Source organism: Shewanella khirikhana (genome assembly GCF_003957745.1).
Taxonomy (GTDB): domain Bacteria; phylum Pseudomonadota; class Gammaproteobacteria; order Enterobacterales; family Shewanellaceae; genus Shewanella; species Shewanella khirikhana.
This window is the reverse complement of record NZ_CP020373.1, coordinates 2,478,190-2,535,860: the sequence shown is the minus strand read 5'-3', so window position 1 is coordinate 2,535,860 and position 57,671 is coordinate 2,478,190. Positions and strand designations below refer to the sequence as shown.

Annotated in this window: 46 protein-coding genes (2 of these 46 only partly in view); 22 read left to right on the top strand and 24 right to left on the bottom strand. The window is 55.2% G+C overall.

The features are described 5' to 3' along the window. Positions 1-874, bottom strand: the 5' portion of a protein-coding gene (ispA, locus tag STH12_RS11010) for a (2E,6E)-farnesyl diphosphate synthase (protein ID WP_126167595.1). 8 nt of this gene lie to the left of the window's left edge; 874 of the gene's 882 nt are visible here — the first part of the coding sequence; its start codon is at positions 872-874; its stop codon lies beyond the left edge, outside the window. Further along, on the bottom strand, positions 874-1,113 hold the full coding sequence (gene xseB, locus STH12_RS11005) for an exodeoxyribonuclease VII small subunit (RefSeq protein WP_126167594.1): 240 nt from the start codon (positions 1,111-1,113) through the stop codon (positions 874-876). The genes ispA and xseB overlap by 1 nt, the downstream gene beginning before the upstream one ends. Before the next feature lie 290 nt (positions 1,114-1,403). On the opposite strand from xseB, the gene pomA reads away from it, so the two are divergent. The 3 genes from pomA (at position 1,404) to thiI (ending at position 4,755) form a co-directional block, all read left to right on the top strand. Beyond that, a complete protein-coding gene (pomA, locus tag STH12_RS11000) occupies positions 1,404-2,171 on the top strand; it encodes a flagellar motor protein PomA (RefSeq protein ID WP_126167593.1) in 768 nt (255 codons plus the stop codon). Between the two features lie 3 nt (positions 2,172-2,174). Next, positions 2,175-3,125: a flagellar motor protein MotB gene (locus tag STH12_RS10995; RefSeq protein WP_126167592.1), complete on the top strand. Its 951-nt coding sequence runs from the start codon at positions 2,175-2,177 to the stop codon at positions 3,123-3,125. Positions 3,126-3,300: 175 nt separating this feature from the next. Next, on the top strand, positions 3,301-4,755 hold the full coding sequence (gene thiI / locus STH12_RS10990) for a tRNA uracil 4-sulfurtransferase ThiI (RefSeq protein WP_126167591.1): 1,455 nt from the start codon (positions 3,301-3,303) through the stop codon (positions 4,753-4,755). A gap of 186 nt (positions 4,756-4,941) precedes the next feature. On the opposite strand, the gene STH12_RS10985 is transcribed toward thiI, so the two are convergent. Further along, positions 4,942-5,178, bottom strand: a complete 237-nt coding sequence (locus tag STH12_RS10985) for a hypothetical protein (RefSeq protein ID WP_126167590.1) — start codon at positions 5,176-5,178, stop codon at positions 4,942-4,944. 188 nt (positions 5,179-5,366) lie between these two features. Here STH12_RS10985 and STH12_RS10980 point away from each other — a divergent pair, with 188 nt between their 5' ends. The 4 genes from STH12_RS10980 to rlmM all read left to right on the top strand — a co-directional run bounded on the left by STH12_RS10980 (position 5,367) and on the right by rlmM (position 8,643). Beyond that, positions 5,367-6,278: a transcriptional regulator GcvA gene (locus STH12_RS10980; protein WP_126167589.1), complete on the top strand. Its 912-nt coding sequence runs from the start codon at positions 5,367-5,369 to the stop codon at positions 6,276-6,278. A 45-nt stretch (positions 6,279-6,323) separates the two neighbouring features. Further along, positions 6,324-6,974, top strand: a complete 651-nt coding sequence (locus STH12_RS10975; RefSeq protein ID WP_237158587.1) for an alpha/beta fold hydrolase — start codon at positions 6,324-6,326, stop codon at positions 6,972-6,974. 41 nt (positions 6,975-7,015) lie between these two features. Further along, positions 7,016-7,402 carry a DUF423 domain-containing protein gene (locus STH12_RS10970; protein ID WP_126167588.1) on the top strand — a complete coding sequence of 129 codons (387 nt, stop codon included), beginning with the start codon at positions 7,016-7,018 and terminating at the stop codon, positions 7,400-7,402. Positions 7,403-7,557: 155 nt separating this feature from the next. After that, positions 7,558-8,643, top strand: a complete 1,086-nt coding sequence (rlmM, locus tag STH12_RS10965) for a 23S rRNA (cytidine(2498)-2'-O)-methyltransferase RlmM (RefSeq protein WP_126167587.1) — start codon at positions 7,558-7,560, stop codon at positions 8,641-8,643. Positions 8,644-8,752: 109 nt separating this feature from the next. Here the strand turns inward: rlmM and STH12_RS10960 are convergent, their stop codons facing one another. From STH12_RS10960 to STH12_RS10950, 3 genes are all read right to left on the bottom strand, one after another. After that, the gene (locus STH12_RS10960) at positions 8,753-9,229 is read right to left on the bottom strand and encodes a DUF3224 domain-containing protein (protein ID WP_237158585.1); all 477 of its coding nucleotides are present in this window, start codon (positions 9,227-9,229) and stop codon (positions 8,753-8,755) included. A 1-nt stretch (position 9,230) separates the two neighbouring features. Then, positions 9,231-9,596, bottom strand: coding sequence for a DoxX family protein (locus STH12_RS10955; RefSeq protein WP_126167586.1), 366 nt, complete (start codon positions 9,594-9,596; stop codon positions 9,231-9,233). Between the two features lie 298 nt (positions 9,597-9,894). After that, positions 9,895-10,902, bottom strand: coding sequence for an isocitrate dehydrogenase (locus STH12_RS10950; RefSeq protein ID WP_126167585.1), 1,008 nt, complete (start codon positions 10,900-10,902; stop codon positions 9,895-9,897). A 321-nt stretch (positions 10,903-11,223) separates the two neighbouring features. Here STH12_RS10950 and STH12_RS10945 point away from each other — a divergent pair, with 321 nt between their 5' ends. After that, entirely contained in the window at positions 11,224-14,013 is a 2,790-nt protein-coding gene (locus STH12_RS10945) for a S9 family peptidase (protein WP_164551296.1), read from the top strand. Positions 14,014-14,106: 93 nt separating this feature from the next. Here STH12_RS10945 and STH12_RS10940 read toward each other — a convergent pair whose 3' ends face one another. The 5 genes from STH12_RS10940 to STH12_RS10920 all read right to left on the bottom strand — a co-directional run bounded on the left by STH12_RS10940 (position 14,107) and on the right by STH12_RS10920 (position 20,625). Then, entirely contained in the window at positions 14,107-14,496 is a 390-nt protein-coding gene (locus tag STH12_RS10940) for a DUF3192 domain-containing protein (RefSeq protein ID WP_126167583.1), read from the bottom strand. A gap of 123 nt (positions 14,497-14,619) precedes the next feature. After that, positions 14,620-15,378, bottom strand: coding sequence for a flap endonuclease Xni (gene xni, locus STH12_RS10935; RefSeq protein WP_126167582.1), 759 nt, complete (start codon positions 15,376-15,378; stop codon positions 14,620-14,622). Continuing rightward, complete coding sequence (ppnN, locus tag STH12_RS10930) at positions 15,375-16,730, bottom strand: nucleotide 5'-monophosphate nucleosidase PpnN (RefSeq protein WP_126167581.1); 1,356 nt, start codon at positions 16,728-16,730, stop codon at positions 15,375-15,377. Before ppnN ends, xni begins: the two co-directional genes overlap by 4 nt. Positions 16,731-16,776: 46 nt before the next feature. After that, positions 16,777-18,333, bottom strand: coding sequence for a GGDEF domain-containing protein (locus STH12_RS10925; RefSeq protein ID WP_126167580.1), 1,557 nt, complete (start codon positions 18,331-18,333; stop codon positions 16,777-16,779). 135 nt (positions 18,334-18,468) lie between these two features. Continuing rightward, the gene (locus STH12_RS10920; RefSeq protein ID WP_126167579.1) at positions 18,469-20,625 is read right to left on the bottom strand and encodes a tetratricopeptide repeat protein; all 2,157 of its coding nucleotides are present in this window, start codon (positions 20,623-20,625) and stop codon (positions 18,469-18,471) included. 140 nt (positions 20,626-20,765) lie between these two features. Here STH12_RS10920 and STH12_RS10915 point away from each other — a divergent pair, with 140 nt between their 5' ends. Both STH12_RS10915 and STH12_RS10910 read left to right on the top strand, forming a co-directional pair. Further along, complete coding sequence (locus STH12_RS10915) at positions 20,766-22,562, top strand: M61 family metallopeptidase (RefSeq protein WP_126167578.1); 1,797 nt, start codon at positions 20,766-20,768, stop codon at positions 22,560-22,562. A gap of 360 nt (positions 22,563-22,922) precedes the next feature. Beyond that, positions 22,923-26,174, top strand: coding sequence for a S41 family peptidase (locus STH12_RS10910; protein ID WP_126167577.1), 3,252 nt, complete (start codon positions 22,923-22,925; stop codon positions 26,172-26,174). A 163-nt stretch (positions 26,175-26,337) separates the two neighbouring features. Here STH12_RS10910 and STH12_RS10905 read toward each other — a convergent pair whose 3' ends face one another. Beyond that, positions 26,338-26,775 carry an OsmC family protein gene (locus tag STH12_RS10905; protein ID WP_126167576.1) on the bottom strand — a complete coding sequence of 146 codons (438 nt, stop codon included), beginning with the start codon at positions 26,773-26,775 and terminating at the stop codon, positions 26,338-26,340. After that, positions 26,772-27,737, bottom strand: coding sequence for an AraC family transcriptional regulator (locus STH12_RS10900; protein WP_164551192.1), 966 nt, complete (start codon positions 27,735-27,737; stop codon positions 26,772-26,774). Before STH12_RS10900 ends, STH12_RS10905 begins: the two co-directional genes overlap by 4 nt. Before the next feature lie 119 nt (positions 27,738-27,856). Between STH12_RS10900 and STH12_RS10895 the strand changes: the two genes are divergently transcribed. Both STH12_RS10895 and STH12_RS10890 read left to right on the top strand, forming a co-directional pair. Then, positions 27,857-28,237 carry a hypothetical protein gene (locus STH12_RS10895; RefSeq protein ID WP_126167574.1) on the top strand — a complete coding sequence of 127 codons (381 nt, stop codon included), beginning with the start codon at positions 27,857-27,859 and terminating at the stop codon, positions 28,235-28,237. A gap of 303 nt (positions 28,238-28,540) precedes the next feature. After that, on the top strand, positions 28,541-30,124 hold the full coding sequence (locus tag STH12_RS10890; RefSeq protein WP_126167573.1) for a S8 family serine peptidase: 1,584 nt from the start codon (positions 28,541-28,543) through the stop codon (positions 30,122-30,124). Between the two features lie 243 nt (positions 30,125-30,367). Here STH12_RS10890 and STH12_RS10885 read toward each other — a convergent pair whose 3' ends face one another. Both STH12_RS10885 and STH12_RS10880 read right to left on the bottom strand, forming a co-directional pair. Then, complete coding sequence (locus tag STH12_RS10885) at positions 30,368-31,495, bottom strand: hybrid sensor histidine kinase/response regulator (RefSeq protein WP_126167572.1); 1,128 nt, start codon at positions 31,493-31,495, stop codon at positions 30,368-30,370. A gap of 2 nt (positions 31,496-31,497) precedes the next feature. After that, positions 31,498-35,466 carry a response regulator gene (locus STH12_RS10880; RefSeq protein ID WP_126167571.1) on the bottom strand — a complete coding sequence of 1,323 codons (3,969 nt, stop codon included), beginning with the start codon at positions 35,464-35,466 and terminating at the stop codon, positions 31,498-31,500. A 212-nt stretch (positions 35,467-35,678) separates the two neighbouring features. Here STH12_RS10880 and STH12_RS10875 point away from each other — a divergent pair, with 212 nt between their 5' ends. Further along, the gene (locus STH12_RS10875; RefSeq protein WP_126167570.1) at positions 35,679-37,223 is read left to right on the top strand and encodes a POT family MFS transporter; all 1,545 of its coding nucleotides are present in this window, start codon (positions 35,679-35,681) and stop codon (positions 37,221-37,223) included. A gap of 206 nt (positions 37,224-37,429) precedes the next feature. Continuing rightward, positions 37,430-37,762: a YegP family protein gene (locus STH12_RS10870; RefSeq protein WP_126167569.1), complete on the top strand. Its 333-nt coding sequence runs from the start codon at positions 37,430-37,432 to the stop codon at positions 37,760-37,762. 69 nt (positions 37,763-37,831) lie between these two features. Here the strand turns inward: STH12_RS10870 and STH12_RS10865 are convergent, their stop codons facing one another. Next, positions 37,832-38,554: a YebC/PmpR family DNA-binding transcriptional regulator gene (locus tag STH12_RS10865; RefSeq protein ID WP_126167568.1), complete on the bottom strand. Its 723-nt coding sequence runs from the start codon at positions 38,552-38,554 to the stop codon at positions 37,832-37,834. A gap of 408 nt (positions 38,555-38,962) precedes the next feature. Here STH12_RS10865 and STH12_RS21765 point away from each other — a divergent pair, with 408 nt between their 5' ends. Further along, positions 38,963-39,133, top strand: coding sequence for a TIGR02922 family protein (locus STH12_RS21765; RefSeq protein ID WP_335925362.1), 171 nt, complete (start codon positions 38,963-38,965; stop codon positions 39,131-39,133). Positions 39,134-39,201: 68 nt separating this feature from the next. Here STH12_RS21765 and STH12_RS10855 read toward each other — a convergent pair whose 3' ends face one another. Further along, positions 39,202-39,780: a TetR/AcrR family transcriptional regulator gene (locus tag STH12_RS10855; protein ID WP_126167566.1), complete on the bottom strand. Its 579-nt coding sequence runs from the start codon at positions 39,778-39,780 to the stop codon at positions 39,202-39,204. Positions 39,781-39,906: 126 nt separating this feature from the next. Between STH12_RS10855 and STH12_RS10850 the strand changes: the two genes are divergently transcribed. Beyond that, positions 39,907-40,950, top strand: coding sequence for an alkene reductase (locus STH12_RS10850; protein WP_126167565.1), 1,044 nt, complete (start codon positions 39,907-39,909; stop codon positions 40,948-40,950). Between the two features lie 95 nt (positions 40,951-41,045). Here STH12_RS10850 and STH12_RS10845 read toward each other — a convergent pair whose 3' ends face one another. Beyond that, complete coding sequence (locus tag STH12_RS10845; RefSeq protein WP_126167564.1) at positions 41,046-43,418, bottom strand: Lon protease family protein; 2,373 nt, start codon at positions 43,416-43,418, stop codon at positions 41,046-41,048. A gap of 102 nt (positions 43,419-43,520) precedes the next feature. Beyond that, positions 43,521-45,287 (bottom strand): methyl-accepting chemotaxis protein, encoded by a 1,767-nt coding sequence (locus STH12_RS10840; RefSeq protein ID WP_126167563.1) that lies wholly within the window; start codon positions 45,285-45,287, stop codon positions 43,521-43,523. Between the two features lie 119 nt (positions 45,288-45,406). Between STH12_RS10840 and STH12_RS10835 the strand changes: the two genes are divergently transcribed. The 6 genes from STH12_RS10835 (at position 45,407) to STH12_RS10810 (ending at position 53,693) form a co-directional block, all read left to right on the top strand. Continuing rightward, positions 45,407-47,767: a putative bifunctional diguanylate cyclase/phosphodiesterase gene (locus STH12_RS10835; protein ID WP_237158582.1), complete on the top strand. Its 2,361-nt coding sequence runs from the start codon at positions 45,407-45,409 to the stop codon at positions 47,765-47,767. A 67-nt stretch (positions 47,768-47,834) separates the two neighbouring features. After that, positions 47,835-49,058 (top strand): DEAD/DEAH box helicase, encoded by a 1,224-nt coding sequence (locus STH12_RS10830; protein ID WP_126169491.1) that lies wholly within the window; start codon positions 47,835-47,837, stop codon positions 49,056-49,058. Between the two features lie 374 nt (positions 49,059-49,432). Then, complete coding sequence (gene katG / locus STH12_RS10825) at positions 49,433-51,679, top strand: catalase/peroxidase HPI (RefSeq protein ID WP_126167562.1); 2,247 nt, start codon at positions 49,433-49,435, stop codon at positions 51,677-51,679. Between the two features lie 305 nt (positions 51,680-51,984). Further along, on the top strand, positions 51,985-52,515 hold the full coding sequence (locus STH12_RS10820; RefSeq protein WP_126167561.1) for a YbhB/YbcL family Raf kinase inhibitor-like protein: 531 nt from the start codon (positions 51,985-51,987) through the stop codon (positions 52,513-52,515). 12 nt (positions 52,516-52,527) lie between these two features. After that, on the top strand, positions 52,528-53,298 hold the full coding sequence (locus STH12_RS10815) for a helix-turn-helix domain-containing protein (RefSeq protein ID WP_164551190.1): 771 nt from the start codon (positions 52,528-52,530) through the stop codon (positions 53,296-53,298). Positions 53,299-53,444: 146 nt separating this feature from the next. After that, positions 53,445-53,693, top strand: coding sequence for a DUF3297 family protein (locus STH12_RS10810; RefSeq protein WP_126167559.1), 249 nt, complete (start codon positions 53,445-53,447; stop codon positions 53,691-53,693). 153 nt (positions 53,694-53,846) lie between these two features. Here STH12_RS10810 and STH12_RS10805 read toward each other — a convergent pair whose 3' ends face one another. From STH12_RS10805 to STH12_RS10790, 5 genes are all read right to left on the bottom strand, one after another. After that, positions 53,847-54,326 (bottom strand): hypothetical protein, encoded by a 480-nt coding sequence (locus STH12_RS10805; RefSeq protein ID WP_126167558.1) that lies wholly within the window; start codon positions 54,324-54,326, stop codon positions 53,847-53,849. Between the two features lie 63 nt (positions 54,327-54,389). Further along, a complete protein-coding gene (locus STH12_RS10800; protein WP_126167557.1) occupies positions 54,390-55,355 on the bottom strand; it encodes a nuclease-related domain-containing protein in 966 nt (321 codons plus the stop codon). A gap of 262 nt (positions 55,356-55,617) precedes the next feature. Beyond that, entirely contained in the window at positions 55,618-55,803 is a 186-nt protein-coding gene (locus tag STH12_RS21785; protein WP_418856616.1) for a hypothetical protein, read from the bottom strand. Then, positions 55,743-55,988 carry a hypothetical protein gene (locus tag STH12_RS21620; RefSeq protein ID WP_237158893.1) on the bottom strand — a complete coding sequence of 82 codons (246 nt, stop codon included), beginning with the start codon at positions 55,986-55,988 and terminating at the stop codon, positions 55,743-55,745. Before STH12_RS21620 ends, STH12_RS21785 begins: the two co-directional genes overlap by 61 nt. A 50-nt stretch (positions 55,989-56,038) precedes the next feature. Continuing rightward, positions 56,039-57,671, bottom strand: the 3' portion of a protein-coding gene (locus STH12_RS10790; RefSeq protein WP_126167555.1) for a TonB-dependent siderophore receptor. 494 nt of this gene lie beyond the right edge of the window; 1,633 of the gene's 2,127 nt are visible here — the last part of the coding sequence; its start codon lies beyond the right edge, outside the window; its stop codon occupies positions 56,039-56,041.

Here is a 57,671-nt window from a genome sequence, read left to right as displayed (position 1 = left end):
GTCGCTCGACGATGTAACGGGCAAAGTCTGCAAGTAGCTGGCTATTGTATGGCATTTTAGCCAGGGCTGATAGTGCGTCTGCCACCAGGGCATCGGCGGTCTGCCGGGCGCCGTCAAGGCCCAGCAGCTTGGGATAGGTACTCTTGTTGGCATCCAAATCCGACCCCTGTGGCTTGCCCAGCTCCTCGGTGGTGGAAGTGATATCCAAAATGTCGTCCTGAACCTGAAACGCAAGGCCAATCGCCTCGGCATAACTGAGCAGCGCACTGCGGTCGCGCTCGTTGGCCTCGGCCGCAATCAGCGCCAGTTCAACGGCGGCGCGGATAAGGGCGCCGGTTTTCAGGTTGTGAAGCTCGGTCAGGCTGTTTAAATCAATACTCTTGCCTTCGCTTGCCAGATCAATTGCCTGACCGCCACACATACCAAGATAGCCCGACGCTCGTGCGAGCGCGGCAATCATGGCCACCTGCAACTCGGGCTTGAGGCCTGAGCCGGGCTCGGCAATGATTTCAAACGCCAGGGTTTGCAGCGCATCACCGGCCAAAATGGCGGTGGCTTCATCAAAGGCAATGTGCACGGTTGGCTTTCCACGGCGCAGGTTATCATCGTCCATGGCCGGCAAATCATCGTGAATAAGCGAGTAAGCGTGAATACACTCGATGGCAGCCGCAAGCCGGTCCAGCTTGGCTTTATCGACGCCGAGCAGCTCACCTGTGGCATACACTAAAAAGGGCCGGATGCGCTTGCCGCCAATCAGGGCGCCGTGGCGCATGGCGGCTTTAAGTGCTGGCGCTGTGGCCGGCAGAGCATCGAGATGACTGGCCAGAATGGCATCGACACGGGACTGACACGCAGATAACGCAGCTTTGAGCATTATTCGCCCTCGGGCTGAAAATCGCTCAGGGGCGCATTGGCCTCATCGCTGAGCAAAATGGCCACCTTCTGCTGAGCCTGTTCAAGCTTGGCCTGACTGGCACGTACCAAGCCTATGCCACGCTCAAATTGCTTAAGGGCATCGTCCAGAGAGACTTCCCCCTGCTCCAGCTCTGCGACTATGCGCTCCAGCTCCGCCAAAGAGGCTTCAAAGCTCAGGTTTTCAGGTTTTTTGACCACGGTATTTGTTCCTGCTGTGTCGGCGTGCACAAGGTATCTCAGGAGGCTTACAGGGTCAAATTATGCGGGGGAATATTTGCTGTGCAGCACGCTTTGTTGCTGAATTTTTGTTAGAAAAAATAAATTGGCGCTAAACTTGCCGAAGGTCTGTCCGATAACTGAGAATAGTGATTGGTGTGTGAAGTCCCTGCCTTTTGGTAATAAGAGGGCATCCGACCGGCTTATTTCTGGCTGAATGACGGTTTTCCTTGGCCGCCATTCCCTCATGACTGCGTATTTAAGGAGCATCCGTGGATTTAGCAACCCTCATTGGACTGTTGGGCTCGTTCGCCTTCGTGGTCATGGCGATGGTGATGGGTGGCGGCCTCGCCATCTTTATCGACGTTCCCTCAGTGCTGATTGTGTTTGGTGGCACCTTGTTTGTGGTAATGATGAAATTCAACCTCAAGCAGTTTTTCGGTGCCGCCAAGATTGCAGTCAAAGCCTTTATGTTCAAAATCGACAAGCCCGAGGAACTGATTGAACAGTCAGTATCCATGGCGGATGCAGCCCGTAAAGGGGGCTTTCTGGCGCTGGAAGAAGCGCAGATCTCCAACAGCTTTATGCAAAAAGCAGTCGACATGCTGGTGGATGGTCACGACGGCGAAGTGGTGCGGGAAGCGCTGGAAAAAGACATTGCCCTCACCGAAGAGCGCCACAAAACCGGTATCGGTATCTTTAAGGCCTTCGGTGACGTAGCCCCGGCGATGGGGATGATTGGTACCCTGATTGGTCTGGTGGCCATGCTGTCAAACATGGATGACCCCAAGTCCATCGGCCCCTCCATGGCGGTGGCACTGCTTACGACCCTGTATGGCGCCGTTATCGCCAACATGCTGGCCATTCCCATTGCCGATAAACTGTCGCTGCGTATGGGCGAAGAAATGCTTAACCGCAACCTGATTATGGATGCGGTGCTGGCGATTCAGGATGGCCAGAACCCGCGGGTTATCGAGGGCTTCCTGAAGAACTATCTGGCGGAAAAATCCCGCAAGATAGACACCACAGACGGGGAATAGGCCATGGCAGCCAAGGCCAAGTGTGACTGCCCACCCCCAGGCGCGCCCATGTGGCTTGCCACCTTTGCGGATCTGATGTCGCTGCTGATGTGCTTCTTCGTGCTGTTGCTGGCGTTTTCCGAAATGGACGTCATGAAGTTCAAGCAGATAGCGGGCTCGATGAAGTACGCCTTCGGGGTGCAAAACAAGGTGGAAGTAAAAGATATCCCCAAGGGTACTTCGGTGATTGCGCTGGAGTTTCGCCCCGGCAAGCCCGAACCCACTCCCATCGAAATCATCAACCAGCAAACCAACGAGATGACCGAGCCTATCCTGGATTACCAGGAAGGTGAGAGCGACAGCGCCGGTGGTGTTCAGCAGCAGCAAGGCTCCCAGCGGGGAGGGCAGGCTTCGTCCACAGCCCAGGAAACCCAGCAGGAAAGCCAGAAGAGTGATGCGGCTTCTTCGCAGGATCAAATTAATCAGCAGGTCAAAAAGATGGCCGAGCAGCTGAATGAGCAAATTGTCGATGGCGCAATTGAAATCGAATCGCTGGGGCAGCAAATCATTATCCGCATTCGCGAAAAGGGCGCCTTTGGCTCCGGCTCAGGCTTCCTGCAACCCAGGTTCAGACCTGTTATTCGCGCCGTGGGCGAGCTGTTAAAGGATGTGCCCGGCATCATCACAGTATCGGGATTTACCGACGATATGCAGATCAGCAACGAGCTTTATTCGTCCAACTGGGAGCTGTCGTCCAAGCGGGCCGTGTCGGTGGCCCACGAGCTGGTGAAGGTAAAAGGTTTTGATGCCAGCCGCATGAAAGTGGTGGGCATGGGCTCCAACAATCCATTGGTGCCCAATGACTCGGCCGAAAACCGTGCCCGCAATCGGCGGGTGGAAATTGCCATTGAACAGGGCAAAGCCAAAGAGTCCGAAGAAATTCAGGTGAGCCCTCCCCCCGCCACTGGGCCCTGATCTGCGACTGTTTAAGATGTAACAAATAAGCTGTATCAAGCCCGGCCCAGGCCGGGTTTATTTTTGACCCTGCCCCCGGCAGCCTCTTTTTGATATAATCCCGCGATTGTTTGTTTGAACCCTGGTGTTCGCCGCCAAAACCGGCCGCGAGCGCTAACCTTTTGCTGGAAATCCCATGAAGTTTATCGTCAAGCTGTATCCCGAAATCATGATAAAGAGCAAACCGGTAAGAATGCGTTTTACCAAGATGCTCGAGTCCAATATCCGCAACGTGCTCAAAAAAATCGATGAGGACGCCCGGGTACAGCGCCAGTGGGACAAGATTCTGGTGAAGGTGCCCAAAGACAAGCCGGAGCTGACCGAAGTGTTTGCCGAGCGTCTGGCCTGCATTCCCGGCATTCACCATGTGCTGGAAGTGGCTGAATTTGATTACGAAACCGTTGACGATATCTATCAGCATGCCTTGTCTGTCTACAAGGATGCGTTGAAGGACAAGACCTTCTGCGTGCGGGTAAAGCGTTCAGGCCAGCAAAGCTTTACTTCCATTGAAGTGGAGCGTTATGTGGGCGGTGGCCTGAATCAGTTTACCGAGGCCAAGGGCGTTAAGCTGAAAGACCCAGACATGACCATTCAGCTCGAAATCGACCGTGAAAAGCTGTACATGGTGTGTCGCCGCATCGAAGGTCTGGGCGGTTTCCCGATTGCAGCTCAGGAAGATGTGCTGTCGCTTATCTCCGGCGGCTTCGACTCCGGCGTGGCCAGCTTCCAGTTTATCAAGCGCGGTTCACGCACCCATTACTGCTTCTTTAATCTTGGCGGCGCCCAGCACGAAATTGGGGTAAAGCAGGTGGCTTACCATCTGTGGAAGACCTACGGCGAGTCTCACAAGGTGAAATTCGTGACCGTACCTTTTGAAGAGGTGGTGACCGAGATTCTTGAGCGCATCGAAAACGGCCAGATGGGCGTGGTGCTCAAGCGGATGATGATGCGCGCCGCTACCCGCGTGGCTAACCGTATGGGCGTGCAGGCGCTGGTTACCGGCGAGAGCCTGGGCCAGGTGTCGAGCCAGACTCTGACCAACCTGAATGTGATTGACCGCTGCACCGATCTGCTGATCCTGCGCCCGCTTGTTACCATGGATAAGCCGGACATTATCAAACAAGCGCGTCGCATAGGTACCGAAGACTTTGCAGCCTCCATTCCTGAATACTGTGGGGTGATTTCCCAGCGTCCTACCGTGAAGGCGGTGCTGTCCAAGGTGGAAGCCGAAGAGCAAAAATTCTCTGAAGATCTGCTCGACCGGATTCTGGCCAAGGCCGAAGTGATTGATATCCGCGATATCGCCATTTCCACCGCAGAAGCCGTTGCCGAGACAGAAACCGTGTCGGCCGCCGAGGGCAATGAGGTCATCATCGATATCCGCGCGCCGGAAGAAGAAGAGGCCAAGCCGCTGGAAGTGGACGGTGTTGAAGTGAAGGTGATCCCCTTCTTCAGACTCGCCACCGCCTTTGCTGACCTCGACAGCAGCAAGACATATCTCTTGTACTGCGAACGCGGTGTGATGAGCAAACTGCAGGCCCTTTATCTGCAGGAGCAGGGCCACAGCAATGTGAAGGTGTATCGCCCTTAAGCTTTGCCTTATACATTAGCGGCCTTTGGGCCGCTTTTTTGTTGCCTGAGAATAGCTTAGCCAAGTTTGGCGCAGCAAAAAGCCGCACTCGAGGGTGCGGCTTTTTTGTGTCTTGCCGTTTTGCGCCTGTTTTATCGGCGCCTGGCTATTTAGGCATTGGCCTTTTGTATGGCGGTATCGCCAGCTTTATTCCGCCTTGGGTGCAGCCTTCTCTTCTTTGGCCTCGTCTTTGCTGGCCAGCAGCATAACCTGGCCTTGCTTGTTGTCTTTCAGCTCCTGATGAATGTTGGCCATGTTCAGGCTCAGCTCGGCGCTGATGGCATCGTGCAGGGCCTGGGTGTCGAACTGGATCTCAGTTTCGCTGGCAGTGGCAGACAGTGAAGCAAAGAGTGCAAAAGCAAATACGGTTTTCAGATTGAACATGGGGCGCCTCCGGGCAGCATTAATTGCGACATCTTGGTCGCTCGCCAGGCGTGCTTATTCCGACTTAAAGCCGCCCGACCATCTCGTTTGTTGGCGCAAAATTTACTCAAAAGCCCTTCCATTAACAAACGATAAAATGTAACAATGCGGATTAGAAAAACTAATTAAAAAATGAGAGTGGGATCACCATGTCAAGACGACTTCCTCCCCTCAATGCGGTGAAGGCATTTGAGGCGGCAGCACGGCATCTTAGTTTTACCCGGGCCGCAGAAGAGCTGTTTGTAACTCAGGCGGCGGTCAGCCATCAAATCAAGGCGCTGGAAGACTTTCTGGGATTAAAATTATTTCGCCGAAAAAACCGCTCTCTGCTGTTGACCGAAGAAGGTCAGAGCTATTTTCTCGACATTAAAGACATCTTTATCCAGCTGGCCGATGCCACCGACCGTCTGCTTGCCCGCAGCGCCATCGGTTCGCTTACCGTGAGCATGTCGCCAAGCTTTGCGATTCAGTGGCTGGTGCCAAGGCTTGCCAAGTTCAGTGAAAAGAACCCAGAAATCGATGTGCGTATCAAGGCGGTGGACAGCGAAGAAGGCTCGCTTACCGACGATGTTGACGTGGCGATTTATTATGGTCAGGGCAACTGGGCGGGGCTCCGGGCCGACAAGCTGCGCAATGAAGTGCTGATTCCCGTGTGTTCCCCCATGCTGCTGAGCGGCCCCAAACCGCTTGAAAAGCCGTCAGATCTTAAGCATCACACCCTGCTGCACGATATGAGTCGCCATGACTGGCAGGCCTGGTTCCGTCAGTGCGGCGTAACCGATGTGAACGTGAATCAGGGGCCGATTTTCAGCCACTCGTCTTTGGTGCTGCAGGCAGCGGCCCATGGTCAGGGCGTGGCACTTGGCTACAGCGTGCTGGCCCGTCCTGATATCAAGGCTGGCCGCCTGGTGGTGCCGTTTCAGGAAGTGCTGGTGAGTAAAGATGCCTACTATCTGGTGTGCCAGCAAAATCACGCTGAGCTTGGCAAGATTGTGGCGTTTCGCGAGTGGATGCTGGACATGTTTGCCGAAGAGTCCCGCAGCGAGCTGCTGCCCGGCTGACGACGTGGACTCTTCGTTTAACACAATGAATAAGAAAGGTTGTAGATGACGTTAACAATGCTTCCTGAGTGGCTGAAAGTCGATGGCCCGCAGGATAAGCCGCAGACGCTGGTACTGTTTGCCCATGGCGCCGGGGCGGATATGGATTCTGATTTTATGGTGGCCATGGCGAAGCTGCTGTCGGATAAAGGCGTAACTGTGGTGCGCTTTAATTTCCCCTATATGCAGCAGCGGCTTGTGGACGGCAAGCGCAGGCCTCCCAATCGGGCCCCAGCGCTGCTTGAATGTTTTAACGAGGCCATTTCGCTGGTGAATGACGTCTATGCCCCGGGCAAACTCTATTTGATGGGTAAGTCCATGGGCGGTCGTATGGCCGCGATTGTGGCTGGCGATGAGACCATTGGCGACAAGCTCGCTGGGGTGGTCTGTCTGGGGTATCCCTTTTTGCCGCCCAAGGGCAAAGAGGTCAGGCTTGAGCCGTTGCAGCAGTGCACGGCGCCGCTGCTGATTATTCAGGGCGAGCGCGACAGCTTTGGAAACCGGGCGCAGCTGGCCCAGTGGGATATCCCTGAGCGGGTGGCCGTGCAGTGGATCCCGGACGGGGATCACAGCCTGAAGCCACGCAAGTCGTCAGGGCACACCGAAGCGGCTAATCTGGCGGCGGCCGCCGAGGCCTGTTTCGGGTTTATGAAATAGGGCCTTTGCGATTAACTCATTAGCGATAAAGAGGATTCAAGGTGAATAGAGGTCTGTTTTTGTTTGCATCTGTCAGTGGCTTTTTCGCCGTGGCGCTGGGGGCCTTCGGCGCCCATGGCCTTAAAAACCTGGTGTCCAGCGAGATGGTTGACGTGTTTAATCTGGCGGTGGAATACCAGTTCTACCATACCTTTGCCATTATCGCGGTCGCCTTTGCCTGGCACTTTATCAAGTCGCGACTGCTGGGCTGGGCGGCAGGCTTTTTTATTGCCGGCATGGCACTGTTTTCGGGCTCACTCTACGCGCTGGTGCTGACAGGCTCCAAGTGGTGGGGGCCTATCACCCCGCTGGGTGGCACCTGCTTTTTGGTGGGCTGGCTGCTGCTTGGCACCGCTGTGTGGCGTAACCGTGTTATCGACGGCGAATAAGCCGCCCTGGCGTAAAGATGCTTCTGGCGTAATGCCATTCACCACCAAGCCTTCGGGCTTGTGATATACTCCCCGCAATTTCCATTCAGGTGGCCAGGCTGTGAGCTTGAGCCGCCTCGTATCAATGTAACAAACAACGGCAACCAAGAACTGCAATGAAAAACCTGTTTTTATACTGTCGCGCCGGTTATGAAAAAGACTGCGCCGCTGAAATCCAGCAGCGTGCCGCCGAGCTCGGTGTGGGCGGCTTCGTCAAAGCCAATCGTGATGAAGCCTTTGTGGTGTTTCAGGGCTTTGCCGATGATGACGGCGACCGTCTGGCAGCCGAACTGCCGCTGGATTCATTGATTTTTGCCAGACAAATGTTTGCCTGTGGCGACCTCCTCAGCGACCTGCCAGCCGAAGACAGGGTAAGCCCGCTGACTGCCGCTCTTGCTGATGTCGCCCGCGGTGGTGAACTCAGGGTCGAAACGCCGGATACCAACGAAGCCAAAGAGTTGTCGGCGTTTTGCCGTAAATTCACTGTGCCCCTGCGCCAGTCATTGCGAAAACAGGGCATTTTGCTCGATAAAGAAAACCCACGTCGCCCTATTGTGCACGTGTGCTTTATCGGTCCTGGCAAGGCCTATGCGGGCTATTCGCTGTCCAATAACAGCTCGCCCCATTATATGGGTATTCCACGGCTTAAATTCCCGGCCGATGCGCCAAGCCGCTCAACCCTGAAGCTCGATGAAGCCTTTATTCACTTTATCCCAAGGGAAGAGCATGAAACCCGCCTGCGAAGCGGCCTCAATGCGGTGGATTTAGGGGCATGCCCCGGCGGCTGGACCTATCAGCTGGTGCGTCGCGGCATGATGGTACATGCCATCGATAACGGCCCTATGAATCACGATTTGATGGAAACCGGGCAGGTGACTCACCACCGCGCTGATGGTTTTAAGTTTGAGCCCGCCCGCCGCAATATCTATTGGCTGGTGTGCGACATGGTGGAAAAGCCTGCCCGCGTGGCAGAACTAATGGAATACTGGGCGATTCAGGGTTGGTTTAAAGAGGCGATTTTCAACCTTAAGCTGCCGATGAAGAGCCGTTACAAAGAGGTATCGCAGATCCTTGCCAATATGCATGCCATCCTCAAGGAAAACGGCATCAATGAGTTCCATCTGGCCTGTAAGCACCTTTACCACGACCGTGACGAAGTGACAGTGCACCTGTGGCTGAAACCCAGCTCGCCCTGGATTTAATCCCTCAGTCTAGCGGTCAGGGTTTATTCGATAAAAAGGCGCCTAAGGGCGCCTTTTTATCGATTCAAGATTAGCTCTCAACTTTTGTTCCTGCATCCCTTGCTGCTGATTAGAGCTGGTAGTGGAGAATATAAGAGTGAGTACCGTCTTTCTGGATGATCTCCAGTGTGCCCGAAATGTTGGCTAGCTCATCGGTGCCAGAGCCAGGCAATACATAAATTTCCAGCCTTTGCTCTTCGGCCGACATAAAGCCCGAGTGGATCAAGGTAAACGCCCCTTGCTTGCCCGCAACCGAGCCTGAAAACTCTTCTACCGCGGAATAGGCCGCAGCGCCGCCGCTTGTTCTTTTACTTATCATCTGGCCAATGCCACTGCCGACCAGGTCACCGCTATAGCTTTTGCGAATGATCATTCGGCCTGCCGGAGCCTCAGTATCCTGTTGTGGCTCCAGCGCTATTTCAAAACTTCCTGATGCAATCCCTGATGCTGTCATTGGCAATTCCTTCTCCTGTGTTGCCGCATTTACGGCAAATACGGCGGTAACTAGAACAGCGCCCCAAATCCGATAAATCAACCCTGGTGCCATATCAGTTTCTTAGTTTTGAGCGTTTATTAATTGCGTTTATATCAGCTCGCCCCGCCCAGCCGCGAAAGAACGCCGTGAGCTTAATGGCAGAGGCCACAGCCAGCATAGGCCACTCACCGTGGAGCAGGTGTGTGGCTATGGCGCCAAGCATTAACGCCGCCAGACACAGGGATGCGAGCGAAGAAAGCCTTGGTATGAGCAGCCCTATGGCGCCCAAAACTTCGAGCGCGCCAGTCACATACATAAACGCAGGGGAGTAGCCCCAACGTGTAAATGCCTCAACCTCAAACGGCAATGACAGCAGCTTGGCGCTGCCCGATGCGGCAAAGATGAGTGCGAGTATGTAGCTTGTTATGCGCAAAGACATAGAAATACCTTGCTTCCAATTTTTGCTATCAGGTTAGTTTTTGCGTCGCGGTAAATCGTTCGCAGTAAAGAGAAGTGCGAGAGTTCGAACCTGAACGAAATGTTTCATTGCTGATTCAGCATCCTGACAGATATAGCCGAATATGTGCAAGTAGTTGGCGTATGTGAATGCCGGTGTTCTGGAAGGGCGTGTTACAGCCTGTTGGTAGAGTTCAGGCCTGCAGGAATGTGGGTGAAGCCAATAAAAAAAGGATGAACCGGGGCTCATCCTTTTCGTATTACGGGTACTTGGCTACAGATCAGAGTCTGTCGAGTACCGCTTGGGTGAAGTCGGTGGTGCCGTGTGTGCCGCCCAAATCGCGGGTGGTACGGTCGCCTTCTTCAATCACGGCAGATACGGCGTTGCGGATTGCCGCGGCCTTGTCTGCCATGCCCAGGTATTCCAGCATCTGCACAGAGGCCAGGATCACGGAAGTTGGGTTGGCCAGGTTCTTACCGGCGATATCAGGGGCGCTGCCGTGAACCGCTTCGAAAATGGCTGCGTTGGCACCGATGTTGGCACCAGGCGCCATACCCAGACCGCCCACCAGACCGGCGCACAGATCCGACAGGATGTCGCCAAACAGGTTGGTGGTTACAATCACGTCGAAGTTTTCTGGGTTCATCACCAGCTTCATGCAGGTGGCGTCCACGATCATTTCTTCGGTGGTGATATCAGGGTAGCGCTGACCCACTTCACGGGCCACTTTCAGGAACAGACCTGAGGTGGACTTCATGATGTTGGCCTTGTGCACAATAGTCACCTTCTTGCGGCCTTCTTTGCGGGCCAGCTCGTAGGCGAATGTGGTGATCTGCTCAGCACCCTGACGGGTGATGATGCTGGTGGCTTCGGCGGTGGCGCCGTCATCAGAAACCTTCTGACCGTGACCTGAGTACATACCCTCGGTATTTTCACGGACGGTGATGATGTCGATATTGTCGTATCTGGCCTGGGTACCTTTGAAAGAAATCACCGGACGCACGTTGGCGTACAGGCTGAACTTCTTACGCAGGGTCACGTTGATGGAGGTAAAGCCCTCACCCACAGGGGTGGTCAGGGGGCCTTTCAGGGTAATACGGTTCTTTTCGATAAGATCCAGCGTACGCTGAGGCAGCAGTTCACCGTGCTTTTCCAGTGCCGTCAGACCCGCATCGGCAAATTCATATTCGAAGTCGCAACCCGCTTTGTCGAGGATTTTCAGGGCGGAGTCGATGATGCTTGGGCCGATCCCATCACCTGGGATCACGGTAATCGTTCTTTTGGACATGGATATTCCTTCCACGGTTGGTGGTTACTGCAATTGTCGGTTTCCGCGAGCGGAAACATGACTGGAATTATGTGATTTATGTCTCGTTTAGTTTAAACACTTTTATACATTTTTCACAGGAAAAGGTGAGCAAAAGCTCGGTTTTTTCTGTAGGCTAACTTGCATAAATCAAGGCTAAGAAAGATGATTCAAACCCTAAGCCTTAAAAAGTCTACTTTAGTCGAATAACAACATATAAGAGGACGACATTTGAAGCCTTCAAGACTCTTTTGTGCGCTCGCAGGCGCCGCCAGTCTCGGTCTGCCCCTCAGTTTACCCGCGATGGCTGCATCGCCCGGTAAAATGACGTTGCAGGACATCATGCAGTTTGAATCCCTTAAAAAACCGGTTCTGGCCGACAACGGCAAGCTGCTTGCGGTGGAAGTGGCGCCCGACCGGGGCGACAGCCGCACCCTCATTAAAGGCACCAATGGTAAACCTGAGCTCAGTATAGCCGGTGCATCAGATCCTGTGGTCAGCGCCGATGGCCGTTATGTGGCCATGAAGCTCGAGCCAAGCCTGCTTGCCAAAGAAACCAGCGATGCCAAAGCCAAAAAGAAGCTCAAGGCAGGCATGGTGCTGGTGGAGGTCGCTTCCGGCAAAGAGCAGCGCTTCGAGCGGGTGAAAGACTTTGCCTTTGACGACAGCGGCAAGGTGCTGGCCATCTGGTTTGAGCCAGAGGATGAGAAAAAAGACAAAGAAAAGGACGATGACAAAGTAGGTGACACCGCCAAGGGCGAAGCCAACAGCAAGGCACCTGAGCAAACGGTCAAGGCCGACGAGGCCAAAAAGCCAAAAATCGACAAGGCCGATAAGGGCAGCGCATTAACCCTGCTGGCACTGGCCTCCGGTAAACAGGCCGAATTTAACGATGTCACTGCCTATGCGTTTGATAAGCAAGGGAACACTGCTGCGGTCCTTATCAATGATATTGCCAACACTACCCACAGGTTGATGGCAGTATCCTTAAGCTCACTGGACACAAGCGCCCGCTTCGAGTCGGCCAGCGAACAGCTTGGCGCCCTGGCACTGAGTCCGGATGGCAGCCAGATTGCTTTCAGCGCCGGCAGCGCCGATACCCGTATCGATGAGCGTGCCTATCGTCTCGGTCTGATTGACGCCACCGGCAAGGTGACCTTTGCCGCGCATCCACAAAGCTGGCAGCTCAATCGTTACTCCAGCATGTCGTTCTCGAAAGATGGCGAACGAATTTTCTTTGGTACTGTGCCCGAAGTCAGCAAGGTGTTGTCACTCAAGGCCTTTAAAACTGAAGCCGACTTGCTGGATGAGGCGGTTATCCGCGACAGCCGTGGCCTGAAGCTGTGGCATGGGGACGATCCGCGCATTAAGCCCCACGAAATCAAAACCTTCGATAAGCTGAAAAAGCACACCCTGACGGCGGTGTGGCACCTTGGCCAGAACAAGGTGGTACAGCTGGCGACCCCAGAGGTGCCGGAAGTCGATACCCTGGAGTTTGGCCGTTTTGTGATGGCAAAATCCAGTGAACCCTACCTGAAGGAAATCACCTGGGCAGGCTTTTTCAGTGATTTCTATCTGGTTGATACCCTGGATGGCGAGCGCCACCTGATAGCCAAACGTCAGCCATCGAACAGCGAGCCTGTGGTGTCGCCAAATGGCCGCTTCGCCGCGTTCTTCCGCGAAGGACAGGTGCAGCTGTGGGATGCGCAAAGCGGCAAGCATAGAAGCTTAACTGCTTCGCTGAACGTGCCTTTTGCCGATGAAGACCATGATTATCCATCTGAGGCGCCTGGTTACGGTTTTGGCCCCTGGCTTGCCGATGAGTCCGCGCTGCTGGTGTACGACAAGTTTGATATCTGGCAGCTTGCTACTCAGGAGGGCACTGCGGCGCTTAAGCTTACCGATGGCCGCAAAGACGGCATCAGCTACCGGGTTGAAGGTCTCTATCAAGCCAAAGATGAGCTGCCGGCCACGCTGAAAGCAGGCCAAACCCTGTTGCTGCAAGGCTACAACGAGCGCACCAAGGCTGACGGTTTCTACCGTGCCCAGGTGGGCAAGAGCGGCGTGAAGACGCAGCTTGCCAAGGATGAAAAACTGCATGTGTTGGCCCGTGCCAAAGATGCCAATACCGTGATTTTCAGCCGTGAGCGCTTTGATAAGTATCCAGATCTTTACAGCGCCGATGTGAACGATATTGGCGATTTCGAGCGTCTGACCCGCCTCGATGGCCAGCGTGACAAGTTCGCCTGGAGCAAGGCTGAGTTGGTGCACTGGACCAATACCGATGGCAAGCCACTCGATGGGGTGCTGATAAAACCCGCAGGTTACCAGAGCGGTAAGCGTTATCCGGTGCTGGTGTACTTCTATCGCTTTATGAGCGATCGTTTGCATGCGTTTCCGGACATGCGCATCAACCACAGACCTAACTTCGCCTGGTATGCAGATCAAGGCTACGCGGTGTTCCTGCCAGACATTCGCTTCGAGATTGGTTACCCGGGCAACAGTTCGGTGCAGGCACTCACTTCCGGGGTGCAGAAGCTGATTGAGATGGGCATTGCCGATCCCAAGGCTGTGGGCATTCAGGGCCACTCCTGGGGTGGCTATCAAACGGCCTTTGCGGTGACCCAGACCAATATCTTTGCCGCAGCCATTACCGGCGCCCCGGTGGGCAACATGACCAGCGCCTACAGCGGGATCCGCCATGGCACCGGCCTTGCCCGCCAGTTCCAGTACGAAACCGGCCAGAGCCGCATTGGCGAGAGCCTGATGCAGGCGCCGCTCAAGTACGTTGAAAACTCACCGGTGTTTTATGCCGACCGGATCAAGACGCCCATGATGATCATGTTTGGCGACAAAGACGATGCGGTGCCCTGGGAGCAAGGTGTTGAGCTGTATCTGGCCATGCGCCGTGCCGGCAAGGATGTGGTGCTGCTGCAATACGAGGGTGAGCCACATCACCTCAAGCAGTATGGAAACAAGCTCGATTACAGCGTCCGTATGAAAGAGTATTTCGACCATTACCTGAAGGGTGTGCCTGCCCCTGAATGGCTTAAACAGGGCGAGCCGTACCGTGAGTACGATAAGGCCGACTGAGCCGCCAAGGTCAATGTCAGTAACTGAAAAAGCCGCCCGAGGGCGGCTTTTTTGTGCCTGTTTCGCAGCTTTTTTATTGCTGCAGAACCCGCGTTAAATACCGGCTGGTGTTTCGCTCAGGTATTGTTTGTAGGTGTCTGAGCCCCAGGCAATCAACTGATTGTTTTTAAAAAGCAATGGGGTGCATTCATCCTTGGTGGTTACCCCGTCTGACTTCTCATGGTGAGTGCGGTAAAACAGGACCTGCAGCGCGGTGTCGTTGACCGACTTGGCCTCATTGAAGTCAGGTGCGCCCAGCAGTTGTCTTACCGAGGCGATGTCCTGCCCAATCACCAGTTCAGCCAGGGCTTTATTGTTGAAAACCTGTCTGTCTTCCCAGTCCATGTTTTCCGGGGTGGGCTCGTAGCCAATGGCTACCACTCCCACAAAGGCCAGGTAAGCGGCAAATACCGAGCCAATGACCACAGGAGCTTTTCCTTTCATAATCCGTTCCTCTTGTACCACTGATTGACTGTGGTGCAGTCGTCAATGGCGATAAAGATACTGCAAGCGCACGAAAGGGTAAACGCCATGTAGCAATTGTTACAAATTTGCCTTGTAAAGATGCTATTGCACCACCCTGAGTTCGCTGAGTTTGAGATTCAGCGGTAACTCGGTTTGCAGGCGGGCCAGTTTGTAGCTCAGACGGGCCATATCGCGGCCGTCCCTGAGTTTGTTGGCCTGACGGCTGCCAAGGGTGCCAAGTGAGTGGTAAAGGTTTGCCAGGCTGCGATAGGTACGCAATAGCTCGCTGGCGGATTTGGGGCCTATGCCGGGAATGCCGGGGATTTTGTTGCCGCTGTCACCGCATAGGGCAATGTAATCAAGCAATTGGTGACGCTCGATACCGAGCTTGGCCTCGAAGGCTTCAATATCGATAAACTGCTGGGAAAAATGATCCCACTGGCGAATGTGGGGCGACATAAGTTGCAGTAACCCCTTATCGGTAGAGACAATTATCGCCTCACCGCCGTTGGCCGCCAGCTTGCAGGCGAGGGTGGCGATGACATCGTCCGCTTCTGACTCGGCATTGACCGAGTGTACCTGGATCTCTGCCAGCGCAGTTTTCAGCCCATCAAGCCCCTTGGCAAGGGCTTCTGGCATGGGTTTACGGCCTTTTTTGTAGTCTTCATAAAGGTGTTTGCGCCAGGAGATGGCATCACCATCCCAGACAATGGCGCAGTGGCTTGGATTATGGCCACGCAGCAATTTACGGCAGGCCTGGGTGACCCGCTCGTAGAGGCTGTCCATGTCGGCTTCGTCAGGCAAAGCCGCATGGATGCGTCTGGTCAGGTTCAGGCCATCGATTATCAGCAGTCGGTTCATTTCACTATCTTGTAGCAAGGCTCATAGGCGCTGCCGGGGAGCTTCATCCGCTGTTGCACCACAAAGGCCTGCAGCAGCTCGTCCATCAGGTCCATCAGCTTGGGATCGCCCTTAATCTCAAATGGGCCATGGCGCTTAATCAGGCGAATAGTTTCGCCTTTTACGTTACCTGCCACAATGCCGGAAAACGCCCGTCGCAGATTGGCGGCAAGCTCGGCCTTGTTGTTCTGGAAGTAAAGGTTCAGGTTTGCCATCACCTCGTGGGTGGGGACAAAGGGCAGCTGGAATTCAGGCTCGATTTTCAGCGACCACTGGTAGGGGTAGGCATCGCCGTTGGATTTACGGAACACCTTCACCTCTTCCATGCTTTCCTTCATGACCCGGGCCACTTCTTCGGGGTTATCCACTATGATGCGGTACTTGCTGCGGGCCTCTTCACCGAGGGTGGCGCCAATAAACTCATCGATTTTAATGAAGTAGTCGGCGCTCTCTTTCGGGCCGGTCAGTACCAGCGGGAAGGGGATGTCTTTATTGGCTTTATTGAGCAAGATGCCGAGCAGGTAGAGCAGTTCTTCGGCCGTACCGGCGCCGCCGGGGAAAATCACAATGCCGTGCCCCAGGCGCACGAAGGCTTCCAGGCGTTTCTCAATATCCGGCAGGATCACCAGTTCGTTCACAATCTGATTGGGCGGCTCGGCGGCAATGATGCTGGGCTCTGTCAGGCCGATGTAGCGGGCGTTACAAATCCGCTGTTTGGCATGGCCGATAGCGGCACCTTTCATGGGCCCTTCCATGGCGCCGGGGCCGCAGCCGGTGCAGATATCCAGTTTCCTCAGCCCCAGCTGATAGCCCACTTCACGGGTGTACTGATACTCGATGGCATTGATGCTGTGACCACCCCAACAGACCACCACATTGGGGTCGTTTTTGGTGGGCAGGGCACGGGCGTTCCGCAGGATATCAAACACCATATTGGTGATGTGGCTGGCGTTGGTGAGGTTAATGTGTTTGAGGTTATCGTACTTGTCGGCGATATAGAGGATGTCTCTTAGCACCGAAAACAGGTGCTCCTGAATACCGGCGATTATTTGGCCATCCACAAAGGCTTGCTCGGGGGGATTGACCAGTTCGAGTTTTACCCCGCGTTCACGTTGCAGGATATTGATTTCGAAATCTTTATAGGCATCAAACAACTCGGTTGAGCTGTCGCTTTTCAGCCCCGAGGCCAACACGGCCAGGGAGCAGTTGCGGTAGAGTTGATAGAGGGGACTTTTGGCGCTTTGCTTGAGGCGATCAACTTCCAGTTGGGACAGTTGGTCCATGCTGCCACGGGGGCTCACTTTCACTATCATAGCAACTCCTTAAGCAGTGACAGGAGTTGCCGGCCTCCCGTTGGGGCTAGTTGTCGATGATCACCCTGTCTCTGCTTTCATGTTTGGCTTTGTAAAGGGCTGCGTCGGCTCGCTCGAAGGTTTCGTGAATGAGCTCGTTGTCCATCACGCGAGCAGCCCCTATAGATACTGTAACTGTAATTCTCTGATTTTTAAATTTAAATGGAATATTTTTTACTTTCTCTCGTACCCGGTTCAGCAGCTGTTCAATATCTGAAGCCGACACCTCTGGTATTAGCAGAACGAATTCTTCGCCGCCATAACGGGCAACAAACTCAGTATCACGCAGCGAGTTTTTCAGTGCCATGGCAATCACCTGCAGGGTTTTATCACCCGTGCTGTGGCCAAAGTTGTCGTTGATGGATTTGAAGTGATCGATATCGGCTACCGCCACCCACAGCGGATGCTTGTGGCGTTGATAGTTGCGGAACTCCTGCTCCATGCGCTCTTCGAGTGCGGCACGGTTTGGCAGCTGGGTCAGGCTGTCGAGCAGGTTGAGTTTTTGCTGCTCAAACAGGCGCTCTTTGTAGTTGCTGGCTTCTTCTGACAGCTCGTTCAGCTCCTTGCGCATGGTCTCCATCGACTTGCGCAGCAGCGCCTGTTCACGCTGCTCCAGGGCTTCTTTGCGGGCCAGGGCAGAGCGCAGGCTGGACAGCTGCTCGGTGATCTGGCTCTTGAGCATGCCAATATCTTCAATGTCGACAATCGCTTCGCCAACGCTGTCGACCCGGGTATTGATTTCGCGGTTTAGCTGATGCTTGAGCTGATGGCTGCGCTGGGCGTGATTGTATGAATCGCTCACCACCTCACGCACCGCCGACAGGGCATCGTTAAGGGCGTAGAGGAATTCCTGGGAGGCGCTTTTCTCGCGGGCGATATTGTCTATCAGCAGCGACAAAATGGTCTGGTAGGCATCGAGCAGACCTTCCACTTCGATATCACCGGCGAGCATTTCTTTGATAACCAGCACCTGATCGCGCTGATCTTTACGAAACTCGATTTCCGAAATCATCTGCGCCAGTTCGTGGGCCAGTTGTCTGTGCTTGGGCAGCACGGCAAGCTTTTCACCACTCTGGAATTGCTGGGCGAGGATTTCTTCATAGAAGCCAATCAGCTGCTCTACTTTGGGAATGTATTCCCATACGGTGTGCAGCGGTTTGGCGAGATCCTGTTTGAAGTAGGTGACTTCTTTTTTGAGCTTGTCAGGCACTGAATCGACGCGCTGAATTTGGCGGATAACCCTGCCAAGTCCGGCGCGGCTTTCTTCGAGCTGAGCCATCACATGGTGGTACTGGCCCTTGAGCAGGCGTTCAACCTCAACCAGTTCTGGCAGGGCATCGTCGAGTCGCTCGAAGGTCGACAATTGATGGCGCAGCTTGGCCAGCTTGTTATCGAGTTCGAGATTTTGCCCCTTACAGGCGAGGCTGAGATGCCCGATAAACTGAAGCAATGTCTGCAGCTTGGTGTTGCGATCTTCGTTCAGTTCGTCCAATGCCACTTTGGCAGAATGGAGCTTCTGTTTGAGTAAGGTGATTTGCGAGATCGCCTCGTTGGAATCCTTCATGCAGAATGCTTTCCTGACGTGTGTGCGGTGCTCTGAACCGCGATGGATATTGGCATCGTGCCCATTGGGTTAATGGTATAGCAATCACCGGATTGTGCAAATGCAGACCGGGTGCGGCTGCTGCATTTTTGACTGCTAAATCACATCCGGCAGTTCCTTATCGGCATAATCCGGCATTTTCCACAGTGGCCAACGCAGATTTTCCTTGCCACCGTTGGTTTCCACCCGCACCAGACCGCGGCCGATACTCTTCTCCAGGTGCAAATACAGTGGCTGGCTGAAGACCGCCGATGGGGTAAAGTCCAGCGCCCGGAAACCAAGGTATATGTCGCTGGTCTCGGCGAGCGAATCTATGCCTGCCAATGCCATTTGCAGCACTTCCAGATGAATGCCGTGGGGAATGGACAGTTCAGGGTTTGGCAGCAGCGGCAGGTTGATAAAACCAAGTTGCAGCTGGCCTTCAAGGTCGGTGAGCTGGTTACGCAGATTAAACAGCAGGGCATCGGGGGCATCGATGGCACCGTCCAGTGCCAGGGCAATTAGTCCGGGGCGCATTGGATAGGCTTTGATGCCCGGCAGGGTTTCTATTGCGCCAAGAGCGCCCAGGGTGGCGTCAACCATGCGCTGCTGACCCAGCTGAATATCGGCCTCACACAGACTCGGAACACGCAGCAGTGCCAGTGCCTTCACCTGGCCCTTCTCAAGTGCAGTACAGAGGGCACGGTAGCCATCGCGACCGGTGATGGGATCCTGGGGCAGGCGGGCAGCAAGCTCCTGGCACTGGGCTTTAAGCTCAAGTTTTGAGCGGCGATAGTGACCAACAATGGTGGCTAAAATCAGTGCCAGCATCACAGCGCCGGCGGCGAGTATGGTGCGTTCTCTTAAGGTGTCGCTGGCGTTTTCAAGCTGCTGCACTTTTTGATGCAAATCCAGTTTCAGCTTCTGTTCGGTCAATGCCGAGGCGGCGCCTGTTACCGTCGCTTCGGCGGCCTTGGGGCTGTCCATCAACTCGATAATCAACGCCTGATGTTCGATGGCGGCATTCAAATCTTCCAGCGCCTTGGCGGCAATGATTTTTTGTTTGAGGGCGCTTATTTTCACATCATCGAGCGATTGCTGCTCCGCCAACGGCAGCGCCTTATCGGCGTGGATAATACAGTCGGCCCAATGGCTCATCTTGCAATGGATTTCTGCGAGCAACACCTCGTTGTGAACCAGATAATGTTTCATCTTGCGCTCAACAAACATCTGGTTGGCCTGTTCCAGATAATTCAGCGCAAGGTCGTTCTCATCCAGTTTGCTGTAGGCTTCGCCGAGGTTGTGGAAATTACGCGCCAGGGCACTGAAATTGCCGCTGCGCCGGTCGACCTGCTGAGCATTGAGGTAATAATCGATGGCCTTGTTCCACTCATTGTTACCGGCGTGGGTCACGGCGATAACAGTCAGGGTGGAGGAGAGGTAACCATCTATGCCGAGGCGGGTGTAGGTCTCGGCCGCCTCATGGGCGTGGGCCAGCGCATCGGAGCTTTGTCCCAGATCCCGGTACACCTTGGCGAGCTGCATTTCAAAAAAAGCGCGCTGGAATGGATGGTTTTCACGGTCTGACAGCCGTAAGGCTTCGCTGTAGTGCTGCAGAGCCTTGGTCAACTCCTGTTTTTTGATGTAGTACTTGCCAAGCTCGGCCTCGGCGGAAGCTATCAGGTAGTCGTTTCTGAGCTGATAGGCATGGTCGCGAAACTTCTGCAGATGTACAAGCGCAGTCACATCCTGATTGATAAGCAGGTACATGGTGCCAAGCTGCTCGTGCAGGTTGAGGCGCAGCAGTTGCGACTCCAGGCTCTGGCTCTCCTGATCCACGGTAAGCGACTGAATAAAGTAGCTGGCGGCGTCTTCGAAACGTTGGTCAAGCCGCGCCATTGCCCGGCCTTTGAGCATCAGCGCCATGGCTTTTTGGTAAGGGGAGGTGGCGGTGTTTTCCAGTGACTGGATGATGATATCAACGTCCTGACGCTTGCTGCTGTTGCTGACGTTGGGTTGCAGATTGGCGCGGGCTATCAGTGCCAGCAGCTCTGATAATTCCTGCGGGGACAGCCCCTGTTCGCGGGCATAAAAGCTCAGCTGCTCGCTGGAGGCCAGCGGTGTCTGGGGCAACGACAGGGCAGCGCTGACACGGTCAAACAACTGCTGGGGTGTTTCTCTTAGCTGAATTTCTTCGGACTTGAGGTCTTTGGCCGACGCCAAAGGGGAAAAAGCAAAGATTAATACAAAAAATACCAATGAAAGTAGTCGCATAGATTTTCCATCGCCCAAGTCTCCCCTGTGGAAAAACGCGAAATTGTCAGCATTTGTGACATCGGGATGAGGGGAGTTGATAGTCTTGTTATACTCAAGCCCTTTTTAAGTGATTCCATCATACCTATAAGGACAACAGAGTGGAACAAAAGATAACAGCCTTTTTACCCCTGTCACTTTTTTTGGCGAGCTCCGCCTGGGCCGGGGTGGACTACCAGATTGATCTGACTTCACCTACCCACCATTTGGCGAAGGTGGAAGTGAAATTTCCTCAAGTCGCCGCCGGTGATTTCAGCGTGAACCTGCCGGTATGGCGCACCGGTAAATATCAGGAATTACCACTGGCGGACGGGGTGCGCCGCTTTGTGGCCGTGGATGAAAATGGCCAGGAGCTGCCCTGGCAGCGAAACGCCAGCGGCGAGTGGGTTATCCAGCTTGCCAAACCCAGCAAGGTGAGCGTGAGCTATCAGCTTTATGCCGATGAGCTTGGACAGCGCACCCGCCATATAGATGCAACCCATGCTTATTTGGATGCCAGCAGCGTCTTTATGTACAGCCCGGCGTTTCGGGATGAAGCAGTGACGGTAAGCCTTAACGTTCCCGGCGATTGGCAAAGCTATTCCGGCATGCAAAGTGGCAACGGCGCCCACAGTTTTGTAGCCCCCAATTACGATGTGCTGGTGGATTCTCCCATCGAAACCGGCTTCAGCCACCACAGGCAGTTTACATCCGCTGGGCGCGACTATGAGCTGGTGGTGTGGGGCGAGGGCAATTATGACCTCGAACAGATGGTGACTGACCTGACCAAGCTTGGCACCCAGGCCAATGCCATCTGGGACGGCTTTCCGTTTGAGCGTTATGTCTACATGGTGCATGCCACCAGTGGTGCCCGCGGCGCCACGGAGCACCTCAATTCAACGGTAATTCAGCTGCCACGCTTTATGTTCCGCGAGCGAAAGGACTACATCCGCTTTATCTCCACTGCCTCTCACGAATTTATCCATACCTGGAACGTGAAAGCCTACCGTCCGGCGGGTTTGGTGCCTTACGACTATCAAAATGAAGCCATGACCAGTCTGCTGTGGATGGCCGAAGGCTCCACCAGCTACTTCCAGCATCAGCTTCTGGCCCGCGCCGGCGTGATCACCCCCAAGGAGCTGTTGGAAGACATAGCTACCCGTATCGACAGGCACCAGCACACTCCCGGCCGTGAAATCCAGTCGGTGGCCGAGGCGAGTTTGGGGCAGTGGGTGGCCCAGGGCGGCGACTATGCCCATAACCACAGCGTGAATATTTACTCCGAGGGTTACATGGCCTCGCTGGCGCTGGATATGGCCATTCTCAGCGATACCAAACTCAAGCACTCCTACCGCGATGTACACCGCAATCTGTACAGGGACTTTGCCCTGCCAAAGGGCTATACAGAGTCTGACGTCAAAGGCATTCTTAAGTCGCTGACAGGTAAGGATTACGCCTCCTGGTGGCATGCCAATATCGACAGCCCGCTGGCGCTGGATTTCGATGAGCTCTTGTCCCACGCAGGCCTTAAGCTTGCTTATGGCAAAGAGGGCAAACAAAAGCCATACCCCGGCTTTACCCAAAGCGGCCTTAAGATCCAGACGCTGGACCGTGGCGGCAACGCCTGGAAAGCCGGTCTGGTGGCAGGCAACGAAATTGTTGCCATTAATGGTTTGAAAGTCACCGCCGATGGTTTTGATAAGCGTCTGGCGGACTTCAAACCCGGCGACAAGGTGCGGGTGAGCTATTTTGTCGACGATAAGCTCAGCGAGACCGAACTTGAACTCAGCGCCCGCCCCGAAGGCAAGGCCGAAATCAAGCCGCTCGACAAGGTATCGTCCAAGCAGAAAGCCTTCTTCAAGGCCTGGCTCGGCATTGATTGGCCGTTCGATGCCAAGGGCGACTTTAAGAAGAGCTAAGGCCTCTGAGTCCCCCCAAAAAAGCCGCCGCAGTGTAACCACAGCGGCGGCTTTTTTATTGTGGTTGGTCATGTTACGGCACACTTTAGTGTCCTGAGCCTTGGTTGCCGCCTTAGTTAACGCACAGGGTGCCAAATACACATTTGCTAAAACTTCTGTTAACGGTTTCTGCTGCCAAGGGCGTGCTGCTCTGGTAGTGTCGGGTTTATTTTGCCAAGCGCAGCATCGGTTTAAGTTCGCGCCTTTATTCGGGGCGCGACGGAAATGCGCCAACTCAGGCGTTTGGCGGCATGGTTTATCAGCGAAAGCGTTCCTGATACAGACAAAAAAAGATAGCTAAAACGACAGGACAATCACCCAATGAAACTGCGTCTCTCCGTTGCCGGCTGCCTGCTGGCCCTGGGCACCTTTGGTCTGCCAGCCTACGGCAGTGAAGGTTACTTCCGCTTCCCCGAACTGCACAACGACACCCTGGTGTTCACCGCCGAAGGCGATCTGTGGCTTGGCCGTGTTGGCAGTGAACATGCCAGCCGTCTGACCACCCAGGCCGCCGAAGAAACCCAGGCGCGCATTTCCCCCGACGGCAAGCAACTGGCCTTTGTGGCCAATTATGACGGCACCGATGAAGTCTATGTGATGCCCATCAGCGGCGGTGAGCCCAAGCGCGTCAGCTTCGAAAACGCCCGCGTTCGCCTGCAGGGCTGGAGTCAGGACGGCAAGGTGCTGTATTCCACCAATAATGTCTTTGGCCCGGCCAATTACTGGGTGCTGAGACTTGCGGATCCTGTGTCGCTGACGACCGAAGATCTGCCGCTGGCCGATGCCATTGAAGGCGCGCTCGACAGCAGTGGCGACTATTTGTATTTCGTGCGTTTTGGTCTGCAGGCCACAGGTGACAATGCCAAGGTGTATCGCGGCGGTGCCCGCGGAGAGCTGTGGCGCTATAAACTTGGCAGTAAAACAGAAGCCGAGCGGCTGCTGGCTGGTCATGAAGGCTCTTTGCGCCAGCCAATGTTCTGGGATGGACGCCTCTATTTCATCAGCGATGCCGATGGCAACGACAACCTCTATTCGGTGACGCCGGATGGTCAGGATCTTAAGCAGCACAGCCAATACAAAGACTTCCAGATCCGCGCCGCCCGCATTAATAACGGCAAGCTGATTTTCCAGATGGGCGCCGATATCCGTACGCTGGATATTGCCAGCGGCAAAGATAGCGTGCTGCCACTGCAACTGACGTCAGATTTCCCCGCCCGCCGTGCGCGCTGGGTAAATAACCCCATGGACTATGTCAGCGACGTGCGTTTTGCCCCCTCTGGCGATAAAGCCGTGATTACCGCGCGCAGCCAGGTGGCCATTGCCGCCACCGATGGTCGCCGTCTGGTGCAAATCAGCTCGCCTGCCGACAGTCGGGTGCGTAACGCCGTGCTTGGCAGCGAAGGCAAGTATGTCTACGGCATAAGCGATGCCTCCGGCGAGCAGGAGCTGTGGCGCTTCCCGGCCGATGGCAGTGAAGGCGCAGTGCAGCTGACCAAGGATGCCAAAACCATGCGTATGAGCCTGGTAGCCTCCCCGGACGGCCGCTATCTGGCCCACGACGACTATGAAGGCAACCTGTACCTGTATGACATCAAAAAAGGCAGCAACAGCCTGATTGTCTCCGGTCATCAGGGCCTGGGCCCCTACGGCGACATCATCTGGTCGCCGGACAGCCGCTTTATTGCGCTATCGATGAATGAAATGGGCAAGCAGCGCCAGCAAGTGGTGCTCTATAGCCTGGAAGAGAAGAAGCAGCACAGTCTCACCAGCGACAAGTATGAATCCTTCTCGCCAGCCTTCAGCCGCGATGGTCAGTGGCTCTACTTCCTGTCGAACCGTGAATTTAACGCCACCCCAGGCTCGCCATGGGGCGATCGCAACATGGGCCCTGTGTTTGACCGCCGCACCGGCGTGTTTGCGCTGGCCTTAAGCGCCGATGCCCGTTTTGCTTTTGAGCGTCCAACAGAGCTCAGCACCCCCGTGCCTGAAAAGTCCGAGGGCGAACTTAAGCTTAAGGTGGACTGGGACGGTATCCAAGGCCGCCTGTGGCAAGTGCCTGTAGGTACGGGGAATTTCAGTAATCTGAGTCTTGCCGATGGCAAGCTTTATGTGCTCGATGGCGATATCGCCGGTCAGCAGTCGTCACTGAAGGTCGCCAAGTTTGATGGTCTTTCGCCCAAGCTTGAGACCTTTGCCGACGATATCGGCAACTATGTGTTGTCGGCGGATGGTAAAAAGCTGTTGCTGTCGAAAAAGAGCAATGGCAAAGAGCTGCTGATTGTGGATGCAGGCGACAAGCTGCCCGGGGATCTGGCCAACGCCAGAGTACGTACCCAGGATTGGCAGATGGAGCTGAGCCCCAAGGCCGAATGGCGCCAGATGTTCGACGATGCCTGGTTGATGCACAGAGATTCTTTCTTCGACAAGAAGATGCGTGGCGTCGATTGGCAAGCTACCCGCAACAAGTATCTGCCACTGCTGGAGCGAGTCACTGACCGCCATGAACTGAACGATCTCTTTATGCAGATGATGGGCGAGCTGGATGCACTGCACTCACAGGTGCGTGGCGGCGATATGCCCAGGGATGCCAATACGCCAAATCCGGCCGGGCTGGGTGCCCGCCTGGCGCAAAGCTCCCAGGGCGTGAAGATTGAGCATATTCTGAAAACCGATCCAGAGCTGCCCAACATGGCGGCGCCGCTGGCCCGTCCCGGTGTGGACGCCCGCGAAGGCGACCTTATTACCGCCATCAATGGCCGTAAGGTGAGCACAGTGGCAGACGTGGCCTCCATGCTGCGCAATCAGGGTGGTAAGCAGGTGCTGTTGTCATTGAAGCGCGGCAGTAAGGCGGTGCAAACCGTCGTGTGGCCTGTGTCTGTGAACGAAGAAGACAAGCTCAGATATCAGGACTGGGTAACCCATAACGCTTCAAAGGTGAGCAAGGACAGCGACGGCAAGATTGGCTATCTGCACCTGTACGCCATGGGCGCCGGCGACATTGCTTCCTTTGCCCGCGAATTCTACGCCAACTATGACAAAGAGGGGCTGATTATCGATGTGCGTCGTAACCGCGGCGGCAATATCGACAGCTGGGTGATTGAAAAACTGCTGCGTAAGGCCTGGGCCTTCTGGCAGCCGACCCACGGCGATGCCTCCACCAACATGCAGCAAACCTTCCGAGGCCATCTGGTGGTGCTGACCGACCAGCTGACTTACTCAGACGGTGAAACCTTCTCTGCCGGTATCAAGGCACTGGGTCTGGCGCCGCTGGTGGGTAAGCAAACTGCCGGTGCCGGTGTCTGGCTCTCTGGCCGTAACTCGCTGACTGACCGTGGTATGGCGCGGGTGGCCGAGTATCCTCAGTACGCCATCGATGGTCGCTGGGTGATTGAAGGCCGTGGCGTGAGCCCGGATGTCGAAGTCGACAACCTGCCTTATGCCACCTTCACGGGGTTCGATGCCCAGCTAGCCAAGGGCGTTGAGATGCTGAAAGCCAGAATCACCGCTGAGCCTGTGCCTGCGCTCAAAGCCAAGCCTATGCCTGCCAAGGGTGAGGCTGCGGACATCAAGTAAGCGCCAGGCATATTTAACCGCGATGCCTGTTTAATTCATGCAAAGAAAAAGGGCGACCAGGTCGCCCACAGTTTGAGGGCTGTACCGGCAACGTAGTTCCCAGTCGGTACGGCCCGTTTTTTTATCCTTTCACCAGCCTGGCGCGAAAGACCCTGAACGTGGCTTAGAAGCGAATTTCCACTTCGCAGTCGAGGGTGTTGGCGATAAAGCAGTTGGCGTGCGCCTTTTCGTGCATTTTCTCCAGTGTTTCGCGGCTGACCTCAACGCCTTCCACAAATTCCACTTCGGGATTGAGCTGCATATAGTTCACCGCCAGCTTGCCGTTGTCGCGTTTACCCAGTTCCGCCAGGGCGTTGTCGTTATAACTTTTCACCGGCAGGCGTTTTAAGTGTGCGATGGCGAGGAAGGTCAGCATATGGCAGGACGACAGCGCCGCCAGCAGGCTTTCTTCCGGGTTTACCATGGCTGAGTTGCCTTTGTATTCGGGCGCCGAGGAAGCCTGAATTTTCTGGCCGCTGCCAAAATGAATGAGGTGATCGCGGTTAAATTCGCCTTCCGGGGCGTCGCTGGCCTGCCAGCTGGTCTGCAAACGGAAACTCACGTGGATGCTCCTTGTTGTGGTAATCGTCTCGTCTGTCCGGGCGAGCCGCCAAACAGCCGTTTATAGGCTTTGGAGAAGGCGGCTTCGTCGCTGTATCCCGCTTGTTCGGCCACGGCGGCAACCGTGTTACCGGCAAGCAGCGACTTGCGGGCACGGATCAGACGTAAGCGATTAAGATACGCCAGCGGAGTCAGCCCGGTAAAGTCCTTAAACAGGGTGGCAAAGCGGGTACGGGAGTAAAAGCCGACTGCCGCCAGGCTTTCCAGGCTCCAGGGTGCATCGGGCTCGCTGTGCATTTTGTCCAGCACCCGGGCAAGGCCGGGCTGGCGGGAGAGGATAGCCAGCTTACTTTGCTCGTCCGCAGGCAACTGGCGCAGCATGCACTGGAAAAACGCCTCGCACAGGCGGGTGAGGATGACTTCGCTTGCATTGGCATCGCGGCTTGCTTCATCAATCAGCGCCGTGAGCAGGCCATCGAGGGCGCCAATGCGCTGGTCACGGCGAATATGGATCAGCACTGGCAGACTCGCCAGCAGTGGATGCAGCTTGTCCTCGCGAAAATCGAAGTGACCGCAAATCAGCGCCGTTGGCTCTGAAGGCGCCTCTGAGGACATCTGTGAGGGCATCTGTGAGGGCGCAGCTGACCCCTGCGTTTGCCCCAGCGGCCAGTGGGTGGGTGTTTGCATCATCTGTGCGGGCGGCTCGGCGGAAAAACTCAACTGATGGGGCGTGTCTTTGGTAAACAGCAGCATGTCGCCTGCTGTCAGCGCCAGTGGTGCCAGATGTGGCCGGTGCAGCCAGGCCTTGCCCGCAACCAGCAGATGAAAGCTTGCCAGCCCGGTCCCCGAAGTATCCGTTTGCCAGCTGTCACACACCCAGCCGCGGAAAAACAGGGTGGCACTGAGCTCAAGGCCGCTGAGCAGCCGCTCAAGCCCGGGCTCGGGGCTATGGTCATTCATCATTCCTTTCCCTTGTGAACTTTCGAACATAAAAGCCGGTTTTTCGCACATGTTGCTGGTTGGCCGCTCGGCCTATTCTGCAATGGCTTTCGAAACTATTTAAAAACCAAGAGGAACCAACCATGAAAAACCTGTTTAAATCGATTGTAGCCGCTGCTGGTTTGCTGATGAGCCTGTCGACATTTGCTGCCACCCCAACCGTTGGCGCCGATGGCGTTACCGAAATCTATCTTGAGCAGCACGGCGGCCACTTCAGCGCCCGCGACACCCTGGCTTCGCTCAAGCCCGGTAAGTACCGTTTCGTTATCACCAACAAGGCCGGCAAGCTGGTGGGTTTCCAGCTGCAAAACTTCACCACCCATGAGCCACTGGACATGTTTCCGCTGGAAGTGGGCGAGACCCGCACCAGTGACGTGGTCAACGTGACCGCAGAAGGCGTGCGTTTCCGCTGCCCAATCAACCCTACCCCCTGGTACGACATGGATGTGATCAGCGCTAAATAAAACGCCGATATTATCCGCTTCCTGCGGGTTTCAGTGACAGGCCTCTCCCTTAGACCGGGGAGAGGCCTTATAGCTTTCGGGACAAAAAACATTGGCCGTTATTATGGGCAAAGCGGTTATCGGGGATGCACAAAAGCGCTGTGAGACTGATTGTTTATAAGGCGGGGCAGAACGTTGAGAGGACAGAGGCCCTGGCGTATAAGTTAACTGATAGGTGGTTAATGATTTGTTAACTCACCTTGGTCACGGACGTCACCGGACAGTCAAGGGACTGGCATGGATTTCCACTTCAAGGAGCCTGCCATGGGTACAGTCACGCCGTTGGTTGTCGCCATCTCCCTCGGGTTGTTCGCAGCGGGTTTAAGCCCTGTGACAGCCGCTGAGTCATCAGCTCAAGTCGCGTCTGCTTCACCCGGGCGCTATATCGTTAAATTCAAACCCGGTCACAGTACAGCTGCCAGAACCAGCGTACAGGCCGCCGGTGGCAAGCTGGTGCAGGATTTGTCCCGCCACGATGCCGCTGCCTTTATGTTGCCAGCCAGGGCCCTGGTCGGCCTGATGCAAAACCCCAATATTGAATACGTCGAGCTTGATGCGCCCCGGTATCCGATGGCGCAGACCATGCCCTATGGCATCCCCATGGTGCAGGCCAATCAGGTCAGTGACAGTAATGCCGGTGCCATCACCCTGTGCATTATCGACTCGGGTATCGACCAGAGTCATGAAGATTTATCCGGCAATCAGCTTGATGGCACCAGCGACAGCGGCACCGGCAGTTGGTTTACCGATGAAAACCACCACGGCACCCATGTGGCAGGCACCATAGCGGCGCTGAACAACAGCTTTGGTGTGCAGGGCGTTAACCCCGGCGGGCGTCTTAATTTACACATTATCAAGGTGTTCGATGATTCCGGCTGGGCCTATTCATCGGGTTTGGTGACAGCACTGGACCGGTGTGATGATGCCGGTGCCACAGTAATCAATATGAGTCTGGGTGGGCCGCTTAAGAGCCGCACCGAAGACAGGGCATTTGCCGATGCCGAGAATCGGGGGATTTTAAGCGTGGCGGCCGCCGGTAACGACGGCAACACGCGTCATTCCTATCCGGCGTCTTACAATGCCGTGGTTTCGGTTGCGGCCATTGATTCGGCCAAAGTCGTCGCCGACTTCTCCCAGCAAACCAGCCAGGTTGAGCTGTCCGGCCCGGGGGTTGGCGTGCTTTCTACTGTGCCTATGGGCAGCGCGCAAACGGCGGCGGTTATCGTGGACTCCAGCGCGGTCGCAGCGGTGGCAATGGAGGGCTCGCCGCTCGCCAGTGTGAGCGGCAATCTGGTCAATTGTGGCTTGGGTGACAGTGTATGCAACGCCAACGGTCAGGTATGTCTTATCAGCCGCGGCAGCATCAGCTTTGCCGACAAGGTGCTCAACTGCCAGAATGGCGGCGGCTTGGGAGCCATTATCTATAACAATGTTGCCGGTGAGCTGTACGGCACCCTTGGTGGCGTCGAGACGACTATCCCCTCTGTTGGTATCTCGGACACGTCGGGTGCAGCGCTGCAAGAGCAGCTTGGGCTGCTCACCAGTGTGAGCGTGACGGCCGACAATTACGCCTATTTCAGCGGCACTTCCATGGCCACCCCCCATGTGGCGGGCGTGGCGGCTCTGGTGTGGAGTCAGCACCTTAACTGCTCCAATAAAGAAATCCGCGCCATACTGCGGGCCACTGCCGAGGATTTGGGGCCTGCCGGACGAGACGATGCCTATGGCTATGGTTTGGTGCAGGCCAAGGCGGCGTCCGATTACATCAGTGCCAACGGCTGCAGTGTTGGTGGCGGTGGCAGCAGTGGCGGCGGAGGCAGTACCTGTAAGGGCAAGCGCTGCAACTAAGCTGCTCTCCTGTTTGTGACTCACAACGAGTCTCAATGAGTTACAAAGAGCCTGTTTGAGCTAAAAAGAATCACAGTGGGCGGGGCGCTATTGCCCGAGGTGCCGCTTGAAGTGTTTGGCACATCAGGACATCAGGGCATCAGCCTGACAAAAAACGCCGCAGTGAATGCGGCGTTTTTTCTGCTTTCATTTTCAATTTGCCCACGTGCTTTGGGCTTTCGGTATGAGCCGGCTCATCAGGGGCTACAGCTTTTGCTCCGGGATCTGGATGCGATACTTGAGCCCCTGGCCTTCACCGCTGTTGGTTTCCAGTTGGCCAGCCAGATTGAAATAGACCAGATTGTGGATCCGACAGGCACTGAGACCACAGTGGCTGCCACCGCGCTTGCTGGTGTAGAAGGGCTCAAACAGTCTTGGCAATGAGGTTTCCGACATGCCTGGGCCATTATCCTGAAAGTCCATGATAAGAGAGCCGTTTTGGACTTTGAACTTGACCGCTATCATCAGGCGGGTGTCGTCCTGACGGGCATGGTCGAGCGCATTGCGGATAAGCTCTTTAATCAAATCCACCAGCAGCAGCTGCGGCATGGTGAATTCGGCCTCGGCGCCATCTACGGTCAGTTTCACTGAGCCCTGCTCCAACTCGCTGCTGTAAATGCTGGTGGCCATGTTCACCGCATCGCTGAGGGCAAAGCGATTGGCGCTGAGTTCACGTTGATCCTGCGCCAGTTCCCTAAAGCGGTCCACCAGCAGCGACACCCGCTGCAGGTTGGCTTCAATCAGACTTGTGCCTTCTTTGACATGGTCGAGACATTGTACCAGCAGCTCAGCGGTCAGGCTGTTGTCGTGCATGGCCGAACCCAGGGTGGTACCGGCGTCATTGATAAAGGTGGCGGCGGTGATACTGACCCCCAGCGGGGTGTTGATTTCGTGGGCGATACCGGCCGTGAGCTGAAACAGGCTGTTAAACAGCTGCTGACGGGCCTTTTGGGTCTTGAGCTGCTGCAGCGACAGCTGATTTTGCACCCGCACCAACACTTCTCTTGGCCGGAATGGCTTGGTGACATAATCCACGCCGCCGGCCTTGAACGCGGCGTCGATGGCGTTCACGTCTTCATTGGCGCTGATAAAAAGCACCGGAATATCGGTCAGCAGTGGCGTTGACTTAAGCCGCCGACAGGCTTCCAGCCCGTCCATTTCCGGCATGTTGATATCCATCAAAATCACATCGGGCGGCTTGCTGGCAGCGAGCTGCAGTGCCTGCTTGCCATTGGTGGCCGCCCTGACTCTGTATCCTTCCTGGCTCAGGATCCCCCGCAGCATTTCCAGGTTTGCGGGCATGTCGTCAACTATCAGTATTTCATGGCTCATGGTCAGTCACTTTCCACGGGACTTTGCAGTTTGGCCAGCTCTTCCTCGGCCAGGGCGAAGTCGTAGTTACCCAGGGCGCTGTTCAATGGCTTGAGGCGCCTTGCTGCACCGGCCGATGTGGCGGCAAGTGCACTTACCTTGTCGATGGCTTCCGTATCTCCCTGGGACACCAACAAGGCGATTTGTGCCATGGCGTCGTCCCAGTCGTCATCCTCTGGCGCATCATCTGCTTCTGGATACTGCGGCCCAAGGCGCGCTTCCACCTGGGCCTTGAGACTTGTCAGCATGGCGTATAGCTGAGCGGCCTGCTGCGAAGAGGGCAGGGTTTTACTTTTGGCCAGCGCTTCGAGCTGAGCGCCCAGTTGGCTTAACACCATGATGCCGAGGTTGGCGGCAGCGCCCTTGATGCCATGGCAGATATTGGCAATGTTGGCGGTGTCCTGGGCATCGATTGCCGTTAAAAACTCGGTTTCGGTGGCAAGCTGTTGGTCGATAAAGTTGACGGTTATCTGCCAGAAGCGCGCCTCATTGCCGCCCATGCGGGCAATGCCATCGGCCGGGTCGAACATCAGTTCCTGGGAGCTTGCACTCGGGGCGGGCTTTTGGGGTTTGGTCTCGATTGTGGCCACGGGCACATAATCGCCACCATCGCCAAGATGTTTGAGTATTTTTTCAAACAGTTCATTGACTTCGATGGGCTTGCCGATATGGGCATTCATGCCCGCCTCAATACAGGACTTGATATCCTGTTCCATGGCGTTGGCCGTCATGGCGATAATTGGCAGTCCGGCAAATTTAGGTTGGCTGCGAATGGCGCGGGTGGCGGTAAGACCGTCCATCACCGGCATCTGCATATCCATCAGCACCAGCTCAATGGGCTCGCGCTCGAGCAGCTCCAGTGCCTCCTGGCCGTGGTTGGCTATCAGCAGTTCTACCCCTTGCTGCTCAAGGATACCGGCGGCCACTTCCTGATTGGTAATGTTGTCTTCCACCAGCAAAATGCGCCGCCCAGCAAGACCGCTGACGGTATTGGTATCGGATGGCTCCATATCACCACTGAGGACCCGGCCGCCGAAGGCATCGGCGATGGCGTTGAACAGCAGCGAGGGATTAACGGGTTTTATCAGCAGGCCGTCGAGGTTCTCTGTGTTGTCGTTACCAATGGCAAAGTCGCGTCCATAGGCGGTAACCAGAATGATCTTGGGCTGCTGCAATGCTTTGTTTGCACGGATCCTTTTACTGATTTCCACCCCATCTTCGCCGGGCAGCTGCCAGTCCATAAACACCAGTTCGAACGGGTCATCCATGGCGTTGGCTGCATCCAGGGTGGCCAGTGCTGAGGCGCCGGTGGCTTCCAGCGAGACCCTGAAGCTCATGGCCTCCAGCAGCCCTTTCATGATTTCTCTGGCGGCATCGTTGTCGTCCACCACCAGGGTGCGTTTGCCCTTGAGCGACTCTATGGGCTGGTACAGATCCCGTGCCTTGGCTTCCTGCAGTCCAAACCACACATCAAAACTGAACACCGAGCCCTGACCCGGGGCGCTGTCCACCAGAATATGGCCCCCCATCAGCTCAACCAGATGCTTGGAAATCGTCAGCCCCAGGCCAGTGCCACCGTATTTGCGGGTCACACTGCCATCGGCCTGGGAGAACGACTGGAACAGGCGGCTCAGTTGCTCCTTGGTCATGCCGATGCCGCTGTCACGGATTTCAAAGCGGATGTGGGCTTTCTTTTCTGTGGTTTCCAGCGGGAACACCTTGAGGATGACTTCGCCTTTTTCAGTGAATTTCACCGAGTTGCCGCAAAGGTTTGTCAGCACCTGCCCCAGGCGAAGCGGGTCGCCCACCAAACCAAGAGGCAGCTCAGGTGACAGGTCAAACAGCAGTTCTATGCCTTTTTCTTCGGCGCGGATCCCCAGCAGATTGGAGAGGTTTTCCATCACGTCATCCAACAGGAAGTCGGTGTGTTCCAGCTGCAGCTTGCCGGCCTCGACCTTGGAGAAATCCAGGATGTCATTGATGATGCCAAGCAGTGACTTGGCGGCCTGATCGATACGGGTAACATAGTGGCGCTGCTTGGGATCCAGTTTGGAGTTCAGCGCCAGGTGCGACATACCTATGATGGCATTCATGGGGGTGCGGATTTCGTGGCTCATATTGGCCAGGAATTCGCCCTTGGCGCGGGAGGCGTCGTCGGCGGCATTTTTGGCCTGCTGCAATACCTGTTCAAACTCTTTCTGCTCGCTGATATCCACCAGCAGGCCCACCACGCCTTCGGGCTTGTGTTCGGCGTCATAGTAAGTGGCTTCGTACACCCCAAATTGGCGCACATCGCCCTCGGCGTTGTTGAGGGTAAGCTGATAATCCAGATTGCCGGGGCTGGTAAGCAGGGACTCATGGGCGGCGCTGAAGTCCTCCGCCGCTTCGCTGTAAAGGCCACTCAGGGTCTGGCCGAGAATTTCATCTTCACTGAGGCCGCAGAAGGTAATGAATGCGGTGTTTACCCCAATCAGCTGCTGATTTTTATCGATGTAATACATGGGGTTGGGGATAGCATTCAGCACTTGCTGGTTAAACTGCAGCTGGGCGCTGACCTTGCGCTCGGCTTCGAGCTGTTTTTGCTGGTTGTAGGACAGTCGCATACCTATGGCGAGGTCGCTGCCTATCACATCCAGCCAATGGATAACCGATTCCTGCAGCGCGCCAATGCAGCCGATTTCCAGCAGGCCTATGGGCTGTTTGTTGATTTGCAGTGGCAGAAAATGCAGCTCGGACAGGGCAAGCTCGCCGCCGAGTGTCGGCAAGCGGTAATGACCATCCAGGCCTTTGAGAGATTGCGGCTTTTTGGCTTTGAGCATCCGCATTTGCAGGCTGTCTATGGCGGCGAGGCGCTCGGCATCGGCCGGATAGCCAAGCCCGGCAATGCGGCACAGACCGTCATCGCCATGCAGGTACAATCCCACCAGTGGAAAACCATAGCGGGACATCAGGAATTGAATAACCTTGTCGCCAAATTCGGTGAGGGTCTCGCAGCCACGGGTCGCGTCCGAGAGTTCTTTCAGCGCCTGATTGCTGTCCAGCTGGGTGGCCACTTCCGCCAGCAGGCGGTTTTGGGCGATGGCGAGGGGCCGTAAGGCACCTTTATCATCTTCATCCAGAGTGAAGTGATAGTCATGCCGCTCCACGTGCTGGGTCATTTTCTCCTGCATGGCATTCAATGGATGCAGGTACCAGCGCCAGATGGCAGCAAAGGTGCCCAGGGTGAAAAGCGCCAGCAGCGCCAGGGTAAACTGCTGCTCGCTGTTAAACGTCAGCAGCGCCTGCTCGGCGGCATCTACCTTGGTATCGTGGCGCTTGCTCAGCGCATCGTAAAAGTCTGACAGCGGCATCATGATTTTACGCTTTTCGCCAAAGTAGGCCTCGCTGAACACGATTTTACTGGCGCCGAGCAGATCCGGTTTGCCCTCGGGATGATACTTGCCCGCCACCAACTCAAATGCCAGCCGCTCCATGGAAACCAATTCATTGGAGGTATTGAGCGCCTGCTTAAGCTGCATCAGCTCGCTGTCGGTAAGACCGGCTTCAATCATCTCGTCAATCAATGCGGTGTACTGTGGGGCGCCGGAGACCAGCGGTGGAATCTCGGCGCCGGGGGCGGCTATCACGTCCCAATAGCTGAATTCATGACCACGCTGGCGAGGCATCTGGCCGTTACGCACTGCCAACACATAATTGAACAGCTGTTGATACTTGGGATTGCCGGTAACCGCATAGGCGCGGGCGAATTTGGTCAGGTGATCTGAGCTGCTGCGCACCTCCTGAGCCAGCGACAGACTGTAGCGCGCTTCGTCGTAGGACTGAGTCAGTTCCTCGGTCAGGGTGCGAAAGTCATGGGTGAGTTTGGCCTGAAAAGCCAGCAGCAATACCGTGAGGGTAAACAGCAATATGCTCAGATGGCGGATAAAGCGCATCAGGGTTCTCCAAAGACTCTATGGCAGCAGGGGGCTTTGAAAAGTGTAGGCAATAATTGCCGTTTCGACATTTATTCGGTGTTTTCTCAGTCAGTTGGATACTCAGTTTTGCCGTTCACACGCCGTGAGCGCCGTCGGTGCATTGCTTGAGCAAAGCGGGTAGGATTGGACAAATACTCACCACTGCAACTATCAGAAAAACAAGGACAGACATGGCGAACTCCAATCAGGGACACTGGCCACGGCAAATCCCGTTCATTATTGCTTCGGAAGCCTGCGAGCGTTTCAGTTTCTACGGCATGCGCAACATCCTCACCCCCTTCCTGATGACGGCCTTGTTGCTGTCGGTGCCCGAGCATCTGCGGGCCGGTGAGGCCAAGGACGTGTTCCACTCCTTCGTGATTGGGGTGTATTTCTTCCCACTGCTGGGGGGCTGGATTGCCGACCGCTTTTTTGGCAAGTACCACACAATTTTGTGGCTATCGCTGCTCTACTGTGTAGGGCATGCATTTCTGGCGATTTTTGAAGACAGTAAAACCGGCTTTTATTCGGGGCTGTTTCTGATTGCCCTGGGTTCGGGGGGCATTAAGCCACTGGTGTCGTCATTTATGGGGGATCAGTTCGATCAGAGTAATAAGTCCCTCGCCCAGAAAGCCTTCGACATGTTTTATTTCACCATCAACTTTGGCTCCTTCTTTGCGTCTTTGACCATGCCGCTGCTGCTGAAATACTTTGGCCCGGCGGTGGCATTCGGGATCCCCGGGGTACTGATGTTTATTGCCACCGTGTTCTTCTGGGCCGGGAGGCACCGTTATGTGCATATGGCGTCGCAGGAGAAAGACCCCAATGGATTTTGGCCGGTGGTGAAAACCGCGCTGCTCAGCCCCGGAGGAAGCCGCAGCGGCCTGGTGCTGGCGCTGATGGGGACTGTGCTGGCGCTGGTGGCCCTCGGGTTTATGCCAACCCTGGGGCTGGTGACCTCCCTGTGTCTGGCGCTGGTGCTGCTGATGGGCTTTGTGGGCGCAGGCGCTTCTATGCAGCTTGAGCGTGCCCGCGCACGCCACGGCGACGATGCGGTGGAGGGCGTGCGCTCGGTGATGCGTATCCTGGTGCTGTTTGCGCTGGTCACGCCCTTCTGGTCGCTGTTCGATCAAAAGGCGTCAACCTGGATTTTGCAGGCCAATGAAATGACCAAGCCCGAGTGGTTTGAGCCCGCTATGATGCAGGCGCTGAACCCACTGCTGGTGATGATCCTCATTCCTTTCAATAACTTCGTGCTGTATCCCATGCTCGAGCGGATGGGCTTTCGACTCACGGCGCTGGGCAAAATGGCCTCGGGTATCGCCTTCTCGGGGCTGTCCTGGGTGGTGATTGGCAGTATTCAGTTGATGATGGATGGCGGCAGCGCCGTGTCCATTGTCTGGCAGGTGTTGCCCTATGCGCTGCTGACCTTCGGTGAGGTGTTGGTATCGGCGACCGGGCTTGAGTTTGCTTACAGCCAGGCACCCAAGTCGATGAAAGGCACCATCATGAGTTTCTGGACCCTGTCGGTTACCGTGGGCAACCTCTGGGTGCTGCTGGCCAATGCCAGCGTGAAGGGGCAGGGGATGACCGACTGGATTGCCACCACAGGGCTGTCGGTAACGGCGTTCCAGATGTTCTTTTTTGCCGGGTTCGCGCTGGTGGCCGCGGCTATTTTTGCGCTGTACGCCAAAAACTACCGCATGCAGGACCATTACCGGGCGGTTGAGGCTTAGGTTTGTGGCTTAAAGTTCCAAAACCTGTTGTTTTGGTAATTCGAAATGCTGATTTTGGCTGAATCGTCAGAATTGTGTATGACGTTGGCGTGGTGGATTTGTGATATTGGCATCAGTGCTGCTTGCGGTTTCGGGGCAGACTGAACAGGCCGCGTCAGGTGCGCTTGGCGCTATCACTCATTTGGAATACGAGTAAGGGGACAGTGATGTCAGGTTGGTATGAATTATCAAACAGTTCGGATGGTCAGTTCCGGTTTGTACTCAAGGCAGGCAATGCCGAAACCATTTTGACCAGCGAACTTTATAAAGCCAGAAGTGGCGCTGAAAACGGTATTGCTTCAGTGCAAACCAACAGCAGCCTGGACGAGCGCTATGAGCGCAAAGAAGCCTCTAACGGAAAGCCTTATTTCAATCTCAAGGCCGCCAACCACCAGGTGATTGGCACCAGCCAGATGTACGCATCTGAGGCATCCCGCGACAAGGGGATTGAGTCAGTCAAGGCCAATGGCGCCACCACGACTATTAAAGATTTGACCTAAGTCGTACGGGCGACAACGCAGCCATAAAAAAACGCAGCCACAGGGCTGCGTTTTTTATCGGGCAGTGATTTATTCGATGATGTTGGCGTTGTGATAGACGTTTTGTACGTCGTCACAGTCTTCCAGTGCTGCGATAAATTTATCGAACACGGCCACATCTTCACCGCTGATGTCAGTTTGGTTCTGAGGCACGAAGGTAATTTCTTCCACTTCGAAATTCACCTCTGGCATGGCTTCGAGCAGGGCGGTCTTGGCCTTGAAGAACTCGGTGTGCGGCGCGTACACGCTCACCATACCTTCTTCCACTTCCACGTCGCTCACGTCCACGTCGGCGGCCATCAGGATTTCCAGCACTTCTTCGTCGTTGTCACCGGCGAACACAAACACGGCCTGATGATCGAACATATGAGCCACGGTACCTGGACCACCCAGCTTGGCATCGTTTTTCACGAAGGCCTGACGCACTTCGGTGAAGGTACGCTTACCGTTGTCGGTCAGACAGTCCACAATCACCATGCAGTTACCTGGGCCGAAGCCTTCGTAACGGGCGGTATCATAGTCTTCACCGCCGCCGCCTCTGGCTTTGTCGATGGCACGCTCAATCACGTGAGCGGGTACCTGATCTTTCTTGGCGCGGTCAATCAGACGACGCAGTGACAGGTTGCCGTCAGGGTCAACGCCACCATTCTTGGCGCAGACATAGATTTCTTTTCCGTAGCGGGAATAGATCCGAGTCTTCTGAGTGGCGGTTTTCGCCATGGATTCTTTGCGGTTTTGATATGCTCTGCCCATCTTGTCTTCTCGTTAACGCACAAAAAAATTTTCCGGATTCTAGCAGCTTTATGGCCGGATGTGCACCCGTCGCCATGTGAGGCCGCAAACAAGTATGAACATCACGGTTTAACAATTTGTTGTTCTGGCCGGTGTGGCAACTATTGCGCTTGGTAAATTTTTATAGTCATATGTTAAATCTAATGGCTGGTAAAGGCCGTTATCTGGGCAAAGACCGGACGCTTTGACCCGCCACTCGACCCGTGAGAAGGCTGGAAAGCCCAACTCAATAATGAAGGAAGTGAATAGATGCAAGGCGGTAAAACAGAACAACAGCTTGCCGATACGGCAAACGACTTGCTTGACTTCGAAGCCGAAAATGGCGCCACCGTCACAGTGCTGTATTACGACGCACCGGCGGGCCTTATCATGCACAACGCCGTGTTGACCGGTTTGCCGGTGAGCGACACAGGCCGGGTGATGATCCCCCAGTCGTTTCGAAGTGGAAAATCCATTATTGCGGTGCTGGAAGGGGAGTGCAAAATCCTTAACTCCCTCGGCGAGCGGGTTTATGCGCAAAAAAGCCTTGGGCTTGGCTGACCTGGGGTGGTCAATAAATGGTGCAGTGACTTTAATGAAAAATCCCGGCAATGCCGGGATTTTTTGTATCAGTTACAGCTGTCTTTTAACAGCTTGTCGGCCAGCCGGGTGAGGGTGGCCTCGGACGGGTGAGTCTGCGCCAGAGTCCGCAGCCCATAAACCCCCATCACAAAATACTCGGCCCGCTCGATACTGCTTTGATTGGCAGGCATTTCCTGATTATCAATGGCGCGCTGAAACTGCCTGGCCAGTCCCTGCTGGCAGGTACCCAGACTTTGACACAGCAGTGCGCGGATTTCTTCATCCTGCTCGGCCAGCTCGTTTAATGATTTGGTCAGCAGACAGGCCTTGTCGGCCCCGCATTGGCATTCGGCCACGATATTGGCCAGATAAGCGGCCAAGCCATCGACCACCTTGCCGCCTTCGGGAAAATACGCCTGAAACTGCGCCATGCGGTCAGCCTGATACTGGGCAATGGCCGCCAGCAGCAGACCACGCTTGTTTTCGAAGGCGCAATAAATCGAGCCCGGGTGCAAGCCTGTTGCCCGGGTTAAATCCTGCATGCTGGTTTTGCTGTAGCCCTTCACCATAAAGGCCTGCATGGCCTGGCGAAGCACGTGTTCTCGGTCAAATTCGGCGCTGCGCATCTGCTTACATCTCTACTCGGTTCCGCCTTAGGGTAACAGAATTTTTGAATAAACGTTCAAAAATAACTTGAATGACCATTCAAGAATCTTTATCTTGAACACATATTCAAAAAAGGAAAGCTCCCCATGACCGACATTCTTTTTACACCAGTACGCCTTAATGAGCGTCTGACCCTGAAAAACCGCATTCTGATGGCTCCGCTCACCCGCTGTATGGCAGACGAGGCCTTGGTGCCGACCCAGCAGATGGTCGACTACTACGCCCGCCGCGCCGATGCCGGGCTTATCATCAGCGAAGCGACCATTATTCGCGCCGATGGCCAGGGCTATCCCAACACCCCGGGTATTTTCACCCAGGCACAGATTGCCGGTTGGCGCAAAGTGACTGACGCCGTTCATGAAAAAGACGGTAAAATTTTTGCCCAGCTGTGGCACACCGGCCGGGTGGCTCATCCCCATTTCTGGGGTGGCGATGAGGTGATTGCACCTTCCGCCGTAGGGGTTGATGGCACAGTGCCAAGAATGCGTGAGCTTAGCTATCTGGTGCCCCGCGCCGCTACGGCTGCCGAGATTGCCCAGCTGGTTGAGGACTACGCCAAGGCGGCCGAAAACGCCATTGAAGCCGGTTTTGATGGGGTAGAGATCCACGGTGCCAACGGCTATTTGATTGATGAGTTTTTGCATTACGAAACCAACAAGCGTGACGACGAGTTTGGCGGCAGCCCAGAAAACATGGTGCGCTTCCCGCTGCAGGTGGTGGATGCGGTGATTGCCCGCATTGGCGCCGAGCGCACAGCGCTGCGGGTTTCCCCGGCCGCTTATTTCAATATCGAGCCTGATACCCGTGACCGCGCGGTGTTCGATTTGCTGCTGACCAAGCTGGATGAGCGCGAGCTTGCCTACCTGCATGGCGGCATTTTCGATGACAGCGTGCACTACGACTATCTGGATGGCAAAGTCAGTGAATACCTGCGCCGTCACTCCCGCCACACCCTGGTTGGCGTGGGTGGTTACACGGCTGAAGCCGCCGCCGATGCCATCAGTGAAGACAAGTTCGAACTGATTGCTATTGGTCGCCCCTTCATCGCCAACCATGACTACGTGGTCAGGGTGCGTGAAGGCAAGGAAACCAAACCCTATTCAGACGAACTGCTGCCGGTACTCTATTAAACCCAAGCGGCCCACGGCCTGAAAGCCTAATAACCTGAAAGCCTAATAAAAGCCCCGCATTGGCGGGGCTTTTTTTATACGGCAAACCAACACTGTCAGTCGTCTTTGGCGTTTTTAATGATTTGATTGAGCCGTGCCACGGCGCGGCCAAGCAGGGTTTCCAGGCTGGCATCGTCCACATTGCCCACGTCCAGGCCGGTGAACAGCGCCATGGCCTCGGTCACATGATCCACGGCATAGATATGGAACTCGCCCTTGCTCACGGCTTCGACTATGTCCTGTCGCAGCATCAGGTTTTTGATGTTGCTGGCAGGGATTATCACCCCCTGGGTCGGTGTGCGGCCCTTGATGGCACACACATCGAAGAAGCCTTCAATCTTCTCATTCACCCCGCCGATGGGCTGCGACTCACCAAACTGGTTCATTGAGCCGGTAATAGCCAGATCCTGACGCAGCGGCACGCCGCTGATGGCCGAGACAATGGCGCAGCACTCCGCCATCGAGGCACTGTCGCCGTCCACGCCGCTGTAAGACTGCTCAAAGGTGAGGTAGGTGGTCAGCGGGATCCCCCTTTGCCTGCCAAGCAGCGATGAAATATAGGCAGTCAGGATCCACACTCCCTTGGTGTGAATGCGGCCACCAAGGCGTACTTTATGTTCAATATCCAGCACCTCGCCCTTGCCGTAGGCGGTAGTGGCTGTGATGCGATTGGGCGCGCCAAACTCATGATCTGTGGTGGAAATAACCGACAGGGCATTGACCTGACCCGTGACCATGCCATCGGCACTGAACAGGGTCTGGCCGTTTTTGAACTGCTGCATCACCATATCTTTGAGGCGGCAGACCCTGAGCTCCTGATTCCTGAGCGCCAGGTCCACATGCTCGCGGCCAATCTCAGTGGCACCGGCACCTTTGGCGCAGTAATTGGTTTCCCGCAGCAGATTGGCAATATTGGCCGAATGCAGCGACAGCCGGGTTTGGTCATCGGCCTGGCGGCTCGAGTATTCCAGAATGCGCGCCAATGCCGAGCGGTTGCAGTGCAGCATGTTGTTGTCGTGCACTATGGAGGAAATAAAACGGGCGTACAGGGCTTCAGACTCATCGGTACGTGGCATCACGTCTTCAAAATCGGCGGTCACCCGGAACAGCTCGTTAAAGTCGGGGTCGTAGTGCTGCAGCAACTGATAGGTCTGATAGTCGCCAAAGAGGATGATTTTCACATCCAGCGGAATGGGCTCTGGTGCCAGCGAGATGGTGCCCGACAGGGTCACTTCACGCTCGAGGCTGTTCATATCCAGATTGCGCGAACGCAGCGCTTTTTTCAGGCCGTCCCACACATAGGGGCGCTCCAGCACCTTAATCGCATCCATCAGCAGCACGCCGCCGTTGGCCTTGTGCAGCGCGCCGGGGCGAATAAGCGAAAAGTCAGTGAATACAGTGCCTTTAAAGGTGGCGTTTTCGATGTAGCCAAACAGGTTGTGGTAGTTGGGGCTTTCTTCCACCACCACAGGGAAGGCGTGCTCGTCCTGGCATACCAGCACGTTGATTTGATAGCGCCGCGGCATTTTTTTATCCAGCGCCGCATAGGCCAGCCCCAGCTGCTCTTCGCTTTCTTCCAGAAAGATATCCAGATTGTCGAGGATGTCTTTTTGCATCTCGGCGAGGAAGGTGCGGATTTCTTCCAGATCGCGATACTTGCTTTTCAGCGGCTTGAAGAAGTGTGCCAGCACCTCTTTGGCCACCTGCTCATCGTGTTCCTGCTGCTTTTCGGAGAACTCTTCTTCCCACTCCGTCAACTGACGAATAATGCCGCGCAGGCGCTTTTCCAGGGTCTTGATGCTGGCTTCGAAGTCGGCGCGCTCTTCGTCGGTGAGGGCATCGTAGCTTTCTTCGCTGTGGGGCTCCTCACCATTCATGGCGATAAGCTGGTAGTCGCCCTGAACCGAAATCGACAGACTGATGTTTTTGCTCTTGGCTTCTTCAGCCAGGGCAGTTAACGCCGCTTCCTGCTGACGGGACAGCTCGCCTTTTAGCTTATCGGCGCGGGTGTAATACATCTCGTTGTCGAAGGCCAGTGGCAGTGCTTTAACCAAACGGATCAGCAGCTTTTCAATGTCTTTCTTAAAGCCGTTACCTTTGCCCGCGGGCAAACGCAGCACCCGTGGCGCGCGGTTGTCGTCGAAGTTGGCCACATAACACCAGTCGTGCAGTTGGCTGTCTTCGAATTGATGGCGCTTCAAATAGCGCAGCATCATGGTGCGCTTGCCCAGACCATTCTGGCCTATGGCATAAATGTTGTAGCCCTTTTCGTGGATGGACATGGCAAATTCCACCGCACTCTGGGCGCGTTCCTGGCCGATGATGTCATCCAGCGGCGGCAAATCGGCCGTGGTTTGGCAGTTATCCGCCAACCCGGCCAGTGTCGAGACCCGATACAGGCTCTGGGCATCCAGTGCGTTAATGGCCATAAAATCCCTTCCCGTCAGAATTTAATTTTCTATAACTGACAATAAGATGGCTGAAGGTGAATGGCAAACCCCCACTGGGCGAGTGCTGAAATTTCAACCAGCTTAAAAGAGTTCGATGTCCGGGCTGGCGGTTTGGGTTTGGGGGCTATGGCCAAGAAGATTACGCGACAGCTGCAGCAGCAGCGAGGCGTATTGATTCAAGTCGGCACTTATCGACAGGTTGTCGCCGGCATCCCTTGCCAGCAGTTGACTGCGCTGGGAAAGCTCGGCAATCCGTTCGCCGATTTGCCGGCACTCCCTGGCCGCATCTGAGGCCAGTTGGCGCTGGTGCTCGCCGTTGGCTGTCATGGCCTCCATGGCGGTTGCCAGCAGGGCAAGCTGACGATTGGCCTCTTTACTGTACTCATGGTTTCGCGCCAGCATCGCCTTGCCCTCGGTCATCTCGCTGGTGCTGTTACCGGCCCTGAGGATCAGCGCCTCGGCAAATTCCCGTATTTCGGTAGTGGCCTGGGCGGTACGGCCTGAGAGCGATCGCACTTCATCGGCCACCACCGAAAAGCCGCGGCCCGCTTCACCGGCTCTGGCCGCTTCAATGGCGGCATTAAGCGCCAACAGATTGGTTTGATTGGCAATATTTACAATTAAGTCCAGCACCCGATTGATGTTGGATACCGACTGGGACAGTGCCGACAGCTCGTTATCGACATTGTCCATGGTGGCGATAAGATTTTGCTGGGATTGCCCCAGCTCATTGAGGTGGTTTTTCACCGTGTTGCAGCTGGCATGGGCCTGCTGGCCGTGACCCGCTTGTTGCTCGCTGGCTTCGCATACGCCCTGCATCAGCTGACTTAACTGATCTGCGCCCTGTTCCAGCTGGCTTTGCCCCGCGGCGTAGTCGCCAATCAACTGGCTTTGACTGTCGATAGCCCACTGGGCGCGGCTCGCTTCGCTTGAGAGTTTTTCAGATAACTCGGAGAGTTGGCTTACGCTGATTTCGGTGCCTGCTACCAGCTGATTGAATGCCCGGTAGAGGGCGGCAATTTCATCCTTGCCCTCGTCTGGAAGCCGAAGTGCCAGGCTGCCCGGGTGCTCAGCCAGCGATTGCTGGGCAAGATACAGTGCCTTTAAGCGCCTAAGCGCCGGAATAATCCGAAAATAGATGCCGAAAGTGCACGCCAGGGTGAGGACGGCCAGCGCCAGTCCTATGCCCCAATCGAGCCATTTCACCTGCAGAGAGAACTCCCGGTGGCGCTCTTCCACGTCCCGGCGCAGGGTGTCGCGCACCCCGGCAAGGCCATCACCATGGCTGTTGTGCCAGCTGATATCGGTAAGCAGCTGATGAATTTGGCTTGCCGCAGTGCGGTATTGGCCAATTACTGGGGCAAGCTCCGCCGGCAGGGCATCCAGCGCTGTCATGGCCTGTTGCCACAGTTGCCAGTCTTCCTCGCGGTGGCGCGACAAATAATCTTTTTCATAGCGGCGGGCATAGAGCACCAAATTGAGCGCACCGGGATTGGTGGCTACCGCTTGCTCCATTTGTCTGCCGGCGGCACGGGCTGCGCCGCTTTGGCCCTTGTCCATAAACCCAAGCTCGGCAACCGCCTTGCCCAGTTTGGCAAGCGCCTGTGAGTAGCCTTTCAGCTCGGTCTGTTCGCCCTGATACGCCTCAAGTTCAACAGGTTCACCCTGATAAATGGCAAGCTCTGCCTGCAGCATGCTGATGTAGCTGTGATGTTCGTCCAGCAGGCTTAGCAGCTCAGATTCCTGGCCGAAGAACACCCGGTTAAGGGTAAACAGCATCGACATCAGGATCACCAGAGCTGTGACCACTAGCGTCAGATACTTGTACAGCTGCCGTTTGATAGTCATGGGCGTAAAGGGAAAAGAGGCGGTGAAAAGGAGTATAGGTCAGGATTTGATACGGTATACTGTGGCTCAGAAACTCGGTTGGCACTGGCGCCGTTTAACAGCATGTATTGGGGTTGGGATTGAAAAAAGGGACAAAACCAGACAGCTATCCACTACTGACACAGGTGTTGCCACTGCTGGGTGATTTTGCGGTGACCCACGAACTCGCGCTCGCCCTGTACCATGGTGATAACTGCCTGTTATCGCTCAATCATCGCAATCAGGCCTCTGCAGCCAGGCAATTGGATCCCAGTGCCCGGCAGCCACTGAGTGGCGGTGTCAGCCAGCAGCTTTGCGCCAGAGGGCTGGAGCAGCAGTGGCGCCTTGAGCTGAGCGCAGATGCGCTGCCTGATGCAGTGCTTGTGCAGGCGCAGCTGCTGCTGGAAGGCATAGGCGTGCTCTGCGCCGGGCTTGGCAGCGGCCTAATGCAAAGCTTCCTCGATGCCTTTGATGAACATCTGTGGATCAAAGATGGCGCTGGCCGCTATCGCTTTGCCAATCGCTCGACGCTGGAGTCCTGGGGGCTTGGCGCCGATGAGCTGCTCGGCAAGGGCGACGAAGACATATTTCCCGCCAAGGCCGCCGATTTTTGTGCCACAGATGCCCAGGCCATTGCCGCCGGACACCCCATTGTGGTGGCCGAGTGTATCGACAGAGATCAGCACAAGGGGCGGATCTGGCTCGAAACCTTAAAGGCTCCCATGTACGACGGTGAAGGCCGCTTGCTGGGCGTAATAGGTTACACCCGCGATATTGCCCGCTACAAAGCGGCCGAAGAGCAACTGATGCTCACCTCCAAGGTGTTTGAAAATGCTGCGGAAGGGGTGATGATCACCAACCCCGACGGCATCATTACCGACATCAACGGCGCCTTTGAGAAAATCACCGGTTACCAGCGTGATGAAGTGCTGGGCAAAACACCGCGGCTGCTCAATTCCGGGCGCCATGAAAAAGACTTCTTCGATAACTTCTGGCGCTCGCTCAAACAGCAGGGTCACTGGCATGGTGAAATCTGGAACCGACGCAAAAACGGCACCCTGTATGCTGAGCAAATCAGCATCAGTTCCGTCTATGGTGATGATGGTCAAATTCGGTGCTATGTGGCGGTATTTTCAGATATTTCATTGCTAAAGCAGACCGAGGCGGAAGTGGCGCAGCTCGCCTGGCATGACCCGTTGACCCGGCTGCCCAACCGCTCCAAACTCAATACCATCATGCAGCAACAGCTGAAGATGGCATCGCACCACAAGTCCAGGCTGGCGCTGCTGCTGATTGATGTGGATTTGTTCAAACACATCAACGACAGCTTCGGCCATGTGATTGGCGATAAAGTGCTTTATTCACTGTCGGAGCGCCTTGGCTCCTTGCTGGATGCGGAAGATACCCTGGCACGTATCGGCGGTGATGAGTTTGTGGTGCTTACTGAGGTGAATTGCCGCAGCGATATCACCAGCACCCTGGAGGCAATTCAGCGCGCCTTTGATACCAGTTTCAGCACCGATGAGCGCGGCGCCGTGCGCTTAAGCGCCAGTATCGGCATTGCCCTGTATCCGGAAGATGGCAAGGATCCGGATACCTTGCTGAAAAATGCCGACGCCGCCATGTACCGCGCCAAGCAGCAGGGCCGCAACAGCCATGCGTTTTACACCGAGCAGATGACCCAAAGTTCGCTCAAGCAGCTCAAGTTGCAAACGGCGCTGCGTGAAGCGGTGCGCCATGGCCGCTTTTATCTGCTGTATCAGCCCAAGGTGGATTTGCAAAGCCGCGCCATCGTGGGGCTGGAGGCCCTGTGCCGCTGGACCGATCCTGACCTTGGCAGTGTCTCCCCCGCCGACTTTATCCCGGTGGCCGAAGCGATTGGATTAATGCCGGAAATTGGCCTGTGGGTGCTGGCTGAAGCTTGCCGTCAAACCAAGGCCTGGCTCGATGCCGGGCTCAGCCCGGGCAGGGTGGCGGTGAATGTCTCCGGCTCGCAGCTGGCGGTGCCTGGCTTTGTTGATGACGTGGCGGCGGTGCTGGCGAAATATGCGCTGCCGGGCACTGCGCTCGAGCTTGAAATCACCGAGAGCATGGTACTGCTGAACCCTGAGGGCGCCATCGACACCCTGGAAAAACTCAAAGCCATGGGCATTCGCCTGGCGCTCGATGACTTTGGTACCGGCTATTCATCCCTCAGTTACCTTCGCAAACTGCCGATAGATACCCTGAAAATCGATCAGTCTTTTGTGCGTGAGCTGCCAGCGGATCAGGACAGTGCCGCCATTGCCATGGCCATTATTGCCATGGGCGAGGCGCTGCGTCTGAGCGTGATTGCAGAAGGGGTGGAAACCGAGGAGCAGGCCAATCTGCTTTACAAACTCGGCTGCACCGAGGCGCAGGGCTACCTGTTTGCCCGGCCGCAGCTGGCGTTCGATCTGGCGAGCGTACTGCCGCCCGCGTGAGCCGATGGCGCAAATTCTCTGGGGCAATGGTAAACTGCCGCCTTTGCTGTGTGAGTTGGAGCCTGACGTGTCTTTTGCTGCCTTTAATCTGCCATCCCCCTTGCCTGACAACCTGAGCGGCGCCGGTTTTACCGCCCCAACAGAGGTGCAGGCCGCCGCTATTCCTGCGTTGATGGACGGCCGTGATTTGATGGTCAAGGCCGCGACCGGCACTGGCAAAACCGCTGCTTTCCTTCTGCCGATGCTGGCAAAACTGCTCGCTGAAACGGCGCCCGAGCGTAACCTGCCTTCACCGCGGGCGCTGGTGTTGGTGCCAACCCGCGAGCTGTGTCAGCAGGTTTACGATGCCGCCGCCCAGCTTGGCAAGGGCAGCGGTGCCAAGGTCGCTCAGGCCTATGGCGGCGTGCCGCTGGAGAGCCAGCTCAAGGCCATCAAGGGCGGTGTGGACTTACTGATTGCCACCCCGGGCAGGCTGATTGACCATCTTAAAAAGCGTACGCTGCGCATCGATACCGTGAGTTTTATGGTATTCGATGAAGCCGACCGCATGCTCGATATGGGCTTTGAGGATGAAATTCGCGCCATCACCAGGAAGCTTGGCAAAGCGCGTCAGACAGCGCTGTTTTCGGCCACCTTTGGCGATGGTGTCTGGCGCGTAGCCAAAAGCCTGATGACATCGCCTGCGCTGGTGGAAATTGCCGCCGCCAAAGACGATAAGCCGCTGATTGAGGAGCGGATCTACGCCATTGACGCAGCGAGAAAACCCGAGTTTTTGAGCCATTTGCTCGGTAAAAATGACTGGAAACAGGTGCTGATTTTCAGCCGCACCAGGGAAGGGGCCGATAAACTCACTGCCCAGCTTATCGGGTCGGGCCATGGCGCCGTGGCCATGCATGCCGACCTGTCGCAAAAGCAGCGCGAGCAGAATCTTGCCGACTTCAAAGCGGGCTCGGCGCGGGTGCTGGTGGCGACCGATGTGGCCGCCAGGGGGCTGGATATAGAGGCGCTGCCCTGTGTCATCAATCTTGAGTTGCCATTCAAGCGTGAAGATTATGTGCACCGCATTGGCCGCACCGGTCGGGCAGGGGCTTCCGGGCTTGCGTTAACCTTACTCGACCCCAGCGATGAAGCCCTGCACATTGAGCTTGAAACCTTCCTGGACCGCCGTCTTGCACCCCAGTGGTATCAAGGATTTGAGCCGGATTTAACACTTCATATCGAGCGCCCCCGCAGCCTGAGCAAGGCGGCGCAAAAGCAAAAAGCCCGCAAGCGGGCTTTGGGTAAACGCTGAGCCTGATTTTCGCTGCAACAGCGCCAAAATGTGGCTTATGAAACATACGCAGCTGTGAATTGACTGTGCATGCAAGGGCTGGTTTGATGGCATTGGTTCATCGTCGTTAGAGCTGGTTCTTCAACATTGCCAATAGGCTACAGGCTTATCACTAAATTAGTTTCACCTTCTTTTTAGATTGCGACAATCTGATTTAATCGTTAGTCGCGAATCATTTTCCTCTCTACCTTGGAATAAACACCGGCGGGCAGTATCAGCCGCTGTTTAACCGTGGCCGTTTGTTTAAGGCGCGCTTGCTAAAGGCGCCGACACGCGGCGCATTTGTCGGGTGCGTGGCCCCTCCACGCCCTCCACCAAGGAAGAGGACTTCCAACATGAAATCAAGTATTCCAACCCTGACGGCGGTCGCCCTGTCGGTAGCCATGGCTTTTGGCGCTGCCAACACCCAAGCGGCTGAAGCCAAATCGGCTGCAGCCCAATCGTCCGCTGTTACCACCAACGCCTATTGGTGGCCAGAGCAGCTGGATTTATCTCCTTTGCGTCAGCATGGCGCCGAATCCAACCCTTATGGTGCCGATTTTAATTACGCCAAAGCCTTCCAATCGCTGGATTTGGATGCGGTGAAAGCCGATATCAAAACCACCCTCACGACTTCCCAGGACTGGTGGCCAGCCGACTACGGTCACTACGGGCCGTTTTTCATCCGTATGGCCTGGCACAGCGCCGGTGTCTATCGCATTTTTGATGGTCGCGGCGGTGCCAGTGGTGGTCAGCAGCGATTCGAGCCGCTTAACAGCTGGCCGGATAACGTAAACCTCGACAAAGCCCGTCGTCTGCTGTGGCCGGTGAAGCAAAAATACGGCGCCAAGATCTCCTGGGCCGATTTGATGGTGCTGGCGGGTAACGTATCTCTTGAGTCAATGGGCTTTAAAACCTTTGGTTTTGCCGGTGGTCGCAGCGACGACTGGGAAGCCGAAAAGGTGAACTGGGGCGCCGAAAAGCAGTGGCTGGATAACAAGCGCCGTAACCAAAAAGGTGAATTGGCCAAGCCCCTGGGCGCGACTCAGATGGGCCTGATTTACGTAAACCCTGAAGGTCCAAATGGCGTGCCTGATCCGCTCGCTTCCGCCCAGGAAATCCGCGACACCTTCGGCCGCATGGCCATGTCTGATGAAGAAACCGTTGCCCTGATTGCCGGTGGCCATACCTTCGGTAAGGCGCACGGTGCTCACGACCCAGCCAAGTGCGTAGGGGTAGACCCGGCCGCTGCTGGCCTTGAAGAGCAGGGCATGGGCTGGAAAAACCGCTGTGGTAAAGGTCACTCGGAAGACACGGTTTCCAGTGGTCTGGAAGGTTCATGGTCGTCCAATCCGACCAAGTGGACCATGGAATACTTAACCTGGCTTTACACCTTCGACTGGGTACAAACCAAGAGCCCGGCCGGCCATATTCAGTGGATCCCGGCGGATGGTAAAGCGGCCAATCTGGTGCCCGATGCCCACATTCCTGACAAGCGCCACGCGCCTATTATGTTCACCAGTGATATCGCGCTGAAGGAAGACCCCATCTACCGCGAAATCACCACCCGCTTCCTCAATAACCCGGCCGAATTTGAGTTGGCGTTTGCCAAGGCCTGGTACAAGCTGACCCACAGAGACATGGGGCCGAAAGTGCGCTACCTGGGTAAAGACGTGCCCTCTGAAGTACTGATTTGGCAAGACCCAATCCCGGCAGTTGATCATGCACTGATTGACGCCACCGATACCAAGCGCCTTAAAGCAGCAATCCTCGATTCTGGCTTAAGCGTGTCGGAGTTGGTGAGAACCGCCTGGGCGGCGGCCTCTTCTTATCGTGGTACCGACATGCGCGGCGGTGCCAACGGCGCCCGTATTGCACTTAAACCTCAAAGCGACTGGGCGGCAAACGATCCCAAAGCACTGGCGAAAGTGATTGGCAAACTTGAGAAAATCCAAAACGATTTCAACAAGAAAGCCAAGGGCGGCAAGAAGGTTTCGCTGGCAGATGTGATAGTGCTTGGTGGCAGCGCGGCGGTTGAGAAAGCTGCGGCCGATGCGGGCGTGAAGGTAAATGTTGGCTTCCGTCCGGGCCGTATGGATGCTTCTCAGGCCCAGACCGATGTGAACTCCTTCGCGGTACTTGAGCCCAAAGCCGATGGTTTCAGAAACTATTTCAGCGATGAAAGCGGCGCGTCTCCTGCTGAAGCACTGGTGGAAAAGGCCAACTTCCTGACCCTGAGCGTGCCAGAAATGACTGTGCTGGTTGGCGGTCTGCGGGTACTGGATGCCAACAGTGCGGGCAGCAAGCACGGTGTGTTCACTCAGGCTCCCGGCAAACTCAGCAATGACTTCTTTGTGAACCTGCTGGATATGTCCACCCGCTGGGAAAAGGGTGCCGAGCCCGGGCTGTATCAGGGCTTTGACCGCAAGTCGGGCAAACTGAAGTGGACTGCAACCCCGGTTGATCTGGTGTTTGGCTCCCACTCTGAGCTCAGAGCCGTGGCAGAGGTGTATGCCGCCGACGATGGCAAGGCCCGCTTCGTGCAGGACTTTGCCAAGGCCTGGACCAAGGTGATGGAACTTGACCGCTTCGACTTGAACTGAGCGGCCTGAAAGCTTATCGCGCCTTGAGGTGTTGAGCGGCTGCAAAGGCTACTTTGAGTAGAAAGCTCGCTCAGGCAGGCACCTCGCTCAGGCGGGAACCATGCCTCAGTGCGATGCAGGCCATATGGCTCAGGGCACACTGATAAGCACCCATCACTGACGCTGAAACGGCGGCAAGACAATCTTGCTGCCGTTTTTTATGTCTCGATATTTCGCTTAAATTCGTTTTATTTGATACTTAATGATCTGCTAAGGTTTGCCGTCTCCACTAGGCTATAAGCTCACGCCAACCAAGGAGTTCAACGATGAAATTATTCCCGCTTATCGGCAGCCTGTTAGTTGCAGCCAGTGTACATACTCAGGCTATGGAGCTTTCAAGCCCGGATATCAAAGAAGGGCACTTTATGGCCAAAACGTTTGAGTATCAGGGCTTTGGTTGCAGTGGTGACAACCTGTCGCCCGCCCTCAGCTGGTCAGATATTCCCGAAGGCACCAAGAGCTTTGCCATTACTGTATTCGATCCTGATGCGCCTACCGGCAGTGGTTGGTGGCATTGGGCGGTGGTAGATATTCCGCTGAAAGTCACGGCCATCGCCCGCGGCCAGAAGATGGACGCCCTGGGGGCCAAAACCCTTGGCAATGATTATGGCGAGCCCCGATTTGGCGGCGCGTGCCCACCGCCAGGCCATGGGATGCACAGATACCAGTTTACTGTGTGGGCCTTGCCGGTAGAGACGCTGCAACTGCCCGCGGACCCCAGCCTGGCGTTGCTTGGCTACCAGCTGGGTGCTCAGGCGCTTGGCAAGGCGACCATCACAGCAACATATTCACGCTGAGGGGAAATGGCTATGCAGCACGCGTTTCAAATCGAGTACTTTCGGGGCGCCAAACCCCAGCGGCTCAGTAATGTGGTGCTGTTTTCCCCTTCGCTGCTGCTGATTGAACGTGGCTCAAAAGGACTGCATTGGCAGGGGCAGCGGGTAGATTTGGGGGCCAAATTGCTGCTGGCTGGCCACAGCCGTCAGCAGCTGACCTTCGAAAACATGCCGTTGGCTCAGGGATTTAAGTCCCAGATGCTGCTCTTTTTCGTTCATCCTGAGCCGGAGCTGTTGGCTCTGAGCCGCGCGTCGGCAAGCCTGACGCCCTGGTTTGGGCAAACCAAGGGCCTTAGGGCCAGCCTGAGTTTCCTCACCAGCATGGATAAACAGGCCTTCAGCCTTGATGCTCAGCAGCAGTTTGTATTTGGGCTTTACCAACAGCTAGCAGAGCTTGGGGTGCTGCATTGGATGTTTCCTTCGGGGGAGGTGACTGTGGCGCAGCGGGTGGCCGAACTTGCGGCCCAGCAGCCTGCCCATAATGCGCTTTTTGCGCTTTGCTGCCAGCGACTTGGTATGAGCCGGGCCACTTTGCTTCGGCATCTTAAAGCAGACCAACTGCGCTTTCGCGATATAGTCGCCCAAGTGCGGATGAACCATGCGATTTCGCTGATGCAGCGCGGCGAGCGGCAGCTTGAGCGCTTAAGCGATGCCTGTGGTTATCAATCGTTGCCACGTTTTCAGGCCCGTTTCGAAGGCCAATTCGGATTGTCGGTGTCTGAGTACATGGCGACCTTGTCATAGTTGGCTGCCACAGGCTTGATGCCGAGCCGACGTTTATCCTCCAGGGCATCTGGTCAAAGCAGCGCTAAACAGGTATCTGATACTATTGAGCCAAACCCGGTGATTGCCTACAATGGCGCAGGTTTTATTTACCCAAGATGACGATTATGACCGATACCAAAGTACCGCCAGCCCTGCCAGACCGCCTGTCCATCAACCCACGCAGCCCACACCATGTGGCCGAAGTGTTTGAATTTAATGTGGGTATCCGCATCAATGGCAAAGAGCGTTTTGACGTTGAAGAATACTGCATCAGCGAAGGCTGGATTAAAGTGGCTTCTCACAAGGCTCTCGATCGCCGCGGCCAGCCACTGCTGATGACCATCAAAGGCGAAGTGGAAGCCTTCTACAAGTAATCTTGCTGCTTTCGCAATATAAAAAAGACAGGGCTTTGCCCTGTCTTTTTTCGTTTTCAAACTGCAACCTTTCATTAGCATAGGCTCTTGAAGCATTGTCCGAAAACTTACGTTATATTCGTCAGTCAGAATAAATAATAACTTAGATAAAAATCAAAGTTTTGCATTGTCGTTTGTTGTTTGAGGTTGCACGTTGTTGCTTGAATCTGTCGCCATTTTGCCCGGCTTCAGTAAGTTGGGCTTGGTAGATTTAGACATTTCACGTTGGATAAATTGGCTGATTTTGCCGATTACCATGGACATCAGTATGAGTAAAAAAAACACTCCCTTATATTCACCGGGAGGGAAGAATATAAACCAAAAACTCATAGTCACGCCCGCGAGCATGAAAAAACTTCCATAAATGAAAAAACCAAATAAACGCTGGATCTTTTCGGTTAGGAATGAGTTTTGGTCTTCAAATAACTGCCCAAACATGGACATGAAACTGCTAAAAATTGCGCAAGTTATTGCTACATATACGCAGAGCACGGTAAAAAAATTCTGATGCAAGTCGCTTCTCTGAATTGCAATCAGGAATATGGCCCACGAAACAATTGATGTCGTTCTGAAAATAAAGGTGGATTTATTCATATTAACTCCATTTAAACCCGCCATGGCCGAAGGTGTTTTGCAGTAACTCTGTCCCTTCATTTATCAACAAAACCGTAGCGCCGTTTTATCACCGCACTGGTTGCAGTTCAGATTGTAATCGTTGCCACGTTTACTCACCTTGGTTTCTTTACTTTGGCAACTGGGACAAGGGCGTTTCATCGGGGTATTGCCACTGCAATGGCCACATTTAACGTAGTAGCCGTATTGGCCCCAGTTGGGTTGTAATTGAGCTGGGGAGTCACAGTGTTTACAAGTTATCTGTAGTTGGGTTAGTGGAGACAAAACTACTGCTGACTGATTGAGCGCTGTCGACTCTGATGCCGCATAGGCCGCAATGTTTTCTTTGATGTTGGACTCTACGGGACTTCCACTTTCTTTAAGCAAAAAGTCGCATATAGCTGCAAGCTCATTTTTGTTAAAGGCAGGTCTGGTATCGAGGACGTTGATTAATTGGCTGAGAGTGCCTTTTAGATTCATGATCTCGAGTAACTTATCGACCAGAAATTCTGATTTTACCAAGCGTTTAGAAATGTCTTTTGGAATTGCTTCTCTTTCGATAATGGCATTGCTGGATATTGCACAAACGCTGTGCCAGCAGCGTCCTCCGAATCCTTGCTGCAGCATCAAAAATTTAGGCAGGATATTCGCTCTGTTATCGATAAGAAGTTGCTGAAGTAAGCTGGTTTGCAACTCTACCTGTTTAATGGGTGAGGCTATGCCTTGCCATTTTCCTTGCCAACTGCGGCTCCACTCCTGATGGCTGTTTACTTTAACTTCACCGGTAATGCTTTTAGATTCAATCAGAATAAAGCCAAAAGTGTACACAATCAGATGGTCAATTTGGGCAGATTCGCCATTATGGCTGAGCTGCAAATCATTAAACACCATGACATCGGGATGGTCTTTGAATGCACGGCGGAGGAAAAATGCGACACTTGATTCCTGCTTTTCTCCGGCAGCAATCATTGGATTGTCGCTGCCTGTTAACTGCTTGTCTTTAAGGATCACATTAAATTCCCTGTGATTTACGGCAACTTACCGAATTTTGCCATAGGGCTTTACCCTGCTCAAGTAGGGTTTAAGAAGGTCGGTCGGTGAGCCGCTTGAATGGCTCGGACTGGGTAGCGCCCTGTATATGATGAGCTTGAGCTTGAGCTTGAGGAAGGGGGAGTGGCAAGAAAAAGACGTCCGAAGACGTCTTTTGTGCTTTGATGGGGTGTTTATGGGAACGGTTAGGAAGCCGAATAAGAGTGGGGAAGATTCACCGACCTTAAAGGCAATCCTCAGCGAGTTTCCATTTGGCGAGTGGATTCGCGATGGTTCCGGCCATTTGCAGGCTTCCGGCGGGATCTTCAAGATTGAGCATATGCTGGTTGTTGGCCATCTGCAGACGATTCAGGCACGAATGTTCGAATTCATCGGCAAAGAGATCATAGCGTGCAAACTGAGGTGCCAGCTCGGGATGCTGCCGTTGATACCTGTGGCTGCAGCGCGCGACTGCCAGAAGGCGGCGTTGGCATCGGGATAGTTTTGCCTGACCCACAGATAAAGCGCTTCGATGGCGTGCTGATTATTACCTGTGGGATAGATAGCCCCAACGCGGGGCGTATCCTGGCCGCTAAGGGCGGGATGAAACTGCAAAGCCGCAGCATATAAACCCGACCTTAGGTCAGCTGGCGTTGGCGCCAGGCTCAGAGGTCAACCTCCAGGCCCAGCTCAACACTGCGCTCGGCGCCCATCCAGCAGTTGTTTACACCACTGCATGCGCCCACATAGCGCTTGTCGGTGAGGTTGCTGACAGTGAGCCCCAAACGATAGCTGTCCCCCAAACGCCAGGAGGCTGCCACATCAACCAGGGTATAACCGGGCACAGTGCCGGTATTGTGGTCATCCAGCATACTGTCGCCCACATGGCGTACACCTGTGCTCAGATCCAGACTCTCTGTGACATAAAACGTTGCCCACAGCGAAGCCTGCCTGTCGGCGACCCACTCGGGTGTCTTTCCTACCAAGGCGGGATCGAGTTGATTTTCAGTAAACTCAACATCCTGCTGGTTGTAACTGCCGTCCAGCGACATAAAGTCACCAATACGAGTGCGGAACGCAAATTCAAAACCACGGGAGTTCAGCTCTCCCGCCTGAGTGTATCGCATCCAGTCGGGAGTATTGACCACCAGATCCTGTTGGGTGATGTCAAACAGGGCCAGTGTCAACTGGGTTCTGCCATCGCCGCTGGCGTACTTAAGACCGGTTTCCCACTGGCTTGCGGTAGTGGGCTTGAATACATCGCCGCTGATGCTGTCCCGGCCCGTGGTGGGCTCATAGGACTGGGCAAAACTCACATAGGGTGAAATGCCATTGTCGAAGCGGTAGATAGCGGCAATCCGGCCGGTCAGTTCATTTTGGTCCGTTTTGGCTTCTTCAAAACCACCTTCGCCCAAATACAGCTTGGTTGCGGCATCTGTGCTGTCATAGCTGTCATGGCGCAGGTTGGCCAGAATAGTTAACGCATCCCAGGTGATTTCATCCTGCAGATAAAAACCGAGCTGACGTTGTTTGATATCGTGGCGCTCGGTATAGGTGCCAACCGGTAACTGCTCTGGGCGAATTAGGTTGTGATCCGGGGCGCCCAAATCAATTGCCGGGGTGTCGGTGCCCAGGGTATCGCCGTAGTTGATATCGGAATCCTGATATTGATAGTCGATACCAAACAGCAGTTTATGCGCCAGCACTCCGGTGCTGATAGTCCATGCAAGCTGATTATCAACCGCCAGCCCCTCAATGGCCTCATCGGTGAAATAGGCATTGCGTGCCAGCAGGCGATCGCCATCGCTCAGCCCGGAATTGTAGGTATTGCGCTGTAATCCCTCACCCTTGGTGTATCTGAGGTTTTGCAGAAAACTGAGGTTATCCGAAAACTCGTGGTTGAGCTTGTAGCCCGCCAACAGCATATCCCTGTCCATCTTGCCCCAGTTGCGGTCGCCGGCGTAGGCATTTGCATTCAGCTTGCCGTAACTGGCGTCAACCAGGGTGCCCACCGATGGCAAAGGCGTCGATGGGATCATTGACGGATCCTGCTGATAATACAGATTCAGATTCAAACTGGTGCGCTCGGCGACCCGCCAGGTGAGTGAGGGGGCTACAAACCAGCGCTGCTCTTCGGTGGTTTCCATCTGGCCATCACGCTGACGGCCAAGGGCTACAATCCGGTAGTCGATACTGTCGGTTGCCACACCGTTATGGTCAACGCCAAGTTCCAGCATCTGATTGGTTCCGAGCCGCGAGCGCAGCAATGTTTGTTCGCTGCCCAGCGGCTGTTTTGCC

Bases quoted from the DNA above. Each gene is read 5' to 3' on its own strand.
- STH12_RS10840 (WP_126167563.1), bottom strand. From the start codon at position 45,287: ATGACTATCAAACGGCAGCTGTACAAGTATCTGACGCTAGTGGTCACA.
- STH12_RS10880 (WP_126167571.1), bottom strand. From the start codon at position 35,466: ATGCGCTTTATCCGCCATCTGAGCATATTGCTGTTTACCCTCACGGTA.
- STH12_RS10975 (WP_237158587.1), top strand. From the start codon at position 6,324: ATGACGTTAACAATGCTTCCTGAGTGGCTGAAAGTCGATGGCCCGCAG.
- thiI (WP_126167591.1), top strand. From the start codon at position 3,301: ATGAAGTTTATCGTCAAGCTGTATCCCGAAATCATGATAAAGAGCAAA.
- STH12_RS10870 (WP_126167569.1), top strand. From the start codon at position 37,430: ATGTCAGGTTGGTATGAATTATCAAACAGTTCGGATGGTCAGTTCCGG.
- STH12_RS10815 (WP_164551190.1), top strand. From the start codon at position 52,528: ATGCAGCACGCGTTTCAAATCGAGTACTTTCGGGGCGCCAAACCCCAG.
- STH12_RS10845 (WP_126167564.1), bottom strand. From the start codon at position 43,418: ATGGCCATTAACGCACTGGATGCCCAGAGCCTGTATCGGGTCTCGACA.
- STH12_RS10920 (WP_126167579.1), bottom strand. From the start codon at position 20,625: ATGCGACTACTTTCATTGGTATTTTTTGTATTAATCTTTGCTTTTTCC.
- STH12_RS10810 (WP_126167559.1), top strand. From the start codon at position 53,445: ATGACCGATACCAAAGTACCGCCAGCCCTGCCAGACCGCCTGTCCATC.
- STH12_RS10875 (WP_126167570.1), top strand. From the start codon at position 35,679: ATGGCGAACTCCAATCAGGGACACTGGCCACGGCAAATCCCGTTCATT.
- STH12_RS10890 (WP_126167573.1), top strand. From the start codon at position 28,541: ATGGGTACAGTCACGCCGTTGGTTGTCGCCATCTCCCTCGGGTTGTTC.
- STH12_RS10850 (WP_126167565.1), top strand. From the start codon at position 39,907: ATGACCGACATTCTTTTTACACCAGTACGCCTTAATGAGCGTCTGACC.
- STH12_RS10955 (WP_126167586.1), bottom strand. From the start codon at position 9,596: ATGTCTTTGCGCATAACAAGCTACATACTCGCACTCATCTTTGCCGCA.
- STH12_RS10925 (WP_126167580.1), bottom strand. From the start codon at position 18,333: ATGAAGGATTCCAACGAGGCGATCTCGCAAATCACCTTACTCAAACAG.
- STH12_RS10865 (WP_126167568.1), bottom strand. From the start codon at position 38,554: ATGGGCAGAGCATATCAAAACCGCAAAGAATCCATGGCGAAAACCGCC.
- STH12_RS10855 (WP_126167566.1), bottom strand. From the start codon at position 39,780: ATGCGCAGCGCCGAATTTGACCGAGAACACGTGCTTCGCCAGGCCATG.
- STH12_RS10910 (WP_126167577.1), top strand. From the start codon at position 22,923: ATGAAACTGCGTCTCTCCGTTGCCGGCTGCCTGCTGGCCCTGGGCACC.
- STH12_RS10805 (WP_126167558.1), bottom strand. From the start codon at position 54,326: ATGAATAAATCCACCTTTATTTTCAGAACGACATCAATTGTTTCGTGG.
- STH12_RS21765 (WP_335925362.1), top strand. From the start codon at position 38,963: ATGCACAACGCCGTGTTGACCGGTTTGCCGGTGAGCGACACAGGCCGG.
- STH12_RS10945 (WP_164551296.1), top strand. From the start codon at position 11,224: ATGGCTGCATCGCCCGGTAAAATGACGTTGCAGGACATCATGCAGTTT.
- katG (WP_126167562.1), top strand. From the start codon at position 49,433: ATGAAATCAAGTATTCCAACCCTGACGGCGGTCGCCCTGTCGGTAGCC.
- STH12_RS10885 (WP_126167572.1), bottom strand. From the start codon at position 31,495: ATGAGCCATGAAATACTGATAGTTGACGACATGCCCGCAAACCTGGAA.
- STH12_RS10950 (WP_126167585.1), bottom strand. From the start codon at position 10,902: ATGTCCAAAAGAACGATTACCGTGATCCCAGGTGATGGGATCGGCCCA.
- STH12_RS10820 (WP_126167561.1), top strand. From the start codon at position 51,985: ATGAAATTATTCCCGCTTATCGGCAGCCTGTTAGTTGCAGCCAGTGTA.
- STH12_RS10895 (WP_126167574.1), top strand. From the start codon at position 27,857: ATGAAAAACCTGTTTAAATCGATTGTAGCCGCTGCTGGTTTGCTGATG.
- STH12_RS10985 (WP_126167590.1), bottom strand. From the start codon at position 5,178: ATGTTCAATCTGAAAACCGTATTTGCTTTTGCACTCTTTGCTTCACTG.
- ppnN (WP_126167581.1), bottom strand. From the start codon at position 16,730: ATGATAGTGAAAGTGAGCCCCCGTGGCAGCATGGACCAACTGTCCCAA.
- STH12_RS10940 (WP_126167583.1), bottom strand. From the start codon at position 14,496: ATGAAAGGAAAAGCTCCTGTGGTCATTGGCTCGGTATTTGCCGCTTAC.
- STH12_RS10980 (WP_126167589.1), top strand. From the start codon at position 5,367: ATGTCAAGACGACTTCCTCCCCTCAATGCGGTGAAGGCATTTGAGGCG.
- STH12_RS10995 (WP_126167592.1), top strand. From the start codon at position 2,175: ATGGCAGCCAAGGCCAAGTGTGACTGCCCACCCCCAGGCGCGCCCATG.
- xni (WP_126167582.1), bottom strand. From the start codon at position 15,378: ATGAACCGACTGCTGATAATCGATGGCCTGAACCTGACCAGACGCATC.
- STH12_RS10960 (WP_237158585.1), bottom strand. From the start codon at position 9,229: ATGGCACCAGGGTTGATTTATCGGATTTGGGGCGCTGTTCTAGTTACC.
- STH12_RS10900 (WP_164551192.1), bottom strand. From the start codon at position 27,737: ATGATGAATGACCATAGCCCCGAGCCCGGGCTTGAGCGGCTGCTCAGC.
- rlmM (WP_126167587.1), top strand. From the start codon at position 7,558: ATGAAAAACCTGTTTTTATACTGTCGCGCCGGTTATGAAAAAGACTGC.